This window comes from Thermostichus sp. OS-CIW-30, assembly GCF_054060215.1.
In genome coordinates this window covers 1-55712 of sequence record NZ_JBSSCZ010000007.1, presented here as the reverse complement: position 1 = coordinate 55712, position 55712 = coordinate 1, and the positions used below count along the sequence as shown (strand labels likewise).

Genomic DNA, 55712 nt, shown 5'->3' with positions numbered 1-55712 from the left:
CGGCACCTGCACCTGCCACCACCGTTGCCAGAAGTTCATCCCCATGCCCTTGGCCGCTTCCAGAATGGCAGGCTCGACCGAGCGCAGGCCCACGCAAAAGTGGCGCACCAAGATCACCTGCGTGTAGATCACCATCGCCACCACCACCGAGCGGGCATTCAGGCCAAACCAGGGCACCAACAAAATAATCAAAGCCAGGCTGGGCACTGTGTACAGGATGCTGAGGATCCCCATGACCGGCAGGGCCAACCAGCGCACGTGGTGAACCAGCAGAGCCAGCGGCACCGCCAGCACCACCGCCATGCCCAAGGTCATCCCCACCATCGCCAGATGCTCTTGGGTGAGCTGCCACATCAGGCCGGGGTGGTTGAGGAGATAGCTCACGCGGATCCCCCCTCCAGCATGGCCAAGCTGCGAATGTGATCCAAGGTCAAAACGCCGATGGCCCGCCCGTCCTCCCACACCGTCAGGGCTGCCGCCCCTGTGCGCAACAGCAGGGACAAGGCTTGCCGCAAAGTGGCCTGGGGCCTCACCATCGCTCCCTCTTGGATTTTGTGGTTGTGCGGGATCCCGGCCATCGCCGTTTCCACCCGCAGCACACTCAACTGCCGTACCATGTCATCTGCCCCTAGCAGTTCCCTGACAAAGGGAGTAGCCGGCTGGGTGAGCAGCCGAAAGGGAGTATCGAACTGCACCACCCGCCCCTTCTGCATCACCAAAATGCGATCCGCCAGGCGCAGCGCCTCTTCCACATCGTGGGAGACGAACAGGATGGTTTTTTTCAATTGCCGTTGCAGGCGCAGGATCTCCTCTTGCAGCTTGCTGCGGGTAATGGCGTCGATGGCCCCAAAGGGCTCGTCCATCAGCAGCAGCCCTGGATCCCCGGCCAGCGCCCGCGCCAGCCCCACCCGCTGCTGTTGTCCACCCGACAGTTGGGCAGGGTAGCGGTGGCGGTACTCGTGGGGGGGCAAATTAACCAAGCTGAGCAGCTCGTCCACCCGCTCGCGGATGCGCTCCTTCGGCCACCCCAAAAGTCGCGGCACTACCGCCACATTCTGGGCCACCGTCATGTGGGGAAACAGCCCCGATTGCTGGATAACATAGCCGATCCGCTGCCGCAGAGCCGTGATGGGAAACTGGCGGATATCCCGCCCGTCCAAGCGAATCTGCCCCTGGGTGGGATCCAGCAAGCGATTCACCATTTTCAGAAGGGTGGTTTTGCCGCAGCCAGAAGGCCCCAAAATGACCACCAACTGGCCCGACTCCACGGAAAAACTGCACTCGTCCACAGCCGGCTGGGAACTGTGGGGAAAGCGCAGCGACACCTGCTCGAACTCAACGGTGCTCACCTCAGGGTCTCATGCAACAGGCAAGGTTATTTCTTGAGAATGCCGGCTTCCACCAAGAAAGTTCTGGCCACCTCCGCCGGCTCCTTGCGGTTGCCGCTCACCTCGTAGTTCAACCGCTGCATCACCTCGTCCGTCAGCAGGGGGGAAAGGGCATTTAAGGCAGCGGCAATGCCGGGGTTGGCCTCTAGGGTGTCCTTGCGCACCACCGGCGCCACCTGGTAGGGGGGGAAAAGCTGCTTGTCATCCTCCAGCAGCACCAGGTCAAAGGCGGCAATTTCTCCATCGGTGCCGAAGGCCACCGCCACATCCGCTTCCCCATTGACCAAGCCCTGGTAGCGGAGGCCGGGATCCACTGCTTTGTAGGCCTTGAGCCGGAAATTACCGTAGACGGCTTGGATCCCAGGTAGGCCATCCTCGCGGGCTTGAAACTCCGGCGGCCCGATCATCACCAGCTCGCCCGCTTTGGCCACCATGTCCGAGATGGTGGCAATGCCCAGCTCAGCCGCTCTGGCGCGGGTCATGGCCAGGGCCTGGGTGTTGTTCAGGGGGGCGGGATCCAGCCAAATCAGTTGGAACTGGCTCTCGTACTCGCGGGCCACCGTCGCGTACACCTCTGCCGGGTCGCCGCTGCTGGGCAACTTGAGCACTGTCAGCAGGCCAGTGCCGGTGTACTCGGGGTAGAGATCGATCTCGCCGCTCAACAAGCCCGCATGGGCTACCGGTGTTCCGCCCAGGTTGAGCTTGCGCTCCACCGTGAACCCTGCCGCCTCCAGGGCCAAGGCATACATTTCCCCCAGGATAAACTGCTCGGTAAAGTCCTTGGAGCCGACGATGATGGGCCTGGCGAGGCCCCTCTGGGGAGCGAGAACAAGAGCTGCCAGCCCCGACAGGGCCAGCAAAGCCAAGCGACGAGTGGTTTTCAGCATAGGCAAGGGGAGAAGGGATCCCAAACTCAAGATCAAGGGGCCCTGCCAAGAGCGTTCCGGCCTGGGCCAGGAAGTTTCGACTGTTAAGTCACCATTAAACCATTATTTTCCCTGAGCCGTAACTGCAAGAACCAACCGTAGAGATCGCCAGTACGGTCACTGCAAGTTGGTTTGAAATAGCCCAAGTGTAAGGACTCCGTCCGAGTAGCGCGAAAGGACTCCGTCCCGCTGGCGCGATCAGCACCGCCCCAGCCCCTCTCCCAGGGGAAAAGGGGAGTTCGCAACCTAGGTTGAGAGGTTTACCCCCATTGACAACAACCCTGCTGTGTCGCTGGGGTCTGGTTGATACTTGAGGGGCGGTCAACCATGCCCAATCAGCCTCCGCTGGGGGCCGGGAAAGAGCCTGTTACCGCGCGGATCTTCTGTCGCCGCCCGGCTCGCTCGATCTCCAGCTCCAGGGTGCTGCCCACCTCAGTGCGCTCCACCTCCTGTTGCACCTGATCGGCTGTGGTTACGGCACGACCATTGATGGAGAGAATGACATCCCCAGACCGCAGCCCTGCCCGTTCCGCTGGGGATCCCTGGATGACTTCGCCAATCAGTACACCCTGATCCACCGTTATCAAAATGCGGCTATTGGGATCCTGGTTGAGGCGCTCCTTCAGCTCTGGAGTCAGCGTGAGCATGCGGATGCCCAGGTAGGGGTGATCCACCTTGCCGCGAGTGATCAACTGATTGGCCACCCGCTGGGCCGTCTCAATGGGGATGGCGAAGCCCAACCCTTGCGCTCCCTGGATGATGGCGGTGTTCACCCCGATCACCTCCCCTTGAGCGTTGAGCAGCGGGCCGCCGGAGTTGCCGGGGTTAATGGCCGCATCCGTTTGGATAAAAGATACCCGCTTGTCAGGCACCCGAATCTCCCCGCTGGAACGGCCCAAAGCGCTGATGATCCCAGCCGTAACGGTGTTATCCAAACCCAGGGGGTTGCCGATGGCAATGGCCCACTGGCCCGGCTCCAGGGTTTCCGAGCGCCCCAGCTTCACGGTCGGCAGGTTCTGGGCGTTGATCTTCACCACGGCGATGTCCGTAACCGGATCCGAACCGATTACCTGCCCATCAAAGCTGCGGGTATCCTTGAGCGTCACCGTTACCTTGTCGGATCCCTCGACCACATGGGCATTGGTGATGATCTGGCCGTCTGGGCTGATGATGAACCCAGAGCCGGTTCCCTGCTGTCGCCGCTGCCGAGGGATGGAAGGGATCGCTTGGCCAAAGAAATCCCGGAAAAAGGGATCGCTGAAAAACTCCTCCGGAAAAGGGGCAGGGGCGCGCACCGTCCGCTCAGCATCGATGCGAACCACCGCCGGCCCCACCTTTTGGGCCACATCGGCGATGAAATTCAGGTTCAGTTGGGGCGGGGTTGCCGTCGTCTGGGCAGATACCCCCTTGCCCCCCACCAGAGCCGCTCCCAGCCCAATGCCCAGCAGCACCAGCAGCACTGACGAGAGAAGAGACTTCCAAGTGGAGATGGCAAAAGGCTGGAAAGAGGATTGAGCAGGTTGGGCGGAAGCTTCTGACCCGGGAGAGGGCTGGCCCGGCATGGATGTGCTGCGCTTCATGGCCACAGGAGAAAGGAAGAAAAGGGTTGGGATTGGTGAAAGACTTCGGCCCCACGCAGGGGAAGAAACCTAGAGCCTAATCTAACATGGACAGCAGGGATCCCAGAGTGGGCAACCCTAGCGTTTTTCCGTACTTCTATCTGGAGCGAAGAGCAGCGGAATCTGCTCACCTGAGGTAGTCCATTTCCATTCAGTTGGCTTTGATCAAGACAAGATAGGTAAAAGATAGGTAAGGCCCGAAAGGCTCCCGGTTTTGTCCGGTTTGCAGCTAGCGTAGGAATGATGAATGGGGGTAAGACCATGACCAACCCAGCCAGCCGCCTGTTGGCTCCTCTGCTTGGCGGATTGCTCTCAGCGCAGATGGCCGCCCCAGTTTTGGCCCAAATGGGGCCCTTGCCACCACCGCCTGCCGGTGAGGGATGGCGTCCTGTGAATCCTCGCCCCCTTCCCCCTGGCCCTCAACCCCTGCAACCTGGCCAGCCCTTTCAACTGCAAACCACGTTGCTATTGCGCTCTGGGGATCTGATCCAGGCGGTGCATCGCTCTCCAGAAACCCTCTTGATTGCCCCTGGGGAAACCCGTGCCGTCAGCCTCAGCCTGGATACTCCTCTGCGGGACATCTACGGCAACATGGTCGTCCCGGCGGGGGCTGTTTTGGAAGGCCAATTTCAGCCGGTGAGCGGCGGCACCCAGTTTGTTTCGCGGGCTTTGATTTTCAACGGCCAATCCTACCCCCTCTACGCTCAGAGCCAGGTTATCCCGCTGCGCAAGGATCCCCGCCACACTTCCGGGGAAGCGATTGTGCAAGATGCCTTGATTGGGGCAGCTGCGGGGGCCATCTTGGGAGGCTTGTTCGGCGACCGCGTGATCTCGACGGAGAAAGTGCTGGGTGGAGCGGCGGCAGGGGCTGTCATCGGCAATGTAACGGCGCCGGAAGTGGCGGTGATCGACGCCAATGCCAACTTGACTCTGACGGTCACCCAAGATTTTCAGCCCTACCTGCCCTAGCGAGCCCCTGAAAACAGCTCTGGCCCTGGGGACTGGCCGTGAGCCGATCCAAAATCTCGTCGTGGGAGAGGCCCTTGCGCACCCATTCCTCGCAGTGGTGCAGCCGCTGAGCCGTGCCGATGAGGAAGCGGTTGAGATCGGCCCCCAGGGATTCGCAGGTGGTCTGTACGCAGATGAGATCCCGCCCCGAAAGCAAGGAGAAGAGGCTGGCCAGCATTCCCGCCTCCAAATATCCGGCAGGCTCTCGCCGTGCAGAAGGTTCCTCCGGGTTGAAGCTGGCGCGAGCGGCCAGGGCAAACCCGGAATGGCGGATCCCGGCCTGAACCAAGCCGTGGTCGGCGGCGGAAAAATCCAGCTCCAGGCGTCCCCAGCCGTGGGTAGCCCAGAGATCGCTGAGGGCATCCAGGAAGATCCCCATCGGCAATTCCTGCAGCGGCTGCTGATAGTAGCCGGAAAGCTCGTCTTCAACACGGCGGAAAAATGCCTCTCCCCAATCGCGGCCACAGTTGTAGAGAATGACGCGGGTGGCTTGGCCAGTTTCATAGCGCAGGCCGGAGTAGAGAGCTTCCAGCAGGGGCATGGGAAAGGCCGCCAAGCGGTATCCTCCGCGGCTGTAGAGCAGTCCGGTGTGGATGTCAGGGCGGATGTAGTAGGCAGGGCTAAAGCAGTGCCCAGGCAAGATCTGGTCTTGCAGAATCTCTTGCAGGGAGATCATGGCTATTCTCGCAGTCAGGTGGACAAGAGGGCGGGGATGGATAGATTGGGGAGCGGCTGGAATTTTTGGCGTGAGGGAATGAATGATTAAGGAGTGAGCTGTATAAGCTGTATACAGTAAATCGGGAGAAGGAGGTCGCTATCGGAGGGCGCAGGGAACTTTGGTGAATAGATTGAGGGCGAATGGACCTAGTTAACCAGCATGGATTTGGCCAAAAGCAGATAAGGACGGATCATCTCGCTCTCTTCTGCCCCAAAGATGTAGGTCAGGGAGTCGAGCATTAACTTGTAGGCAGGCTGGCATTGGTCGCGCATCTTGAACGATTTCAGGATCGTCTCCAGCCAGTAGAGCAATTTATCTCTCAGGTAGTCTTCGTCGTTGAGCAGCATGGCCATGCAGCAGTAGCGCCACACCATGCTCAGATCCCGGCGGCAGCGCTCCCAGGCCAGGTGACCATGCTGGCGGATTAAATTCGGCATCATCGGCTGAAACTTCTCCATCACCCGATCCAGCAGCTCTTGTTCTTTGGCCTGCAGAACCTGGTAAAGGCGGACCCGCTTCGGGATCCCTTCCACGTAGGCGTGTAGAGTTTTCAACTCGTCCGGGCGCAGATAGCGGCCTTCGCTTTGTTGCATCAGCTCGGCAACCCTTGAATTCATAGATAGAGCCTCCTTCAGTGGGCTTCACACAAACATTTCCGCCAAGGTGAGAGCCCGCTCCGGCGGAACTGTGGGCAGGTCAACCTCCATCTCAGAAGAAGAAGGGGAAGGAGATTGGGCCTGAGAAGTTGCGCAGACAGTCTGCAGCTCTTGCCAGTAGGGGGCAAGCAAACCCTGCTGATCCGCCGGCAGGGATCCCTGCACCACTGCCCGTAGCTGAGCGAGCGCTTGCGGCAACCCTAGGTACTGTTCCATCGCACCAAGAGTTACCTGCTGCACAGGGGTGGGATCCCCCAGCAACAGACTCAGGCCCAGGGAGCGCAAACAAAAGGCCAATTGACGAGCCAAGAGGCGCTGAGCCGGGGTTAGAGAAGGTTCTGCCCCCTCTCTGGCGGGATTGCTGCTGGGCAACGCTGTCGCGACGGGGGTTGGCCCCTGCTGTTGCAAAACCTTTTGGATCCAGGTCAGCTCTTGCTGTTGTAAGACTTGGTAGAGCTCCAGCCGTTCTTCAAAAGAGAGCGAGTAACGAATCAGGTCTTGCAGATCGTCGGGTGTTAGGTAACCCCCTTCTCGATCGGCAATGCGCTCCGGCCAAGAGTGAAGGTCATCCATGGGTGAAGTCTCCTTAAAAACAGAGGGCAAAACAAAACCGAGATCCCTGAACAAACCAGAGCTAGAGCAAAGCTCCGCCAAACAAAGCGGCAAAATCCTCAAGAGTAAAGGGATCCTCCGCTAGCAATTCCGGCACCGGCTCCACCCATGGGCGGATGCCCGACCAATTGAAGCCGGCAAAAAACTGTCCCACCGATTGGGCAAAGAGCATGGGGGACTGCGGCGGCGGCTCTTGAGCAAAGGGAGCCTTGGCCGGGGGTCGGTTATCCCAGTTCAACCCCTGCAAGAAGAGCATCAGGGGCTGGGTTAGATCTCGAGCAGGATCTAGGGTGAGCATGTCAGCTTCTCCAAAGCGCTGAGGAACGACAGAACCACAAGCAAGCCTTACATTTGCTGTAAACGCTGCTCGATCTCGCGGGCGCTGGCCCCTTCGGTGATCCAAAAATTGGCGGCATCAATGCGTTCTTGCCCGCCCAACAGGAACTTGCAGTAGGTTTCCCCCATGGCGTAGCACTGGATCTCGATGCAGGCCAGCTCGCGGGAAGTCATAGCGGTGAAAAACCCGGCAAATAGCCCGGCATAGAGATGACAAACCGGCTTGCCCACATCCCCAAGGGTGCGAGCCACCATCGAATCGAACAGGTTGATGAACAAAAACCCCTTCTGCTTGGACTCGGTTTCCACCTCCCACTTGCCCCAGCCCTGAGCCGTAAAAGGCCACCACCAAGTCTCCAGCAAAAACAAAAGGTTGGACTGTTTTACGCCAATCCTATACTCCCGCTCGTACCACTCGGAGAAGTGCTTGGCATCGCGGATGCCCCAATCTCTGCCAATGGTGTACATCACCGCCGCCGAAGCATCTCCCACTTCCCGTTCCAGGCCTGTTTGCAAGCCCACAATAAAGTCTTCGCTGAGCAGGAGATTTTGCGTGTTGTTCCAGTCGATGATCGTGCCCTGATCTCGGTTGAAGCGAAAGAAATCGCGGTAACTGTAGTGAGCATGCTTGTCACGGCCCACAGGCATGGTGACTGCAGGACGGGGATCCGGTCGAGATGTGGTGGCCATGGCGCTCTCCTGATAAAAAATGGATAACTCTAGATTGCAAAGCAACAGGATTTGGTGGGATTTGTAGGGATCAACTGGGCCAGACAATGCCAATGAGTCAACAAGATGAATGGCTAAGCATTCGATAAACTTGGTCAGCTATCTGAGGGATCCAACATTGTTCAATCCTTGGTTGATTGTCTATAAGACAATGCCCGCTGAGCCCAAGGGATCCCTGAATATCGACAATCCATCAAACTTCCCGAGTTTGGGCCAGCGTATTGCCAATGATGCGGAAATCTTCATTTTCTAGCTGCTTAACAGTAGAGCGAGTGATGATCTTGCCCTGCTCCACCAAAACCTTCCCCGTCCGTGGGTGCAGCAGGTCTTGTTCGGCCCGCCGACCGATGAGCACTTCGATATCCCTCAGCGAGTTCACGTACATCCCCGGCGGCAGCTCCACCACCACGCCATCGGAAACCACCCGCGCCTGACAGGCCAGCCGGGAATTGCTGCGGGCGCTGGTAATGGTCTCCAGAGTCTTGGCCTCGCGGGGGGTGATGGGAGTGAGGCTTTCCATTCCCTCTTTGACGTAAACATGACAGGTGGCGCAGAGGCCGCGACCGTTACATTCCCGCGAAACCTGCAGCTCCTCCGACAAAATGGCCGACAGCAGATTGCTGTAGGTATCGACCTCCGAGACACGAGATAAAGGCTCTAGCCGGATTTGTTTAACCATAGACGGGATCCACATTAAGGGCAGACAAAAAACCCCGGCGGGCAAGATCTACTGCAAAAGCAACGCAAACAAATCACAACAATTAACTCCCTTCCCTGCAGTCCTTCTGCAGGTCTACGGCAACACCTGATTTCCCAGTCGATTAAAGTTAAATGTAGGTCACCTCAGATGATGAGTCCCGCACAAGCAACTCTGGGGAAGGCTATATTCTTTACTTTATTTTGGATTTGGATGAGGTCATCTTGGATGAAAATGTCATAATCCTTAACTACGGATAAACACGGAATCTTTTTATCGCCCAGAAAGCCACAAAGTGAAATCACGTAAATCAGAGCCAACGACAATCCTTTTGTAAATATTTATCGCGGATCTACGTCGGTTATTCTATCGTCAAGGTAAATCTCAAGTAGGCTCTTCATAGTCTTTTGTTGGCAGTTTTGTTGCAGAGGGATGTGCTGAAGTCCGCCGTAAAAGCGTATCGAGCCATTTGCTATTCCCTTCATAATTTCTTTAAAGTAGTCCCCCATTTTGTCTGTAAATCGATCTTTTCTGTTTTTGTTGGCTTCGTCGATTGGGAGCTAGGGTTATGGAATCGCGCCAGCGCCGGCAGGATCCGCAAACGTTGCAAAACCTGTTGCGGGCTGCCTACCAACAGCTTTTGGAACGCCAGCCCTACCAGCACGAGAAAACAGGAGAGCTGGAGAAAATCGAGCAGGACTTCTTGCGGGGGCGGATCGGGATTAAGCGCTTGGTTCGCCAGATTGGGGGATCCCGGCTCTACCGGCAACTCTTTTTCAGTGCCGGCTGCAACACCCGCTGTGTAGAGCAGGGCTTCAAGCACTTTTTGGGACGGGCCCCGGCCAGCAAGGAGGAGGTGGCCGCCTACCACGACATTTTGGTGCACCAGGGCTTGCAGGCCATGGTCAATGCCTTTATCGACTCGGAGGAGTACCGCCACCAGTTCGGCAACGACCATCTGCCCCACCCCCGCCAACGGCTGAGCGGCCACCCACCTTTGGCCTACTTGCTGACAAACCAAATGCACCGGCGCCATGAGCTGGGGATGCAGGGATCCCCGCTTTTGCACAGTTTGGCGGCGATGGAAGTGGGGATCCCTTAGGCAGTGGGGCCGGGGAGGAAGTCGAGGGTATAGGCTTGGCCCACATCCAAGTTGGCTTCCACCGTTCCCAGGGCCACCATCTCCTGAAAGTAGGTTTGCCAGCGCTGGTGGGTCATGGCGCCGATCCCCAGCGTGGCGGCATCTCCACTGGTGAGAAGGCCGTAGTCTTTTAGGGCTTGGTGGGCGTAGGCCAGGAGGGCCTCGCTCATGTTGGGGTTGTCTTGGCGGATGAGGCGATTGCCGGGGCGGGGATCCTCTAGGTAGCTCTGCCAGCCCTGGATGGAGGCAGCTACAAATTTTCGCACCTGCTCCGGGTGCTGTTCGGCAAAGGGGCGGGTGGTCTCCAGGGTGGTGGCGTAGGGGGAATAGCCGTAGTCGGCCAGCAGAAAAACGACGGGATCAAAGCCCCCCTCCTGGCGCACGCGGAAGGGCTCGGAGGTCACATAGCCCTGCTGGGCAGAAGACTTGTCCAGCAAGAAGGGCGTGAGGCTGAGGTTGTAGGGGCGCTTCTGCTCGTCGGTAAAGCCAAATTTGGCCCGCAAAAAAGGCCAGTAGGTGAGGTTGGCCCCCGGTGACACCCAGATGGGCTTGCCCCGCAGGTCTTCCAGGCGCTCGATGCCCACCCCTGGATGGGCCAAGAGACACTGGGGATCCTTCTGGAAAAAGGCGGCCACGGTGAGAACAGGGATCCCAGCTTGCAGAGCCGCCAGAGCGTCGGGGCTGCCGCCGAGCACAAAGTCTGCCGCTCCCCCGGCTAGCAGTTGCAGCACGTTAACCGCCGTTCCCCCCATGCGGATTTCCACCTGCAGACCGTAGTCGGCGTAGATGCCGGTGGCCAGGGCTTGGTAAAAGCCGCCGTGTTCGGCCTGGGCGTACCAGTTGGTGACCAGTCGCAAGGGCCGGGATCTGGCCGAAGAGGGGCGGGAGCCCGCTCCTACTGCTAGCAGAGCAGCTCCACTGGCCAAAAAACGCCGCCGCGGCCAAGGCTCTGGAGTTACACCGGACATAGGCAGGGATCCTCAGGCGGCCACGCTTTCAGTATCTCGCAAGTAGACCAGTTTTTCCTCAGGCTGGCCACCCCTTGGAAGAGGAGCTGTTGGGAGGCGTCTTCGATTTATATTTATATTTGCAAAGCAAGCGGGATCCCCTTCTTACAAGGGGCAAGATCGACATTCCAAGGGGTAGGGCATGGGCAAGGTGTATCTAGTGGGGGCAGGGCTGGGCGGGCGGGCGGGCCTGACGCAGGGAGCACTGGAGATCCTACGGCAGGCTGAGGCTATCTGGATCGACGAGCTGGTGGATGAGCGCTTGTTGGCAGAGTTGCCGCCGCAGGCGCAGGTGTGGCGACGCTCTGGGCCAGGAAGCCTCCAGGAGGGCATCCACTGGCTCATCCAGCGCTGCCGAGAAGGCAAACAGGTGGTTCACCTCAAGTCAGGGGATCCCTTGATCTTTGGCCGCGCTCGCGAAGAGATCCAAGCCCTTAGGGAGGCGGGCTGTCCCTTTGAGATTTGGCCGGGGTTGTCGTCGGCCCTGGCTGGCCCCCTCTGGGCAGGGATCCCCCTGACCGATAAGCACTTAAGCCGCGTTTTTGCCGTGCTGACTGCCCACGATCTAGAGGCCTTGCCCTGGAGCGCCCTGGCCCAGTTGGATACTTTGGTGATTTTGATGGGATCCCGGCAGCGACAGCACATTGGCGCACGGCTGATGGAGTCTGGGATCCCGGCAGACCGACCGGTGGCCTTGATCTGGGGGGCGGGGCAAGCAGAGCAGCAGGTGTGGGTGGGCACCTTGGCCGAGCTGCAGCAGGGGGAGAGTCAGGCAAAGTTGCCGGGCCTACTGGTGGTTGGGGAGGTGATCCGGTTGCGGCAGGACTTTTTGCCGGGGATCCCTCCTTTGCCTCCGCCGGCTCCCCTGGCAGGCAAGACGGTGCTGGTTACCCGTTCTGAGGGGCAATCGCCAGCTTTTCGGGAGCTGCTACAGGCCCAGGGAGCGCGGGTGCTGGAAATGCCCACCCTGGTGATCCAGCCGCCCACCTGTTGGGATCCCTTGGATGCCGCCATTGCCCGCCTGGGCCAATTCAACTGGCTGTTGCTGACTTCGGCCAACGGGGTGCAGGCTTTCTTTGAGCGGTTGCACCGGCAAGGTCGGGACAGTCGGGCTCTCCACCCCGTACAAGTGGCGGTGGTGGGATCCAAGACCGCTTCCGTGCTCGCCCAGTACGGCATCCATCCCGATCTCATGCCCCAAGAGTTTGTGGCCGAGGCCCTGCTTCAAGTTTGGCCGGAGCCGATCTCAGGGCAGCGGATTCTCTTTCCCAGAGTGGAGTCGGGAGGCCGGGAGGAGGTGGTACAGGGTTTGCGGCAGCGAGGGGCAGAGGTGGTGGAGGTGGCCGCCTATCAGTCTGCCTGTCCAGCAGCAGCGGATCCCCAGGTCCTGGAAGCTCTTAAAGCCCACCAGGTGGACATCCTCACCTTTGCCAGCTCCAAGACAGTACAGCATTTTGCCCACTTGATCCGGCAGGCAGGGCTAGGCCCTGAGATCTGGGATCCACCCGTGCAGATTGCCGCCATTGGCCCCAAGACGGCCGCAACCTGCAAGGCTGCATTTGGTCGAGTGGACATCGCAGCCCAGGAGTATACTTTGGAAGGATTGGTGGAAGCCCTCATCCAAGCGACCAACCGTTCTACCTAGCCTTTTCAGGCCGTTCGCGGTAGCGGTGCAGAGTACCCAGGTGCTCCTCTATAATGAACCCGCCCATGCCGCCCGCGTCAGCCAGCCGGGCATCCCAAGCAGATACACCCAGACACCATGTGGCAGACGGCCAAGCTCTACGAAGACATTCTTTACGAAAAAACGGATGGCATTGCCAAGATCACCATCAACCGTCCCCACAAGCGCAACGCCTTCCGCCCCAAGACCATTGCCGAGCTGATTGATGCGTTTGCCGATGTGCGAGAGGATCCCAGGATTGGAGTAGTGCTCTTAACAGGCGCCGGGCCCCATACCGATGGGAAGTATGCCTTCTGCGCCGGCGGGGATCAAAGCGTACGGGGCGAGGCCGGTTACCTGGATGAGGCCGGGATCCCTCGTCTCAATGTGCTGGATCTGCAGCGCATCATCCGCTCTTTGCCCAAGGTGGTGATTGCCCTAGTGGCAGGCTACGCCATTGGGGGTGGCCATGTTTTGCATCTCATCTGCGACCTGACCATTGCCGCCGATAATGCCATCTTTGGGCAAACCGGCCCTAGGGTGGGCAGCTTCGATGGGGGCTTTGGGGCCGCCTACCTGGCGCGAGTGGTGGGGCAAAAAAAAGCCCGCGAGATTTGGTTCCTCTGCCGCCAATACACCGCAGCCCAAGCCCTAGAGATGGGTCTGGTCAATGCCGTGGTGCCAGTGGAAGAGCTAGAAGCTGAAGGGATCCGCTGGGCGCAAGAAATTCTCCAGCACAGCCCCTTAGCCATCCGCTGCCTCAAAGCCGCCTTCAACGCCGACTGCGATGGGCAGGTGGGGCTGCAGGAGCTGGCCGGAGATGCGACGTTGCTGTTCTACATGACCGAAGAAGCTGCTGAGGGCAAACGCGCCTTTTTGGAAAAGCGCCCACCTAACTTTCGCCAGTTTCCCTGGCTGCCATAGTTTGTTTGTTTTCATTAATTCCACTTCCCCGAAGGGAAGCGACCTGTAGGGCTGGGCTTTACCTCAAACTCAAGCAGCAGCACCACCTGACGGAAATACCGCTGTCGATATTCCGCCAGGAAATATGCAGCCCGAGGTCTGTCAAAATCAGCGGGTAGCTCCAGCGCTGCTATATCCAACGGTTGCCCCACCAGAGCGTACCCCAGAGATGCAAAGAGACCAGCCACCTCAGCAACCGATCGGATCCCTCGAATGTCTTCCACATCCAGTTGAGTAGCCATTGCCGCACTCCGGTGATCTGTGGCGGTAGTGTCGCGTATTTTGTGGGTTAAGCATGGAGGGCGGAATGGACCGAGAGGAGCTCAAGAGGTTGACCAAGGAGGAGATCAGCCGGCGCATCCGGGAAGGGGTCAAGGCCGTCATTGAGCAGGTGTTGGAAGAAGAGATGACCGAGCACCTGGCTGCGGGTTACCGTGAGCGCACCCCAAGCCGCCGCGGGGAGCGGAACGGCTACTACACCCGGGACCTCATCACGCCGGCGGGCAGGATCGCCCAGCTCCGGGTACCCCGGGACCGGGAGGGGACTTTCCTGACCGAGGTCTTTGAGCGGTACAAGCGGATGACCGGGGAGGTGGAGGAAGCGGTGCTGGAGATGTACCTCCAAGGGGTCTCCACCCGCAAGGTAGCGGCCATCACGGAGGGCGTGTCCCGGGTGCGCATCGGTAAGGACGCGGTCTCCAGGGTAGCCCAGCGCCTGGAGGAGGAGCTCTCCGCCTGGCGGGGCCGGCCTTTGGAGCTGGCCTACCCCTACCTCTACCTGGACGCGGCCTACTTCAAGGTGAACTGGGGCGGGCGGGTGGTGGACCTGGCCCTTCTGGTGGCGGTGGGGGTGAACGAAGAAGGCTACCGGGAAGTGCTGACGGTGGAGCCGGCGGGCGGGGAGAGGAAGGAGGCCTGGAGGAACCTGCTGAAGGGCCTGGTGGAGCGGGGGCTTCATGGGGTGAGGCTGGTCATTTCCGACGACCACCCTTCCATCCGTCAAGCGGTGATGGCGGAGCTTCCTGGGGCCAGCTGGCAGCGGTGCGTGGTGCACTTTATGCGGAACGTTTTAGCTCATGTGCCGCAGTCGGAGCAGGGTGTGGTGGCCGAGGAGCTCCAGGAGGTGTTTGTGGCGCGGCGGCGGGGCACGGCGGAATCTCTGGCCCAGGAGTTCGTTGAGCGCTACCGGGACCGGTTTAAGCGGGCGGTGGAGGTGTTTGCCCAGGGTCTGGGGGAGGCCCTGACCTACCTGGACTTTCCCGGGGTCCACCAGCGGCACATCAAGAGCACGAATGTGCTGGAGCGGCTTATCCGTGAGGTGAAGCGGCGGACCAGGGTGGTTGGGGTCTTCCCCGGCGAGGGGAGCCTGGTGAATCTGGCCACGGTGGTGATGCTGAGGGCCACGGAGGACTGGGCTTTCCGGCGTTACCTGGACATGGGCCCGCTTTGGGCCGCGGAAGAGAAACCCACAAAAATCGCGACTTGACCATGCATGTGGGATCCCCTCAGCGGATGAGGAACGGCAAGTAAACAGGGATCTGATCATTTACAAACTGCTTGTAGGTCTGCACCTGCCGGTTGATGACGGCCCAGCACAGTACCCCATGTGGGAAAGATAGGCGATGGGGATGTTGCGCTCTAGGCAACTCTGGATCAGTTGGGTTGTGACTTGGGCATGGCCAAAGATCAAAATCTGATCCAAGTGGGGCAATTGAGCCTGTTGAAGAACAGCTCCAGCCCGTTTGACAACCAGGCGTTCCTGGTCGAGGCTGAGGTAGCAATCCTGTTGGGACACATAGAGTGTTCTACCCATGAGGCCACTCCCAGAAGCCTAAAATTGAAGCTGAGGTGGGAACAAAACGGGGTCTTCTTCAAGTTAAAAGTCAGGCCCAAAAATGCTGTAAGGGAAGATGCGAATGGCGAAAAAGCAGAGCAGGGTTTCTGGTGTGGGATCCGTTCGTGACGGTGCGCTCCTGATGAAAGATCTGCAAACCCTGAGACACTACGGCATCCTTGGGGATCTGGTGTATCGTTGGGGCTACTATCTCGGCTCTAGCACCATGACCGAAGTGGAGTTCAACGCCGCCCTCAGCGAGGGGATCCCAAAGCCCAAGAGGTCTTTCAGGCCCAAAAGCCGCGGTTCGGTTGACGCAGACGAGACAGAGCAAATCAGGGCACTGAAGGTCTCACTCTGGCAAACGAGCAAAGCTGACCCCTCGGTAGTAGTAGGCCAAAATTTGGCGGTAAGTCCAGCCTCGGCGGGCCAATTCTTGGGCGCCCCACTGGCTCATGCCAATGCCATGCCCAAACTTGGGATAGGGGCTGACATCCGGTAAGCTCATCAAATAAGGGATCCCACTCACCCCGACGGTTTGGCCGCCGCTGCTGGCGCTGTACATGGCATTGACAAACTGACCCCCATACACCATGACCACGCCACGGGTGGCTTGCGTTGCTTCCAGGGCGGCTGCCGACCGCTGGGAAAGCCCTCGGTACACCTGGGAGCGAGTATCGCTAAACACATCAAACCAACCGCGGGAATTGCGATGGTAAAGAACGTAGCTGCGGGCTGCCACCGCTTGCGCCTTCAGGGCTTCTGGGAAGAACCGGGATCCCATTTCTGCATCCACCACACTGGCCACATAGTCTTCTAGATCCACGTAGTTGATGGCCATCACCATGTTGTAGCCAGTCAAGAGCACCTTGCCGGAGTACCAGCGGCCATTCACTGCCACCAGGCCACCCTCCTGAGGTTCGATGAACAGCACCGGGTCAACCACCCCATGCAGACGCACCCCTTGAGGGCTGGGCTGAGCCAAAAACCCTTGCATAGGGGGCAGATCTGCCAGCACCTCTCCCCGACCGTTGATCAGTTGGGCAGGGAGAGAAACGCCTACCACCAGAGGGGCAGTGGTATCGGCCAATTGCACTCGCACTGTCACCCCCCAGACGGCTTCCACCCATCCCCAGAAGGCACTGACCACCAGGGATCCCATCAGGGCCAGCCAATGCCGCGCTTCCATAGCCCGTGCCCAGAGTTGCTTTTTGTACACCAACTCCAACTTAGGATAGGGCGAGTTTCCAGAAATGGGCCGGTTTGTCTGTAGAAACTGCAGAGGGCTTGAGTCTCAATTCAGGTGTGGATCAGGTGTGGAGCAGGGGGGATCTGATAGAGATATGAGACTATCTATGAACGGGATCCCGTCTCCGGGGGAGCAGGCTGACCCGGTGGCTCCAGGAGGTCGGGTTGCGGCTGTCCTCCAGACAACCCGAAAGGCTATCCGGCCCCAGGCCCAAGGCAAAGCGCAGCGAGTCCCCCGGTCGTCCATTGGAGAAGAAGAGAAAAGAACCCAAGGAAGCCAAGGAAAGAAGAGCCGCATAGCCAAACATGGCTCGATAGCCGGATCCCGCTGCTAAGGTGCCCAAAAGGGGCCCCGCCAGGCCAATGCCCAAATCAAACCCGCACATCACCAAGCTAAACAGGCGACCCCGCTCCGCCGGCTCCGAGCGATCGGCCACGAGGGCAGAGATGAGAGGGATCAAAGTACCAAAACCGCAGCCTACCGCGACCCCAGCAGCCAGAAAAGCGCCGGTGCTGTTGGCAACAATCAGGATCCCCATTGCCAAGGCATAGGTGGCCAAGCTGAGGGAGATAAATGGCCCCCGCCCATAGCGATCGGAAGCGCGACCGGTGAGCAGGCGCACTCCAAAGCTGGCAAAGGCCACTGCCGTATAAAAAAGACCTGGATTCAGGGGAGCTCCGGCTTCTTGGATTAACAAGGCCACAAAGGTGGTCTGGGTGCCGAAGGCCAACCCCACCAAAAACATCACCCAAGCGAGGGAGCGCACCTTCGGGCTGCCCAGAAAGCTCCAGAAGGCCCCATCCATCGGCAGGGATCCCCAATGCTCACGCCGCTGTTCTCGAACCAGTTGGGTACAAAGAAAGCCCACCAACCCCAGCAGAGCAGAGAAGAGAAACGAAGGGCCATAGCCGGCAAACTCCTGCAAAAAGCCGCCCAAAGCAGGGCCAATGGCTGCGCCGATCGGATTGACCAAACTCATGTAGCCCAGGATCTCACCCCGTTTTTCTTCTGGGGCAAAATCCACCACCAAAGTCACATAGGCCGTGGCAAAAGCGGCGATGCTAACCCCATGAAAGGCTCGCACCAGCGCTACCCATGGGATCCAATCGGAGAGCCAGTATCCTATGGGGGCCATCCCCACCACCCCCATGCCGATAAGCAGCACGATCTGCCGGCTGTGGCCATCCGCCAGGCGACCCAACGCAGGGCGAAAGGCCAGCAACCCAATCGAAAAGGCCCCCATTACCCAGCCCACTTGCTGGCTGGTGCCACCGGCATCTCTGACGTAGAGAGGCAACGTGGGCAGCAGCGAGGATAAACTGGCCCAAAAGAGCAGCCCAGCCACAAACAAAATGCCCAAGTTGCGCCGCTGTGCCGGCTGCAGCTGCCCGAATACCCTCACGCCAACTCCTTATGCAAAATGGAACTCAAAGCGTTCTCCCAGAACCGCGCCCTAGGATAAGCCCACCTTCGCCGGATCCCTCAGCCCGAAATATTTAGGTACTAACCTTTCTGATTGTAACCGTATGGTCTGGGGCTGGGAACCGGCCCTGCTCGCCTTTGCAGGCGCCTCCAGTCTGGGATAACAGCTAACCTCAAGTTACCTAGAGATGCGCTTTTTGGACTCCGACCCATGCCTGAACGATCGGATCCCCTCACTCGCAGCTTGATTGCCCTGATCCGGGGTTACCAGGTGGGTATTTCTCCTTGGCTGCCGCCTGCTTGTCGCTACTACCCCACCTGCTCCCAGTACACCTTGGAAGCGGTGCGGCGCTACGGTGCCCTACGAGGGGGTTGGCTGGGGATCCGTCGCCTCTGTCGCTGTCATCCCTGGCACCCAGGGGGCTACGATCCAGTTCCCGATTTGCCGGGATCCGCGCCGACCCAGAAACCATTCCGCTAGCCGGACTCAGGAGACATTTAGGTCGATTGTGGGTAGCAGGCTACAACCTCGATTTCCACTCGGGCATTGAGGGGCAGGCGAGCCACCTGCACGCAAGAGCGGGCCGGAGCCGGATCGGTGGCAAAAAACTCTCGATAAACCTCGTTCATGGCCGCAAAGTCCTCCATATCGGCCAGGAAAACCGTTGTCTTCACCACATTGGCGAGAGTGGTGCCCCCCGCTTCCAGCACTGCCTGCACGTTCAGCAACGCCTGCCGAGTTTGAGAAACAATGTCCTCCCCCACCAGTTTGCCGGTTTTGGGATCCAGGCCCACCTGTCCGGCGGTGAACAGAAACGGCCCCAGAGCAGTAACGCCCTGGCTGTAAGGGCCGACAGGAGCGGGGGCAGCCTCAGTTTGCACAGCACAAGGGCCTGGCCCGATTTGGCCCTGCTGGTGGCCGATCTCTGGCTGGGCCGGCTTCGTCTGCTCCATAGAGGTTTGCCCAACTCTGTCGCTACGCTACCACAGGTGGATTGCCGAAGAGCGGGGCCAAGAATGCCAAGATGAATTTCAAGATGAATTTGTTGATAGGGAGAGGGATCCATGCCTTTGATCAAGCTGCAAACGTCTGTGCAACCAGAAATCGCCGCAGTAGAGGAACTGCTCAAGGTGCTGTCTGCTGCTCTATCGGAACAGTTGGGCAAGTCGGAAGCCTACGTGATGACTGCCTTTGAAGGTGGGATCCCGATGACCTTTGCTGGCAGTGGGGATCCCTGTTGTTACCTAGAAATCAAGAGTATCGGGCAATTTTCCGCCCAACAAACCCGGGCCATGAGCGAGTTTTTTTGTGGCACCATCGAGGCCCGATTGGGGATCCCCAAGAAGAGGATTTACATTGAGTTCAGCGATGCCAAAGGCTATCTTTGGGGATGGAACGGCACGACTTTCGGGTAAAGATACTTCCCCCACTCCAAGAGCTGTCTACTCTGGCTTGCCCTAGCTCGCCTCACAAGAACTTTGTAGGAGTTTAGCCAATGGAAGAGCTACCTCAACTCAACACAAATCCCCAAAAGCAGCGGATTTTGCTTAAGCTTGCTACCGGCTTGGGCTTGGCCATTTTTATCTTTTGGGCAGCCCATCGATTGGGATTTTTTGGAGTTATTCAAGACTGGCTCGCCGAAGCTCTGGCTTGGATTGAAAGCTTGGGGTTGCTGGGGCCGATCCTCTTCATTGCCATTTACATTGTAGCGACGGTGCTGCTTCTACCAGCCTCGGTGCTGACCTTGGGGGCAGGAGCTGTGTTCGGGTTGCTGGCCGGAACTGTGTACGTGCTGATCGGGGCAACCATTGGAGCCAACTTGGCTTTTTTAATCGGGCGCTACTTGGCGCGGGAACAGGTGGCGAAATGGATTGAGGGAAATGCCAAGTTTGCGGCCATCGACCGAGCAGTGGGACGTGAGGGATGGAAAATAGTCGGCCTGATTCGGCTGTCGCCTGCGTTTCCCTTCAATGTGCTCAACTACGCCCTAGGGCTGACCCGAATTTCTTTTCTGGATAACTTGTTGGGCACTGCCGGGATCGTGCCGGGTACTTTTATGTATGTGTACATCGGCTCGTTGGCGGGATCCCTGGCCGACATGGAAGGCGCGGAGTTGGATCCTCAGGCTCAAACCGCCCAATGGGTCGTTCGCCTCGTGGGGCTCATCGCCACCATAGCCGCTACCGTCTACGTCACTCGCATTGCCCGCAAAGCCCTACAAGAAGCGGTGGAGCCTGCCTAGGGAATTGCATTTTAAACAAGAATGAAATCTGTTGCATTGCTTCCCAACTCCTCTCTCTCTGGGAGAAGGACTGGAGGTGGTCGCGGAAGCGGCGCGGAGCGTTTGGGCAGCAGTAGGAGTGTCTCAATCCAGTTTGAAATGACTATAAGTTGGCTCGGCGAGCTAGTGTGTAGAAAGCACCGGGTTGAGAACGCTCACCGTTGGGCAGAGGCTTAGCCGACAGCTTGACAGAGGGTTTCCTGCCTCTCTCGGTCTTGTTCGGCCAGCTCCTGGATGGCCTGTTGGTACACCTGGGCAGGTGTGGATCCCTGGTTGACTTGCTTCAGCCAGCGTTGGGCCTCATTGCCCTGGTGGAGCAGAGTTTGCAAGGGAGCTAGAAAACAGCCCAAGCCTTGAGGTTGGCCAATACGCCAAGCTTCGGTCAGCAGCTCTTCGATCCACTCTTGGGCCGCCCGTTCCCGGCCTGTCCGCCAATCGACCAAATGAGATTGCAGCGATTCTCGAGCAGCAGCCTGCTCGTTGGCTTCGCAAAGGCTCTCCAGCTCTGTTGGGGTAAAGGGCCCCCGCAAGGGATCCAGCGCTTCCGGCTGGGCCAGCAACTGCCAGAGACGGGCTTCCACCAAGGCGGTAATGGCCAGAACCATTACCGGATCCCCCACCAGATCGCAAATGCGCAGCTCCACGCGGTTGAGGTGGTAGGGCCGCTCCGGGCCGTTGGGTCGCACCGAGGCCCACAGGTGGCGCACATTCTGCATGGTGCCCAAGGCTAGCTGCTCCTGGATCCAGGCAATGTAGTGGGCGTGATCCCGGAAGAAGGGCACCTGAGCCGGCGTTTTGGGGAACACCTGCCAACGGCTGGAATGGGATCCCGTCACCCGTCCGTCCAGAAAAGGAGAGGAAGCGCTCAGAGCTAGGTAGAGAGATGCTTCCGCTCGCAGCAGGCGACAGGCCCGGAAGATGGCCTCGGTACCTGGCAGGCCAACATTGATGTGAATGCTAGCAGTTACCACCCGCGTGCCATAGGTGCGCTCGATGTAGTCGTGGTAGGGGTTGCCGGGATCCGACCGCTCGAAGTGATCGCTGCCGCCCAAAGCCAGCGTACTCCCTGGCAGAAGGGTGTAAGGGCCAAGACGGCGCAAAAATTGCCGCAACTGCAGGCGAGGTCGCAGCAGAGCGCAGAGCAGGTCTTCGTAGCGGCGGAGAGGGGGGGTGATGTACTCCACATTGCGCCGATCCGGCTCCCGCACAAACCCTGGCAAAGCCTGGCAAATGCGATCCGACAAGCCCACCACTTCCCCGGCGGCGGTGCCGGTGTACATTTCCACCTCAAAGCCCTTGGTTAACAGCACAGGCCAGCCTCCAGCCGCAGCCTCACCAGTCTAACCTTTCTCTTCTCCCCTCATTGTCCTGGGGTTTGGCAGGGAGTTGGCCGATGGTAGGGAAGTTTCTCGACCTGTTTTAGAATGTCCCTGTAAAGCAGTTTCGGGAAGAGACAGAGTGGGGGATCCCATCTACATCCTGGGAGCGGGGCCGGCAGGCATGGCGGCTGCCTATCGCTTGAACCAACTGGGTTTTTCCGTAGTGGTGGTAGAACGAGAGGAGAAGGTCGGGGGTTTGGCCAAAAGTATTCAGTATCAGGGGTTTATCTTGGACTATGGCCCGCACCGTTTTTTCACTAAAATCCTGCCGGTGCGAGAGTTGTGGAATCAGGTTTTGGAATCCGAGCAAGTAACCGTCCGACGGCTCACCCGCATCTATTACCGCAAGCAGTATTTTCAGTACCCCATTCAGGCCTGGGAAGTCCTGCGCAAAGTGGGTTGGTGGGAAAGCCTGCACATTGTCCTTTCCTATCTCTGGGCACAATTAATTCCGCGACCAGCTCCCCAGAACTTTGCCGACTGGGTCAAAGGCAAGTTCGGCACCCGACTCTTTCAAATGTTCTTTGAAGGATATACGGAAAAGCTTTGGGGGATCCCTTGTACCGAGATCAGTGCTGATTGGGCTGCCCAGCGCATCAAAGGTCTCAGCCTTGGGCAAGCCATCCAAAAGGCCTTGGGGTGGAATCGAAGCTTGGCCAAGTCTCTGATCGACCAGTTTCAGTTTCCTCGTCTGGGATCCGGGCAGCTCTATGAAAAAATGCAGGAGTATTTGCTTGCCGAGGGACAAAAAGTCCTGCTCAACACAGAAGTAGTCACCCTCAGACATCGGGGATCCCAAGTTGTCGAGCTGCAACTGCGCAATCTTCAGGATGGAAGTGAAACTTGGGTCTCCCCCTCCCACGTCATTTCCTCGATCCCTCTGACGGTGTTGGTGCAGAGCCTGCGGAAATTGCCTCCCCCCCAAGTGCTGCAGGCAGCCCGCAATCTCAGATTTCGCAATACTGTCTTGGTTTACTTGATTGTGCAGGGATCCCAGCTCTTCCCCGATAACTGGCTGTATATCAACGATCCAACGGTGGGGGTGGGACGGGTGACCAACTTCGCCAATTGGTCTCCGGCCATGTTGCCCAACCAAGAGCAAACCCCCTTGTGCTGTGAGTATTGGTGCAACTTTGGGGATCCCTTGTGGCAAGCTCCTGAGGAGGAATTGCTGGCTTTGGCCGAGAAGGAGCTGCGTCAAATTGGCCTGCTTCACGATCAAAAGATCTACAGTGGCTTTGTGGTGCGCCTGCCCCGCACTTATCCCATCTATACCGGTAGCTATAAAGAAGATTTAGCCATTTTGCAGGAGTATCTCAGCCAGTTTGAAAATCTACAAGTGGTGGGCCGCTACGGCTCATTTAAATACAACAACCAAGATCACAGTTTACTGATGGGCTTGCTGGCGGCTGAGAACATTCTCCGACCCGGTAGTCACAATCTCTGGCAGGTGAACTCCGACGACGATTACCAAGAAGAAATCAAAGTGCCATCTTCACCCTTAACGATTCAGCGATGAGCTTTCCTCTCAGTCATCTGTTGCAGCGAGGTCGGCAGTACCTTGCCCCTTTCTTAGGGCAAATCTTGTTGCCCAGTTTGGCCTTGACAGTGCTGCAGATCTTTATGATCTCCCTCTGGAGTGAGGAGAGCGATTATGTTTCCATCTTCAAGGGCCTAACTCAGTGGGATAGCCATTGGTATCTCGGCATCACGCGGCGAGGGTACCAGTTTGTGGGCTTTGACAAGATTGCCTATGAGCAGAGCAACGTGGCTTTTTTCCCCGGCTATCCCCTGGCGGTGGCCGGAATCAGCCGCCTTTTGAGAGTTGACCCTGAACTGGGGCTTTACCTAACTGCTCAGCTCTTTTGCTGGCTGATGTGGGTTTACCTTTTCCTGTTTTACCGCAGGTGGCAAGTCTCCCCGCTCTGGCAAATTTTGGCGAGCTTGATTATTTTCATCTATCCCACCAGCTTCTATCTGTGCGTAGGCTACAGCGAATCTTTGTTTATGGCCAGCCTGTTGGGCTTTTTCTACTGGTCAGTTTATTTGGACTCCCCTCGGCGAATGCTCTTAGCTGGGATCCACGGCCTCGCTATGAGTGCTACTCGTATTTTGGGTTTGCCGCTGGCATTGATCCCTTTTCTGAATCTTTTGAATCCGGTGAAGAGAGCTGGATTCCGCTGTTGGTTTTGGACAGGTATTGTAGTGAGCTTGGCTCTGTTGGGCGGCCTGGGCTTTTTCCTCTATTGTCAGCTTCGCTTTGGCCGCTGGGATCTCTACATGGAAATGCAGTCCTATCTTGGCCCCAGTTCTCCCAATTACCTGGCCATTCTTCAAGCTCACACTTATACCCACCTCTTTTCCCCTGGCTATTGGCAGTCCCTATTCTCTTCTTCTGCTGCTTTGAGAGATGGAGGATGGGGAATTTCTGCCAGTCAACTGTTTGTCCCTCTCACCTTGGGATCCCTGCTTGTTACAGGCTTGATGGATGCGGCAGGAGTTATGGTAGGTAAAAGCCAATGTTGGCGGGAGCGGTTGGGATTTCACCTGGCTGCTTGGGCCATGTTTTACATCGCTGCGGCTGCCATGAGTTCCCTGGGCCAGCGAAGCATGAGCCGCTATTGCCTGCCGGTTCACATCGTGCAGGTGCTGGCGTTGGTGCATTGGGCCAAACACACCGATTTCAGCTTCATCCCCCAACGGGCTTGGCGATATCTTGGCAGTGCCCTGAAGCTGGGGTATTGTCTTTTGGCTTTCATCTTTTTTGCCCTCAACCAAATCCTCACCTGGCGCTACGTCCAACATCTTTGGGTGGCTTGACGGAGCCGTCTTGACGAGAGAAAGAGCAATGTGCCGATGAGTCTTCGCCTCAGCCATCTGTTGCAGCAGATCCGCAAACTTTTAGGTTGCTTCTCTGTTCGGATTGCTTTGCTAGGCTTAGCGCTTACTATCCTGCAAGTGCTAACGATATACCTCTGGACAAAACGCGGTGACTATGCTTCTGCTTTCGCGGCTCTGAGTCAGCGGGATAGCTATTGGTATCTCAGCATTGTGCGGCGAGGGTACCAGTTTGTGAGCTTTGATAAGATTGCCTATGAGCAGAGCAACGTGGCTTTTTTCCCCGGTTACCCCCTGGCGGTGGCTGGAATCAGTCACCTTTTGAGCGTTGACCCTGAACTGGGGCTTTACTTAACTGCTCAGCTCTTTTGCTGGCTGATGTGGGTTTACCTTTTCCTGTTCTACCGCAGGTGGCAAATTCCCCCACTCTGGCAAATTTTGGCGAGCTTGATTATTTTCATCTATCCCACCAGCTTCTACCTGTGCGTGGGCTACAGCGAGTCTCTGTTTATGGCCAGCTTGCTGGGTTTTCTCTACTGGTTCATTTATTGGGATCGTCCCCTGCTGATGCTCCTGGCCGGGATCCACGGCCTGGCCATGAGTGCTACCCGGATTGTGGGTTTGCCGGTGGCGTTGATTCCTCTCCTCAATCTTTGGCAGGGATCCCGAGGCCGTCGCCGGCTTTGGACAATGGTGACGGTGGGCCTGGCTTTGCTGGGAGGGCTGGGCTTTTTCTTCTATTGTCAGCTTCGCTTTGGACGCTGGGATCTCTACCTGGAAATGCAGCGTTACTTTACCGGCGTGAAAGCCAATTATCAAGCTATTTTCCAAGCTCGCACATATGTCCTTTCCGCCGAACGCTGGCAAAGCTTACTCTCTCTTTCTGCACCGATGAAAGACCCTGGGCTGTGGGCTGACGCTCTTAGCCAACTGTTTGTGTCTGCCACCCTGGGATCCCTGCTTGTTACAGGTTTAATGGATGCGGCAGGAGTTATGGCAGGTAGAAGCCAGTGTTGGCGGGAGCGGCTGGGATTTCACCTGGCTGCTTGGGCCATGTTTTACATTGCCCTGACGGGTACGAGCCCCTTGGGCGAGCGAAGCATGAGCCGCTATTGTCTGCCGGTTCACATCGTGCAGGTGCTGGCGTTGGTGCATTGGGCCAAACACACCGATTTCAGCTTCATCCCCCAGCGGATGCGGCCCTATCTTGGTGTCGCCTTGAAGCTGGGATATGGGCTGCTGGCTTTCATTTTTTTTGCCCTCAACCAAATCCTCACCTGGCGCTACGTCCACCATCTCTGGGTGGCTTGACTCCGCTTTCCTGAAGATAGGATGTGAGGGATCCCAACTTCTCACCGGCTGAGAGCTGTGGCCTTCTCTTCTCCCCGCAAGTCTCCCCGTCAAAACTCAGCCCCGCGTGTCGCTCAGACCCTTGAGCCCACCAAAATTTACCCCTGCCCGTGCTGCCACCAAGGTCAGTTACGCCTGATCACCCTAACCGAAGCCTTTGGGTGTAGCCGTTGCCAGCATATTTTTGCCATTACCCCCGACCGCCTGTACATCGAGCAACTGGCCGTTTCTTATCCCTATCGCAAAATGTGGTTCTGGAACGGCTACCAATGGGTGTTGCGGCGGGAAAACACCCTACAGGGATCCGCGCTCTTGGGCCTCACCCTCAGCTTGGGCATTGTCTTGGCGGTTGGGTTCATCGGCGCAGTGCTCTTCCCAAACCAAACCCAGTTGCTCAGTTGGTTCATGATTCTCGGCTTGTTGCTAACGCTGCTGATGGTAACGGCGATCCTGCTGCTGCGGCGGCCCTGAGGTGAGTGAGATTTTCTCCAGCGACTGGTCTCCAGAATTGGCAGCCCCAGCACTTGTGGATCCAACCATTTCTTGTTAGCAGTGGTCTGGAGAACGCAGCGGGTCTGTCTCTAATGGGCTAGGCGGGAGAAGTTCAAGTGACAGATTTCGGTTCAGACTTTGACTTAGGTACCACTCTGCGACAGGTACGCCGCTTACTACCGCAGATGCAGCGGTTGAGCAGCCAAACCAAGCGCCAGGCCCTGCTGGCTCTCTCGCGGTGTTTGTTGGAGCGCTCCGATCTGCTCCTGGAAGCCAATACCCTCGACCTGGAAAGTTGCCGCGAGCAAACCGTACCGGAGTGGATCCTCAACGGCCTGAAGCTCACCCCCGAGCGTCTACAGCGATCCGCCCAGTTGCTGACTCTCCTGGCCCAGCAGCCGGATCCCATTGGCAAGCTGGAGAAAGGGCACCGCCAGGAGAATGGCCTGTTTATTGGCCGCTACCGCGTCCCGTTGGGGTTGATTGCTCTGGTCTACGAAATCTACCCCGAGTTTGCCTTAAATGGCATTGGCATGTGCCTAAAAACAGGAAATGGCGTGATTTTGGCCAGCAGCGGTCCCATCCAGAAAACTCACCAGGCTATGGTCAACCTCTTGGCAGAGACGGCTTATGAGCACGGGATCCCGGAAGGGGCCATTCAAACCTTGCCCGCCCAAGACCGAACCGCGGATCCCCAAGTAGATTCCCCACTATTGCCGTTGTTACAGCAAACCCGCTACCTCGACCTGGTGATTCCCTGCGGTCGCCCCGGCTGGGTGGAGTTCCTGTTGCAGGCCAGCAAAGTGCCGACTCTGGCTACCCATTTGGGCTACGGCCACATCTATCTGGATCGCACTGCCCCTTGGCCCTTGGTCAAGTCGGCTTTGTTGGATCCCCTCGCCCAGTATGGCTCAGAAGGGATCCCTATCTATCAGCCTCTCACCCTCTGGCTGCTGATCCACACCGATTGGGCCACCAACCATCTGACCGCCTTGATTGAGGACTTGCTGGGTCACGGGATCGATATCCAGGCAGCCGCCCCCATTCTGGAACAGTTCCCGCAGCTCCAGCCGCTTGGGCAAGGCTTTGACTCGACGGAACGACCTCATCTGCGCCTGCAGCCCATTGCCGACCTGACGGAGGCGATCGCCTGGATTAACAAAAATGGTTGCCGTCAATCGGAGACGATCCTCACCGATAGCCAATCGGCGGCCCAGCGCTTTCTCCAGGAAGTAGATGCCGCCCTGATCCACATCAACACTTCCCCCCTCTCGGCAGGCCGGGGAGCTGGGATCCCCACGTTGGGAGCGTTTCGCGACCTGTCTTTGGGCATTTCTACCCAGCGGCTGCACGTGCGCGGGCCCATCGACGTGGAAGCCCTGACAACGGTGAAGGTGGTGGCTCAGGGCGATCTGTAGAGCCGGGCAGCAACCCAACTGATGCGCCAAGGTTGGCCGGTCTGCCCAAGATCCAAGAGCTGGGATGAGGCTGGAGAATGAGAATGTAGATCGCCATCAGCTCAACATCCAACTGAGCCCAAAGGGAGGACTTTTTTGGGGATCGACCTTCGCAGTTACGTGTTTTTGGATCGGCTGCAACCCCAGTATGCTGCTTATCTGGGCACAGTAGCCTACGGCTTTTTGCCCCTGCCTGGGGACACTTCTTTGTGGGTCGAGATTTCCCCCGGCATCGAGATCAACCGCGTTATGGATATTGCCCTGAAGGCCACCTCGGTGAGGCCGGGGCTGCAGGTGGTGGAACGCCTCTACGGCCTTCTGGAAGTACACTCCAGCAACCAAGGGGATACCCGCACCGCCGGACGGGCGATTCTGGCTGCCTTAGGGGTGAGTGAACAGGAGCGCCTCAAGCCCCGCATCATCTCCAGCCAGATCATCCGCAACATCGATCCCCACCAAACCCAGTTGATTAACCGTTCCCGCCGTGGCCAAATGCTCCTGGCCGGCCAAACCCTCTATATCCTGGAGGTGCAACCGGCAGGCTATGCCCCCCTGGCTGCCAACGAGGCAGAAAAATCTGCCCAGATCAACATCCTGGAGGTGATGCCTTTCGGTAGCTTTGGCCGCGTGTACTTGGGAGGGGAAGAGCGAGATATTCTGGCCGCCTGCCGCGCTGCCGAAGCCGTTTTGGCGGGGGTTTCCGGTCGGGAGCCCCTCTTGTTGCCTGAGGAGGTGTAGCCAATGGCAGACTCCGATCCCAAGCCAAGATCGCCCCTGTCGCAGCGGCGGGATCCCTCTTCAGCAGAGCAGGTGAGGCTGTTGACGGAGCTGGCCGCTCCCTACCGCAGCTTGCGGCGCTTCATCTACTTGGCGGTGGGGTTCTCGGCTACCATCGGGGCGTTTGTGTTTTTCTTTCGAGCCCTGGCGGGACGGGACTTGAACACCACCTTGCCCAGCTTGGCCTTACAGTTGGGGATCCTGGCCGGCGCCATCGGCCTGAACAGGCTGGAAAACCGCTCTCACCAGAAGTTGATCCGACAGGTGAAGCAACGCTTGGGCATGCAGCAAGACTCCCAGGAGCCCCAACGGTCGGCGGACAGTTAGCCCGCCCATTCCCTGCAGCCCCTTTCTCAATCCAGATCAAAGTCATCATCATCCGCGTCAGCACTGCGCAGATAGCGGCGCTGAGTTTGGCGAGCGGGATCCCCTTGTGACCACTTTTGGACAATTTGGACACCCAGAAAGGTCAGAAAGGCCCCCAAAGCCACAAACGTGAGAAGTGGGATCGCCAGGATCACCACTGCGCCCAGGACATAGATAGCCACCTTGGGCAGAGACGGATCCACCCCCCAGCGGTGGCTGCGCACCCAGTCGGTGAGCTGCTGATCCCAGCGGCGTAGGCGAGGGACGTTTTCCTCGAAGATCTCCAGCAAAATTGGCCCCAGACGACGCAGATTGCCCTGAGTTTGCCTTCGCCAATCTTGCACCGAGCGCCCCATGTTCGGGATCCCTTGTCCTGTCATCTTCAGGCCGATCCTAGCCCAACCCCAGCAACCTTCCCATTGGCCCACCGGATGTAAATTTGTTTGAACATTTGGATCGGAGATTTTGGAGGCTTCCCAGGACTACTGTACACTGAGGGCACTTGCGCAGCGATGCTGCTGCCCTGCGGATTCGGTAAACCTTTTTTTAACGTTTCAACCTGCTCGACTGGAGAACGCTAATGGCTCACTCGGTCAAGATCTACGACACCTGCATCGGCTGCACTCAGTGTGTGCGGGCTTGTCCCACCGACGTGTTGGAGATGGTGCCCTGGAAGGGGAACAACAAGGCTGGCATGATCGCTGCCGCTCCCCGCACCGAAGACTGCGTTGGCTGCAAACGCTGTGAAACCGCTTGTCCCACCGATTTTCTGAGCATCCGAGTCTACCTTGGCCCCGAAACCACCCGCAGCATGGGCTTAGCCTACTGATGGGGGCACCTGGCCGCAACCCCACTCTCAACTGCCCACAGAGCACAAGTATTCCAGAGTACCAGAAAAGCAGTTTACTTCCCAACCCAGTTCCAGCCTTTCCCTCTTCCGGGGAGAGGCTGTGGCGTATGGCAGGTCTTAAGCTGTTTGGTAAACTACCCGACACCCGCGCTATGTGCAGGGTGCGAGCTTTATCCCAATCCCTAGCGGCCCCAGAGGACAGCTAAGTTTCGGAATTTCAGGCGAGTTTACAGTCGCCCCAAGGAGAGAGATTACTTGAGCAGCGTTATGGTCAGCATCCCCTTCCCACCCGCAGTGTCCACACTTGAACGACTTGCCATTGCGGTAGGACTTACCCCGCTCAGGGTGGATGTGCAGGCATTTGTGGCAGGTCTGACTGGTGTAGGCAGGCGGCACCAGCACCACAGGCACTCCGGCAATGGCAGCCTTGTAGGCTACAAACATCCTGAGCTGGTAGAACGCCCAGTTGTTAGTCCTGCGCCGCTCAGCCTTACTTCGAGACTTCTGATTCAGGCAATCTCTGATGCCTGTCAAGTCTTCAAAAGCCAGTGCCGCACCAATAGCCTGGGCATCCCTGACCAAGGTTTTGCTGATGTTATGGTTCAGCCATGTCTGGTAGCGCCGTTCTCTCCCAGAGAGCCTTCTCAGCAGTCTCCTAGAGCTGCGAGTGCGTTTGGATTGAACCTTGGCGCGTACACGGCTGAACCGGTCACGGACGGCCTGGATGTGCTCTCCACTCCAAGAGCGTCCGTTGCTAGCGGTGGCGATATCCCGCCTGCCCAAGTCAACTCCGATTACCTTTGGAGTTTTGCCAGTCGGGGGAGTATCCAGCTCAACAGCGATGTTGATGTAGTAGTCCCCTTGCTTGGTCTTGGACAGGGTTGCGCTTGTCGGCTTCTGCCCCCGCAGCAAAGCGATTTGATAGCCGCCAATCTTGAGCTTGAGCCAAACCCGTCCGCTCATCAGGGTCACGCCCACGGTTTGGTTGGACTCTCGGTACTTAAAAGTACGAGCGTCCAAAGTCAGACTGGTGGGGCGGAACCTGTGGACTTGCTTCACCGCCTTGGCGTTGCTAATCACCCGACGGAGCGCCTGACAGACGTGGTTGGCTTTCAGCCCCGTTGCTGCTCTTACCGGTCGATAGACCAAGTGGTGCAGCTTGGCGGTGTTCCAGCACTTCTCGCGCTTGGCGGTATCCAAGATCTGGTTACAAGCGTCAGCAAATCTCTGCAAGGTGCGGTCAATTTCTTGACGCAACTCTTGTGGGACTATCAGCTTGCAACGTACAGAGATAGTCTGGCTCATGGGCTTATTGTAGTTCATCCAGACTTTTGACCAGCAAACCTATATGGAGGAGGGCTTTCCTCTCGACACCAAGCCTGCGGCTATGGTGCGGGCCTCCAGCCCGAAAATTTGGTGATTCTAGAGGGGGGATCCGCCCCCTTTTTTCCTTTAGGGCTGCAGATAGAGGCGGTGCTGACGGATATAGTGCTCCACGGCAGGGGGCACCAGGTAGCGGATAGACCCTCCCTTTTGGATTTGCTGTCGCAGGTAGGTGGAAGAGAGCGTCAGGGTGGGAGCTTCCAGGATTTGGGCTTGGATGGGCAGCTTTGCGGCCACCGCCTGCAGCACCTGGGCGGCATCGCCGGCATCCACCCGTGGGGCAACAATCCAATGGCAGAGGCGGGCCAGTTCTTCCGCTTGATACCACTGGGGCAGGTCCCGCAGAGCATCCACGCCGATGATCCAGTACCACTGGGTATTGGGTTGCTCCTGGATGAGGGTGCGCAGTGTCTCGATGGTGTAGGAGCGCCCCGAACGGCGGATCTCCAGCTCTGAGCAGGCGAAGCGCTCGTGGTCGGCAATGGCCAACTTGACCATGGCCAAGCGGTCGGCTTTGCTGGCGCCAGGGGCCAGAGGCTTGTGGGGGGGATCCCCGGCGGGCATCCACAGCACCTGATCCAGGTCAAACTGCCAAAGAGCTTGTTCTGCCATGATCAAGTGGCCATGGTGCACAGGGTTGAAGGTTCCACCCAGAATAGCAATGCGGCGGTGCTTCATGGCTGCTGGCTCAGGTAGGTGATGGCATCCCGCAGCCAGTCTTCCGTTGGGCGGGGGTGAGTGGGCAGAGCTTGCAAGGCAGCCTGAATTTCCTGAGTGCTGTAGCCCAGGGCCAGTAAGGCCATTTCCACCTCTTCTCGGATGGGCATGGGCGGCCCTCCGGCCAAGGGTTGATCCGCAACCCCCATCCCCTGTCGCCAGTGGGCCAGCTTGGTTTTCAGCTCCAAGGCCAGCCGCTGGGCCGTTTTATGACCTACCCCCGGCGTGAGGGAGAGCAGGCGCACATTTTCGGTCACCACCGCCTGAATCAGCTCCGGCAGGCCGAAGGTATTCAGCAGGGCCAAGCCCAAAGCCGGCCCCACCCCTGAGACTTTGATGAGTTCCACAAACAAATCGCGCTCGGCTGGCGAGCCAAACCCGTACAACACCAGCTCGGTCTCTCGCACCACCAAATGGGTGAACACCCGGACGGGCTCCCCCACTGCAGGCAGTTGCTTGAGAAAACGTCCTGGGGCCTTGACGCGATAGCCGATCCCCTGCACCTCAACAGTGAGGCTACTGCGCTCTCCCCATTCGATGGCCACAAGGTGGCCGCTTAAAAACGCGATCATGCTGCGAGTTTAATCTGGGTTTGGGATACTCTGCTCGACTGGAGCTCCAGAGTCAGCCAAGCAATCTAAAGTCCTTGCCAAAAGCTGCTTCCCTACAAGGCTATTTCACAGACCATTTCTCTACCTGTAGACTGTTCCCCATCCGGCTCTGTATTCTCCCTCATCCATGCCGATTCGCCCTTTTCCCATCGGCCAATGGCTTTGGATCCTGTTCTCGCTGGGGGTGCTGCTCTTTCTCCATCTTCCTCTGCTGGTGATCGTCCTTTACGCCTTTAGCCCCGATGAGGCGACTTTGCGCTTCCCTTTGCCGGGGCTGACCTGGCGTTGGTTTGCCGTGGCCTGGGGGCGGGCCGATATTTGGCGGGCCTTGTTTTTGTCTTTGCGGGTGGCTGTGCTGGCTACCGGAGTGGCGGTGGTGCTGGGATCCCTGGCGGCAGCAGCAGTCTATCGCAGCCGATTTTTTGGCCGCGAGACGATCTCGTTTTTGGTGTTGCTGCCCATCGCCTTGCCGGGCATTGTCTCCGGGATCGCCTTGCGCTCGGCGATCCATTTGCTGCATATCCCTTTCAGCTTTTGGACAATTGTTATCGGCCATGCCACCTTTTGCCTGGTGGTGGTGTACAACAACGTGCTGGCCCGGTTTCGCCGCATGGGACGCTCTCAGCTAGAAGCTTCTGCCGACTTGGGGGCCAATCCTCTGCAAACCTTTCGGTACATCCTTCTGCCCGAACTGGCCTCGGCCCTATTGGCGGGATCCCTGCTCGCGTTCGCGCTGTCTTTCGATGAGATTATCGTCACCACCTTCACCGCCGGCCAGCAGCAAACCTTGCCGATTTGGGTGTTTAGCCAGCTCACCAAGCCTCGGCAGCGCCCGGTGATCAGCGTGGTGGCCCTGGGGGTGATCGGCCTGACGGTGCTCCCCATTTGGCTGATCCATCATTGGACTCAAGAGAAAACCTCAACTCGCTGATGGCTCTTTCCAACCTCAGGCAAGGTTTGCGGCTTAGAAGGATCCCCAAGTATTGGCCGGAGTCGCTGTAACAGCAAGGAAACGCTGGCCCTGGTTGATCGCAGAGCCCTTGTGAGAAAATGTAACAAGCATTTCATTTCTGAAATTGAGGTATCTATGGCTGTCACTCGTGCCGGACGCGCCCCTCTCGTGCGGGGCAGCAGCGAGGGAAATCCTGCCAAGTTCATGGAAATGGCCAGCGCTTTGCTCAACACCCGCACCCGCCAAGGCAGCGGCAAAAAGGTTCAGGATCGCTCTTCCTACGGCAAGGCGGGCAATCCGCAAGAGTTTATGCAGATGGCCAGTGAATTGCGCCGCTCCCTGGAGCAGCAGGGTCGGTAGCCAATCCTGTCCACCCCCAGGGGATCCCCGTCCAGTTGCCTAAGCTGGACGGTTTTCTTGCTGCTCCTCTCAAGCCAGAGGCGGCCAATCGCTTCTGAGGCCACTCACCGGTGTTGGATCCCGTTACAGGCCCAACTTCGAGTCCAGAGCTCCGCCCTTGAGCTTCTGTGCAATGAGCCGGCAGAAGAGCAGCATGTCAGGATGGGAAAAGTGCTCATCGGGGCGCTCTTGCCGGTGGACGTGATTGAGGCCAAGACGACATGAAAAACAAAGGCTTTTGGCTGGCCGGGATCCTGGGGGTAATCTTGGATCAGGCGACCAAGCACTGGGCAGTGGAACGGCTGCTGCCGGGGCCAGAGATTGAGCTGTGGCCAGGGGTGTTTCACCTCACCTACGTGGAGAATACCGGCGCTGCTTGGAGCCTGTTTGAAGATTCGGCAGAGCTCTTGAAGTGGATCTCGCTGGGGGTGGCGCTGGCGTTGGCGCTGCTGGCCATTCGCGGCGGGATCCTGGGCCGATGGGAACAGGCCGGCTATGGCTTGGTGTGGGCAGGAGCCGTGGGGAACGGCATCGACCGCTTCGTCAACGGCTATGTCGTGGACTTTTTCAATTTGATCTGGATTCGCTTTCCGGTATTCAACGTGGCGGATGTGGCCATCAACCTCGGGGTGGCCTGCCTGCTGATCGGTTTGCTACGGGACAACTCGAAGAAAACGGGATCGACTTCCGCCTCGCCCTGCCTGGAGAAAAAGCCCGGTCGCGACAGCACCCACTTTAAGGATTGACGAGCCGATGAACAGCCTTCAGGGATCCCTTGGGATGCTCAGGCCTTTGGCCAGGGGGATCCCCGGTCAGCTGCAAGGACTCCGTCCGCCTATTGCAAACGGCTGGCTTGCTGAGCCACCTGGCAGAAGCGCTCGACATCCGCGGGCAAAGTGTTAAAAGCCGTCACCAGGCGGATTAAGTGGTGACCTTCCCCCAGCCAGCGGTAAAACCGAAACCCCGCTCCCTCTAGGGCCTGGAGAACCGGCTCCGGCAGCTCGATAAAAACCTCATTGGCCTCGGTAGGATACACCAACTTGGCTCCCGGCAGGGATCCCAGTCCCTGAGCCAACTGCTGGGCCATTGCGTTGGCATGGCGGGCATTGCGCAGCCACACCCCATCCTGGAGATAGGCCTGCAATTGGGCAGACAAAAAGCGCATCTTCGAGAGCAGATGGCCACTGCGCTTGCGACGAAACTCAAAATCGCCCACCTGATTTGGATGAAAAAACACCACCGCTTCCGCAGCCCAGGCTCCATTTTTGGTGGCCCCAAAGGACAGCACATCCACCCCCGCTTTCCAGGTCATCTCGGCAGGGGTGCAACCCAAACCGACCAAGGCGTTGGCGAAGCGAGCCCCATCCATATGCACCTTGAGGCCAAAGTGATGGGCCAAATCCGCCAAGGATCCAAGCTGCTCCAAGGAGTAGAGGGTGCCGGCCTCGGTGGCTTGGGTCAGGCTGAGGCAGGCAGGCTGCACGTGATGAACCACCCCAAACCCCGCCCGCTCCAGGGCTGCTTTTAAGTTGCCCCAGCCGATACGGCCTTGCTCTCCGGGGATCCCCACCAACTTGGCCCCACCTGTAAACAGCTCTGGCGCTCCACATTCGTCCAGATTGATGTGGGCCTCGGGATGGCAATAAATCGCCCCGTAGGGCGGGGTGAGCACCGAAAGGGCCAGGGCATTGGCAGCAGATCCTGTTGCCACCGGAAACACCGCCACTTCATGCTCGAAGATCTCGGCAAACAGCCTTTGCACCTGCGCTGTGCATTCGTCCCCTCCATAGGGCATGGCGGATCCCTTGAGGGCCAACAGGGCTTCCATCACCTCAGGACAGGCGCCTGTGACATTGTCGCTGCAGAAGTTCATGGCCTGGACAACTGGGGGATCTCGCCGAGGAAAGGTTAGGGCCAGTTTATTTCGCGCCAACCCAACCGGGATCCTCCAAAGTATCCCAGGCTTGACCTGCCTCTCCCTCAACCGTTTGCAATAGCGGGACAGAGTCCTTTTGGGGATGGGAAGGCGGCTCAGGCTGGTCGCGATAGCGGGACGGAGTCCTTTCGCAATAGCGGGATGGGGTCTTTGCACTCCACCACAACCCCAAAGCGGGCCCCAACCCCAACAACAGGCCCAGCCCCGCCGGCGCAACAATGCCGGAGCCCAGGCTCATCAGCAGGGCAAAAGCAAAATTAGCTACATAGAGCACCAGCGGCCCCACCAACTGGCGGCGGTCAAGGATGGGTTGATCCTCGCCCCACAGCAGATTGGCCACCGTCATGAAGGCAGCCCCGGTCAGCATCCAACCACCGAAGTTTTGCAGCGGCATACCGAAGAAGGGCCCCGGCTGAAACCACGTCCAAAACGGGATCAAGCCGCGGGTCATGGCCGGATCCAGCACGAAGTCCCAGGCGGTGAGCAGCAGGGCCCCCAACATGATGGCCTCGAAGTGGATCAACCAGTGGCGCTGGGTTTGCAGAGCCACACGCGCCAACAAATAGGACGACAACCCCACATAAAACCAAGACAGAGGGATGGTAAAAGGCACCAACCCGGCAATCTTGTAGCCCAGCCCACTCAGGTAGCCATAGTTGCCAAAGGGGATCCCAGTGCTGGTACCCAACAGCTCACTGCCCAAGGAAATGCCCACCGCCGGGATCAAAAACATCAACAGGCGCCGCATCCCCAACAGCCGGGATCCCATCAGAACTGCCGCCAGCGCACCGAACACCATGTAGGCCACGCCGCCATTGCCCATGCTCAAGGAGAAAGCTTGAAGGCCAATGGGGGGCAAACTGGCCACCCACTCAGGATGGGGTACAACCCAGAGCAACCCTGCCAACCCAAAAAGCAAAGACAGAATGTGCAAACCCAGAGCTAAGGCCTCCAGCCGCTGCCAAATCGAGCCAGACAGGGGCAGAACACTTCGCCCAACAGAAGACTGGAAAGGCAGGCTGACGAGAACACCAGAGGACGAGAACCAACGCATGAGAAACTCCCGAAGAGTGGTTAAGCGAAGCCGCTCTGTCTCCTTGCAACCCATACGGCGGCTGAGGGGAAAAGCGGATGGCCTGAAGAGAGAGCCTAAAGCCAAGAACAAGCCCGCTTGCTTGCAGGCCGGCCTACTTGGGATGGCCCTCTGGGCAGGGATGTCACCACCGCTAACGGTGACACTGCTGATATTTTGCTGTCTATTGTATCAATTCGTAAACATCTCGCCCGTTTTTCCCCAGGTCTCCTCCCCGTCTTCACAGCAGGGATCCCTGGTGGGGGTGTACGCCCAACTGGCTCGTGCTGTGGAGCGCCAGGACTGGCTTCAGGCCCTGCAGCTGGTGGATCTGTTGCAGCAGCACACGGAAGATCCCGCCCAGCGTCAGGATCTGGAAGACTATCGGCTGGAGCTGGAAAAATATCGTTCTGCTTATGGGGATCCGCCGCCGCCCCAGTGGCCGTTTTTGCACAAGCCCTTTGTCGGAGAATTTCCCGTCACCAATCTCTTCGACCATGATCTGCCTTTGGGGGAGAGGGATGGCAACAGACGGTTTGTGAGTGGGCAAGGCCAGGTTTGGATCCCCGACCCGCTGCACCCGTGTGGCAAAAGCGATGGCCATGCCGGTTATGACTGGGAGATGCCGGTGGGCACCCCGATCCTGGCCGCTGCCGCAGGACGGGTCACCTTGGCCCGCGAGGAGCCGGAGTTTTTTTGCCCCAGCTTGGGCCGGCTGGTCAGGGGGTTGCGGGTGCGCCTTCTGCACGAGCCAGAACTCTCGGAGGGGGAGAGAACAGACGGGAGAGCACTTCCCCGCTGGGAGACCCTCTACGCCCACCTCAGTCAAATCGGGGTGCAGGAGGGGCAAGTGGTGGCCGCAGGAGCAGTCATCGGCCTATCGGGAGACAGCGGCTGTGCCAGCGGGCCCCATCTCCATTTCGAGGTACGTCGCTTCGACAACACCAACTCGGGCCAACCGGCTGCCGTCGATCCCTATGGGTGGTTTGGGTCTGGCCTGGATCCCTGGAGTATTCACCCCCTTGGGGCCGAGAGTCTGTTCCTTTGGCAGGTGGGACAAGCCCCCAGCTTGGGAGCATGCCTCTAACCCCCAAAACCCTGAACTTTGCTGAATTTACTGAGCTTTAGGCGGTTTGGCAAAAGTCATCGAGAGGGATATAGTAGACCAAGTTTCCCCCTGATCCTTGAGTCCACCGCAACGGTTGCCGGGAAGTGAAGGGGGAAAGCGCTCGGGGGGTATTCCTCAGGGCTTTGCGGGATACCGCCTTCCTGCTTGGACTCCGTCCCGCTGACGCGAACAGAGATAGGCAGGATGCGATCGCTTCTTTCCTGAACCATGTTCAGGAGAGTTCAGCGTGAATGTATCAGCTTGCTGGCAAGGGCAGCGATAGCCGAGACGGACATCCGCTCCACGCGAGACCTCGCTGACAAAGATGGATATTGACAGGCAGATTCACAACAGTCACAACAGATGATGGACTTATAGATCTCGACGGACAAAGCCATCCCCCTCCCATTGGTAGAGGGTAGCCCTCAAGTCACGGCTGGCACCGGGCGGGCTTGAGATGACCAGGATCCCTTGCGGGCTGACCCGCAGGCTGGCATTGCTCAGATCCGTCACGCTCAGCAGTGGCACAAGTCCCTCAGGCCGGTGTTCCAAGACCAAGACAGAGCGCAGCAGGCTGATGCCCCCTCGCTCGGTGAGGAGCACCAACTTGGGCTGTGGGCTGGAGGTAATGTCCGTGCGCAGGTGAGCCTCCACCAACCGCCCTGGGATCGGCTCAGCCGTGTGGAGCAGACGAAAGCTATACCCCCCCTGATGCTCGAAGCTGAGAACGCGCACCACCGGCTCTACGGTGGGCTGCCGCTGAATCTGAAACACGGCCACCACATCCTGGCGAGATGGGGAAGTTAGGCTGGCCGGGAACAGGCGTAGGTTTTCGCCACGATTGCCGCGAATAAAATCCCACCAAATGGATTGATTGAATAAAGCCACAACCCCACCTCGAGCAGCGCCGCCCTCAGAAGGAACCGGCAGCAGCGGAAGCACAGGCTGGGGATAGGCAGGAACAGCAGCAACCGGTAGAGTGGCAGCCAAGGCCGCTCCCCAGGCTATTCGACCACAGGAACACAACAGCTTCCGCATATTTCCTCACTCCTCGCCCCTAAAATTCTAAAGGACTCCAAGGTTCTCCCAGTCAACCAAACAGCCGGGATACAGGGATCCCTTTTATGTCGAACGCAACCTCGATCTCACCTTGATCTCGCCTGGCAATGGGCTACCAAGTTAGGGTGAAAAGCCTGGAGCTTCCTCTGTAGCCAACAAAGTCGGCTTGGAACGACGCCCCGCCAATTTGAAAGGGATCCCCCAGGAGCAAGGGGCAGCCCCCCCCGACGGAGGGCTCTATTTTTCGGCAGCCAAAAACAATTGGGCCCGCCAAAAGCAGGCAATGGACTTGCTGTCCAAATCCATTCCCAAACGGGCCATTTCTGTAAGCTCAGAAGCAGAAAACTCCACTACGGTAATATCTTCATCCTCATCCTTATCGGGAGGGGAATCCAGCACTTCCAGCTCCCGCGCCAGATAGGCGTACATGATCTCGCTGGAATAGCCGGGGCATAGATAGAATTGGCCGAGCGAATCCCAGCGATGGGCACGCAGGCCCGTTTCTTCTTCCAGCTCGCGGCGAATGGTGTCATCGGGATGCTCCCCTGGCTCGACTGTGCCTGCCGGAAATTCATAAAGGTAGGAGGCAACCGCAAAGCGATATTGACGAATGCAGACGAACTTGCCTGCTGCAGTGACGGGCACTGCCACCACCCCGCCAGGATGGATGAGGTACTCCCGCTCTCCCTCTTTGCCGTTGGGAAAACGCAAACGCTGGCTGACGAAGGTGTATTTGTGGCCTTGATAGCGGAGGCGCTCACGAATCACCTGAGATGGGTTTTGCATGGCAAGGGATCCCGAGAGTAGAGCCGCTCTCAGCTTAATGGTTTTCGGCGCTGTTGCAACCGGGCAATCCAGAGGGATTCACACGCCCTTGGGATCCCGTGTCTGGGGTAGAGTCAGGAAAAGCACAAAAGTTGCAGGCCATGATTTACCCTCCCTTGAAGGAGTTTCTTGCCCTCACCAAGCAGGGCAACTTTATCCCGGTGTACCAGGAATGGGTGGCGGATTTGGAAACGCCGGTTTCTGCCTGGTATCGGGTTTGTGCTGGCCAGCCCTACAACTTTCTCCTGGAGTCGGTGGAGGGGGGGGAGCAGGTAGCCCGCTACAGCTTCCTGGGCTGCGACCCCCTGTGGGTATTGGAAATACGGGGAGATCAAGCCCTACAGCGCTACCGCGATGGCCGACAGGAGCACCACCAAGGGGATCCCTTTGCCATCTTGGCCCGCTGCTTGCAGCCCTATGAGCCGGTGCATTTGCCGGAATTGCCCAGCAGCATCGGCGGCCTGTTTGGCTACTGGGGCTACGAGCTGATTCGCTGGATTGAGCCCAAGGTGCCCATCCACCCCCTGCAGCCGGGGGATCCCCCTGATGCCGTTTTGATGCAGGTGGACAGCATTTTGCTCTTTGACCAGGTAAAGCGCAAGATTTGGGTGGTGGCCTTCGCCGATACCCGTCACCACGCTGCCGAGGAAGCCTATGCCCAAGCCTGCCGGCGGGTGGAAAAGCTGATGCAGCAGCTCAGCGCTCCTCTTTCTCTGGCCCATCTGCACCTCAACTGGAAGCCCCACCTGTCGGAAAGGACTCCGTCCCGCTGGCGCGAACAAATCCCTCCCAGCACCCTGAGCCGCCCGGCCTACTGCCAAGCCGTGGAACAGGCTAAGGACTACATCCGCGCCGGAGATATCTTCCAGGTAGTGCTCTCGCAGCGGTTTACCATCTCCTTTGCGGGGGATCCCTTTTGCCTCTACCGCTCGTTGCGGCTGATTAACCCTTCCCCTTACATGGCGTTTTTGCAGTTTGGGGATCTCTGCCTCATCGGCTCCAGCCCAGAGGTGATGGTCAAACTCAGCCGGGTGGGAGAAGACCGCATCGCCACCGTGCGCCCCATTGCCGGCACCCGCCCCCGTGGCACCACCCCTCAGGAAGACCGGCAGTTAGAGCAAGAGCTGTTGGCAGATCCGAAAGAACGGGCCGAACATGTGATGTTGGTGGATCTGGCCCGCAATGACCTGGGACGGGTCTGCCAACTGGGATCTGTGCAGGTGGACGACCTGATGCAGATCGAGCGCTACAGCCATGTGATGCACATCGTCAGCAACGTGGTGGGGCGGCTGGATCCCCAGTACAGCGCCTGGGATCTGCTGCGGGCCACCTTCCCCGCCGGCACTGTTACCGGCGCCCCCAAAATCCGCGCCATGCAGATTATTCATGAGCTGGAAGGATGCCGCCGCGGGCCCTATGCCGGCGCCTATGGCTACTACGACTTTTCTGGCCAACTGAACACCGCCATCACCATCCGCACTCTGCTGGTTCATCAGGGCCAGGTGAGCTTGCAGGCCGGGGCAGGTATTGTAGCCGACTCGGATCCGGAGCGGGAATATCAAGAATGTCTGAACAAAGCGCGGGGCATGTTAATGGCTGTGGCCAGTTTGCAGGAGACCTAGCCGATGTTGGCCCAGTTGCGCTTCAGCCCTGCGGTTCGCGTCAGCGGGACGGAGTCCTTACAGGAGCTCCAGCAGCCGGATCCAGAGACCGTAGAGCAGGCTTTTGAACTGTTTTCCACAGAGGGCTATCTGGTGTTGCCGGAGATCTTTCCCCCCGAGCTCATCGACAAGTTGCACAGCAGCTTTCTGGCCACCTACAGCCGCTACTGCACCCACGAGCACCACGCTGATGCCCTGTTGGTGGGCAATAGACGGGTGATGGTAACGGTTCGCCTGGAGGGCCCCTTCAACGATCCCCTCATCTATGCCCATCCTCTGATCTTGCCCATCCTGAAGCGGATTTTGGGGCCAGAGTTGATCTTGAGCGGGCTGGGGGCGGTGGTCTCTCTGCCGGGATCCGCCGATCAACAAGTTCACCGGGATCTGTCTCATCTGTTTGGCGACGAGACCTTGGATGCGATCATTCCTTGCTATGCCCTGAATTTGCTTATTCCTCTGGTGGAGGTCAACGAAGAGAACGGCATGACCCGTCTCTGGCCCGGCAGCCATGCGGTCTTCGATGCCCACTATACCGAGCTGGCCCAGCAGATGCCCTTTATCGATCCACCCTTGGCCAAGGGATCCTGCCTCCTGTTCGACTACCGCCTGATTCATCTGGGTCGGGCCAATCGCTCGCCCGCTCCCCGTCCTCTTCTCTACAACACCTACAGCCGCGCTTGGTTTCGGGATCCCATCAATTACACTCAGCAACCTCCCCTGGTGATCCCGGCCCAAGAGAAAGAGCGGATCCCAGCGGAGCACCAAAACCTATTCGTGACGGCACAGATTGTGTAGATGGCCCGGAACTGCGAGCTGACCGAAAACTCGGCGGCTCAGGCCCCGGCATTTATGCCTAGGGATAAGCTACCGTCTCCTGATAGGATGTGAGTATCGCTCCACCCATTTATAGAAAGGTGCAGTGCTGAAGGTGAAGTAGAAGTATCTGGGGTGTTTCCACATCCCAGTAGCTGGTGCGTTCGCCTTGGCGGCGCGAAGCGCTTTGGCGTCCCCCACGGTGCTGCGGTATAAGCCACATGCTCGGTGTAGCTCAGTCAGTGGGAGTTGTTTTGCTGGCTGAGAACGGATCCTCTGGCTTTAGCCGTGGGGAGAACGTCAACCTCTCCTCTTGTTTGAGGAATCCGGTCAGCTAGACCGCCGAGAAGCGACGCCCTCTATGTATCAGCATGAGGGTCAGGATGAAAGGCGGAAACCCTTGCTATGGTGAACACAGAGCGGTGGGGCATCCCGTTCTTAAAGCTCAGGAAATGTCCTTAACAGGAGTCACTGAGAAGCTCGTACTCTATGCATCAGCATGAGTGCGGGAGTATGTCACGATGTCTCAGAATGGGGGTGGTTATCCCCGTTATTGCAGTTTGATTGCGCATCCCACCATGAGCGAAAAGATCCCTCAAGATCCCTCCTCGCCGGAAATGGCGGCTGAGATGGCCTTTGCTGCAGAGCCCAGTTTAGAGGAGGTAGGAGCTACTGCGGAAGAAACCACCCCAGACTCGGATCCCGGCAAGGGATCCCCTGGCACCGGCGGGTCGAATGCGCAGCGTGTCCGTCAACTGCTGGGCATGAAAGGAGCAGAGGTGGAGTCTCGCTCCATTTGGCAGTTGCACTTGCAACTGATGAAACCTGTCACCTGGATCCCTTTGGTGTGGGGTCTGATTCCGGGGGCGGCATCTTCCGGTCACTTCACCTGGACTTGGGAGAATGTGGCTCTCATTTTGGTGGGCATGATTCTGGCGGGCCCCCTGATGACGGGCTATACCCAAACGGTGAACGAATACTACGACCGCGAGATCGACGCCATCAACGAGCCCTACCGCCCGATCCCTTCGGGGGCCATCTCTCTGCAGCGGGTGGTTATCCAGATCTGGGTGCTGCTGATCTTGGGGTTGGGCTTGGCCTACGCTCTGGACTGGTACACGGGCCATGACTTCCCGGTGATCACCTGCATTGCCTTGGCGGGAGCCCTGATTGCCTACATTTACTCGGCGCCCCCCCTGAAGCTCAAGCGCAACGGCTGGCTGGGCAACTATGCCCTTGGTGCCAGCTACATCGCCCTGCCCTGGTGGACGGGTCACGCCTTGTTCGGCGAGCTGAACTGGACGGTCTGCATCCTGACGCTGATCTACAGCTTGGCCGGGCTGGGGATTGCCGTGGTCAACGATTTCAAAAGCATCGAAGGGGACAGGCAGTTTGGCTTGGCCTCTTTGCCGGTGATGTTTGGGGCAATGGGGGCCGCTTGGATCTCGGCGCTGATGATCGACCTGTTCCAGTTCGGCATGGCCTCATTTTTGCTGGGGGCGGGCCTAAAACTTTACGCGGCCCTTTTGGTGCTGCTGATCATCCCGCAAATAACCTTCCAAGATATGTACCTGCTGCGGGATCCTTTGAACAACGATGTGAAATACCAAGCCAGCGCGCAGCCCTTTTTGGTGTTGGGCATGTTGGTGGTCGGGCTGGCGTTGGGCCGCTCGGGGCTGTGGTAGTCGAGCCGACGGCAAAGTGCCCATCTTGGCAACAGAGGTGACGGCTTCCGCCCTGGGTTCGGCCCGACATCTGGGCCAAGATCAAGATCAAGTCAAGATCAAGATCAAGTTAAGTTGAGCCAGGGATCCATCCCCTGCAAGGATCGTTGGCGGATCCCTGGAAGCTGTTATGGCCCTGGGCCAAAGGAGATATCCAATGAAGCTGTTGTTTCCCCTCCAACTCGGCCTAAGCCTGGCTTTGCTCTTGGGGCCGCTGGCCGTCTCTCCCGCCCAAGCGCAGCGGATCGTCATCGACGGGCGGGGGATCGTGGTAGAACCCAGCACAGGTGGCTCGGTGATCCTCAATCCCGACCAGCCGGTCTTTTCTCCAATCTTGCCCTCTGCAGTTCCTTTTTCCATCGATGAAGAAGGCAAGATCGTCTCTGCCCCTGGCTACCGCTGCAGTGCGGCTACTGCTGCCGACAACTCCCCCATCATCTGTCGCTCCCAGTTCAACCGCAACGACGTGGTGGTGTATGAGCGGGACGGCCAATCCAACACCTTCCTTGTGAACATCGACAACACGGTGACCCGGCCCTCCGGCAGTGGGCTGCGGATTTTGCCCAACCCTGAACCGGTGACTCCCTCGGGTAGCGGCCTGCGCATCATCCTAGACTGAGGGCAGGGATCCCTTCACCTCTTGTCCAATTGCAACCGCAGCATTTGCTCTGCATCCTAGAGAGGTTTGGCGAAGAAATAGCCCTGGCCATACTCGCAGTTCAACAGCCTCATTGGTGCAGTCGCTGTAGGGTTTCGATCCCCTCGGCAGTGACATCCATTCCCAGGCTGCGGGCCAAGGTGATGATCAGGCAATGGTCTCGGCATTTTCTTCATTCGGCCCCCAGCGCGAGATGAAGGAGTGATCGATTTTCACGCCATTTTTTCAGGCCATTGATGAGGTAATCCTGCAGGCCCCTGAGAGAGGAGTAGCCTGGGCCGAAGATCAAAACCCCCGCAATTGCGCCAGTTGCTCTGCCGCTAGAAACCGTAGCCTATTTTGCGGTCTAAGGAGATCTTTCGGTGCTGGGGTGGTATTGTTGCCGTCTTTCTTCCAATTCCATCAGGATCTGCTGATGACGCTGCCGGGTGATTGGGTAGAACCACACCAGCAAGATCCCGCCGATCAAAGCCACTCCCGGTAAGGGGCCGATGGCAACGCGAATGGCCAACAAAGCCGATTCCGGCTGGATGGGCAGGGCCTCTCCGGCCACCGAAGGCACGAAGCCGGCCCAATCCAGAGCTTGCCCCACGAAAAACAGTCCCAGCGCCAGGCCCACCTTTTGTAAGAAGACCATAAAAGCGTAGAAGATCCCCTCCCGCCGCTCCCCGGTTTGCAGCTCATCCAGGTCGATCACATCCGGCAACATCGACCAAGGGCCGAGATAGGCCGTAGCAGAAACCCCAATGCCGGCCAACAGAGCCAGCCCAATCATGATCCCCTGCTGGCCGGGCTGGAGAAAAAACAGGCCTGCCTGCGAGATCAGCCAAAACCCCGCCCCAATGAGGTACATGGTGCGCTTGTCCAGATGGGTGCTCAGTTGGGTCCAGCCAAACAGCGTCAGCACTGCGATCCCCTGTACCGCCAGTACCACCAAGGAAATCCACACCTCCGGCAGGCCTATCCAGAAGACGATGAAATAAGGGATGATTGTGGCTGTGAACTGAAACGCTAGCCAAGAACACAGGTAGATGCCGCTGACAAACAGGTAGGGGCGGTTGCTGAAGGCCACCCGCAGTTGTTGAACCAGGGGCATGGGATCCCGTTGGGATGGATACCGTTCTCGCACCCCCCAAAAACAGATCAGCAAGGGCACAGCCGAGATCACTCCAAAACAGGCTCCCGCCAGCAGGTGGCCGGCAGCCCGATCCGGCAGCAGGTTGACCAGCAGGGGAAAGGTGACCACCGCAACCATGCTGCCCCCTACAGAGAAGGCAAAGCGGAATTGGTTGAGCTGGGTGCGCTCGTCGTAATCCTGGGTCAGCTCCGCTGTCAGGGAGGCGTAGGGAATATTGGCCGCAGAGTAGAAGGTATTGAACAAGAGCGACACCGCCAGGTAGTAGGCAAACAGGGGGCCAATCCGACCGGGAAAAGGGATCCACCACTGGGCCAGGAACGTGAGGCCAAAGGGGAGGGCTGCAAACAGCAGCCAGGGGCGGCGACGGCCCCAACGGGTGCGGGTGCGGTCGCTGAGAATGCCGATGATGGGATCGTTGATGGCATCCCAAAAGCGAGTGATGGCGTAGATGCTGCCGGCTAGGCCTGCTGCCATGCCAACGGTATTGGTGAGAAAGGGCAGCAGGAAAAAGATGAGGATGTTGGCCGTCATGCCTGTGCCCAGATCCCCCACCCCATAGGCCAGCTTCGTCCACAAACTGAGTCGCTGTCTGGTCATCATGTCCCCCTGGAATGCCAGGATTCCAGTGTAGGGGGTAGGTGGAGATTTCTTTTTTGGGGATCCCTGGAAAAGCTGATCAAAATTCAGGGTCTTCTCCCAGTTCCCGTAGCCGCTGGGCCAGTCGTTCGGCTCGGGAGCGTTCCAATTCTGCCCGCTGCCGTTCCAATTCTGCCCGTTGCCGTTCCAATTCAGCCCGCTGCCGTTCTAGTTCAGCTCCCGTAGGCAACAATTGCCCTGCCCTATCATACCAGCGCACCCAAAAGCGTTCTCGCCCCTCGTAGGATCCCCACCACCGACCGATACTCAAGTCCAAATCGGGCAACAGAATTGGGGGATGTTCTCCAGCGCCTGAGCCGGGGAGCAGCTCATAGTGTCCGCCCTGGAGTTGATAAACATTCAGCTCATCGGTCTCTAGCTCGAAGGTGACGTAGTAGGGGATCCGCAGCCGCCTTTCGTAGAGCTGGAATTTGGCTTGTCCGGGTTTTTCTTCCCCCTGGTCGTTGCAGATGATCTCCAAGATGAGAATAGGCAAGATATTCCCTTCATCCCAAACCACATAGCTTTTGCGAGCGGTGCCATCCCGCCAACGGGGAACCCCCAGCACCAGAAACAAATCTGGAACAATGACCTGCCGGGGTAGGGCGTAGTAAAGGCCCATATTGCAAGCCACAAAAAAGTCTTGCCGATCTGACCAGTGCAGCAGCAGCGGTTCCCGGAGGAGGGGGTATTGGCGGCCTTGATCCTCGTTGTCCAAGGGGGTGTCGTCTGTATCGGGCAAGTCGTGCTGGGTGGGCCAGCGATAGGGGGCGATGGTCATGGCCAGGCAGGAGCAGTATGCCTCCACTGTAGCGAATGGGTTAGGACTGCATTTGGCTCATCGCCTCCAGATCCAGCACCTTGGCCACCTGTTCCGGGGTCATCAAGTTGCGCTCTAAGACAATCTGCCGAATGGACTGGCCGGTTTCCAAAGAAGCCTTGGCCACTTCTGCAGCTTGCAAATAGCCGATGTAGGGGTTGAGGGCGGTCACCAAAGCCAGCGTCCCTTCTGCGTAGCTACGGCATCGCTCCGGTTTGGGGGTGATGCCTTGAATACAGCGCTCGGCAAAGACCCGCAGGCTGCTGTTCAGAATCTGCAGGCTGTGCAGGAGGTCATAGGCAATCAGGGGCATCATCACGTTGAGCTCAAATTGCCCCGCTTGGGCTGCGAGGGTGATGGCGGTATCCAGCCCGATCACCTGGAAACAGACCATGTTCAACATCTCGGCTATCACCGGGTTGTACTTGCCAGGCATGATGGAAGAGCCGGGCTGCACCGGCGGCAGTTGGATCTCCTTCAGGCCGGTCTTGGGGCCGGAATCCATCAGCCGCAGGTCGTTGGCCAGCTTGATGCCATCTTGGGCCAGGTTGCGCAGGGATCCCGACAGATGCACAAAGGGGGCCATGCTCTGCATCGCCGCCATGGGGTGGGGAGCAGGGGTGAGGGGCAACTGGGTATACTCTGCCAGCCGTTGCACCACCTTTTGCCGGTACTGGGGATGAGTGTTGAGGCCGGTGCCGACGGCGCTTCCCCCCAGCCCCAAGCTGCACAGGGCCTGGCTGGCCTCCTCAATCCAGCGACGGTGTTGGGCAAAGATGGCCGCGTAGGCGCCGAAGCTATCCCCCAGCCGCACTGGCACCGCATCCTGCAAATGGGTGCGACCGGCCTTGAGGATGCCGCGAAACTCTTGGGCCTTCTGCTCCAGCGCCGCTACCAAATTGTCCAGCGTGCCCAGAAAATCCCGTCGCACCCGCAGCAGGGCAGCCAGACGAATGGCGGTGGGGATGACATCGTTGGTGGACTGGCCGTAGTTGACGTGATCGTTGGGGCTGACCCGCTGGTAGCGGCCCTTGGGCTCCCCCAGGATCTCCAAGGCGCGGTTGGCCAACACTTCGTTGACATTCATGTGGTGAGAGGTGCCCGCCCCCGCCTGGTACACATCCACCACAAACTGATCCCGCAGGGATCCCTGGAGGATCTCATCCGCCGCTTGGACAATCGCCTTGGCCACCTCTGCCGGAATGCACCCCAGCTCGCCGTTGACCTCCGCCGCCGCCTTTTTAATCAGCACGCAGGCCTCCACATACTCTGGCAGGGGCTTGAGGCCGCTGATGGGGAAGTTCTCCAGGGCACGGGCGGTCTGGATGCCGTAGTAAACCGACTGGGGTAGTTGCCGCTCCCCCATTGAGTCTCGCTCGCTGCGTACCTCAGCCAAGGCTTTTCCTCCCCCGTTCGCGGATCCTTGGGCTAGCTTCCGGCAGCCTTCTCTGAGGGTGTCTCGACGGCTGCAGATAAGTTTTGTAAAGTAGCCTGCAACTGCTGGCTGAGGCGCTCGTTGTTCTCTGCCAAGACCAACACCATGGCCGCACAGGCCAGATGCACCCCCGCTCGAAATTCTGCCGAAGACTTGTACTGGATCAGCGCTTCGCTATCCCCTTCCCGCGGGCTGAGGATGAGCTGAACCGACTTTTGGGCCAACTCTGTCAGTTCCCGTTCCGTTAAACCGAGCTGCACCGCTTCTGCCCTCCCTGCTGGCCGACAAACAACCCTCGATCCTGTTCAAGATCGCCACTTTGGTATCCTACCGCGGCCTGGCAGGATCCCCAAGTGAGCGGGCCTTGACAACGCTTGACGGCTCTAGAAAGAGACGGAAAATGCCGGTTAGTATAGGTGCAGCCTGCCTTGGCCTGCGGGCCAGTGGCCGACTTTGATTGGAGAGTCCAAACTCAGGGTTCGGCACTGCTCCGAAGGGGGCTAGTCCTACTTAGCATTTGTCTTGTGTTGTTATTTCGTTGAGAGAGGAAAACTTGACCGTAGAGCGTCCACCTGACCGCTTCCCCCGCAAGCAGCGCGCGGAGCTGCCGGCTATCAACGAGCGCATCCGCTTCCCCAAAATCCGCCTTATCGATACCGACGGCACTCAGTTGGGGATCATGAGCCCGCGCGAAGCCCTGCGCCTGGCAGAAGAAAAAGATCTGGATTTGGTCTTGGTGAGCGAAAAGGCCGATCCGCCCGTCTGCCGCATCATGGACTACGGCAAGTTCAAGTTTGAGAAGGAGAAAAAAGAACGGGAGGCCCGCAAGAAGCAACACACCGCCGAGATCAAGGAAGTGAAGTTTCGCTACAACATCGGCGAGCACGATTACCATGTCCGCCTGCGCAGCGCCCAGCAGTTCTTGGGGGATGGAGACAAGGTGAAAGCCACTGTGATGTTCCGCGGTCGCGAGGCCCAGCACGCCGAGCTGGGGGAAGAATTGCTGCAGCGCTTGTTCAAAGACCTGGAGGGCGTGGCGGAAATGCAGCAGCCTCCCCAAAAGGAAGGGCGAAACATCACGATGATTCTCTCTCCCAAAAAATCGGTCTGAGGAGGGATCCCACCCATGCCCCTTGCCGTTGGGGATCCGGCTCCGGAGTTCACCCTGCCCGATGCCGAGGGCAATCCCATCAGCTTGAGCCAGTTGCGGGGACAGCGGGTGGTGCTCTATTTTTACCCGCGGGACAACACCCCCGGCTGCACCCAAGAAGCCTGCGGCTTTCGGGATGCCTACGCTGACTATCAAGCCCACGGCATCGCCATCTTGGGGGTGAGCGCCGACGATGCCCGTTCCCACCAAAAATTTGCCCAGAAGCTGCAACTGCCCTTCCCCCTGTTGGTGGATGAGGGGGCCAAGGTGGCCAGGGCTTACGGGGTCTATGGGCCGAAAAAGTTCATGGGCAAAGAGTACAACGGCATTCACCGCACCACTTTTGTTATTGATCCGGAGGGGAAGATCGAGGCCGTTATCACCAAGGTCAAGGTGGAAACCCACGCAGCGGAGCTGCTCAAGCAGTTGACCGGCTCTTAGGCTTTCCGGTGGGAGTTCGGCAGACCTGCTGCTGGGCTCGTTGTTCTGGAACCTGAGCCAAGACGGGAACGAAAAGAGCAAAAAAAGATGTAAAGTGCCGGTATTGATTCCTCGTGGGCTAGGGCCGTGTCCCGACGCAGCCGTACCCTCAAGTCGATTCACGACAGCTACCAAATGTTGGGTTTGGCCGGCCAAGGGCAGTACGGGCGTGTATTCTGTGCCCGTCCCCGTCAAGGAGGAGACCTGGTGGCCCTGAAGGAGCTGCCGGCGGAGCGCTTTCCCACCCAAAATCTGCTGCGGGAGCTGCGCCATCTGCTCACCCTCAACCACCCCAACATTACCCGCTGCTACGCCCTCGAACATGCCCGCGAAGGTCGCTACCTGGTGTTGGAGTACTGCGAGGGAGGCACGCTGCGGGAGCTGATCGACCAGGTGGAGCAAGGGCTGTGGCTGCCGGTCAAGCAGGTTTTGGGCTTTGTGGATCAGATTTTGGCCGGGTTAGATCATGCCCACCGGCAGGGGGTGATCCACTGCGATGTCAAGCCTGAGAACATCCTGCTCAAGCCCACGCCCCAGGGCTGGCAACTGAAGTTGACGGATTTTGGCATCGCCCGTCGCCTGCAGCCTGCTGCCGGCGAGATCACCGCCACCGGATCCCCTGCCTACATGGCCCCGGAGCGGTTTTATGGCCAGTTCAGTCCCGCTTCCGATCTCTACGCGGTGGGGATCATCCTGGTGGAGCTGCTGACGGGCCGACGGCCTTTTTCCGGATCTCCCGGCCAGTTGATGCACGCCCACCTCAACCAGCCGTTTGTCTGTCCCGAAGGGATCCCTGCCCCGCTGCGGGAGGTGCTGGAGATAGCCCTACGCAAGTTGCCCTTGCGGCGGTTCCGCACTGCTGCCCAAATGCGGTCGGCTTTGGCGGTGGTTGCCCAAGAGTGGCAAGAGCCGGCCAGTTGTTGGGTTGGCCCTCGCCTGCCCAGATGGCCGCCCCCTGGGGTACAGGTTTGGGATCTGCCGGATCTGGGCTCTGTTGACACTGGCGGGATGGAGTTCCTGGCCGAGCAAAAGTTCTGCATCTGCGAGGATCCCAGCGGCTCCAGATCCCCGCTGCTGTTGCGGGTGACCCCCCAGAGGCTGGAATGGCTGGAGCTCCAGAACCTTGCCCTGGGATCCCCTGCTTTGGCCCGTTTTTCCCTGGACGAGCCAATTCGGGCGGTGCTGCCCTTGAACACCTTCCCGGAAGCCCTGGCCTTCTCCCGAAGCAGCCTTTTGCACCTCAGCCCCAGCCGCATCCGCACCTTGCTCAGCTTTGAGGAGGATTGGCAGGCCACCTGGCTGGCAGAGCGACAGGAGCTGGTCTGGGCCACCGCCCAAGAGTTGGGGGCCGTACAATGGCAGCCGGCCACGTCGACAGGAACACAGCCTTTCCCCGATTCCCGCTGCTATTTTCGTTGGCCTTGGCAGGGATCCCTGTCCCGCTTGCTGGCCCTCTCGGAGCATCTGGTTTTGTTGACAGGTGTGGGGCAGCAGTGGGTGGAGATGAGCCTCTTGCCCTATCCCAAGGGACACCATCCCACTGTCGCGACCGGTTGGTCTCTGCAGACGGGATCCCAGCCCATTCGCTATCGCCTGCCCTTGGATCCCCAAGGGGGGGTGATCAGCTTGGGAGAACGGTTGCTCTTTGCGGCAACAGATGAGGGAAGGGAAGGCCAGCAAGGTTGCTGCCCCTATCTCCACTCGGTGCAGGTGAATCCGCTGCGGGTGCGCCGCTGGTTCTTGAAAGGGCAACCTGTCCAGATGGCCAAGGCCCCTTGGGGCGTGCTGCTGCTGTGTCGAGAGGGCGAGCAATCCACTTCCCTCTGGCTGTACAGTGAAAAAGGGGATCCCTTGGCCCAAGTAGCTGTGCCTAACGGCTCACAGGTGTTGCAGGTGGGCCAAAGGGGCAAGATTTGGCTGCAGGTGCCCAAAGCAGAGAAATCTCACCTGTCTCAGCTTTGGCAATTGGATCTGAACTGCTTGCCGGTGAGTGGACAGCCTTCCCAGGTGATGCTGTGCGACCCAGCGATCTAGAGTTTCGCCAAGGACTCCGTCCCGCTGTCGCGACCGGACTCGGCCAGAACCGCTATCAGCCCTAAGATCAAGTTTGAAGATCAAGTTTGGCCAGATGCCCGGCCAGCTCTGCTGGGCTGCTGCATAGGGCAGCGGGGATTTGTCGAGCCTGTTGGAAAGGAAGCCTTGCCATGAGTCAGTATCTGCCGGAACCTTCTGCCGTGGAAGAGGATCCCAGCCTGTTGGTAGGCCGACTGCGACGCAAAGAGGGCCGTTGGTTGGATTGGGCCAAAGCATGCCAAACCTTGCAACAACAGAAAATGACCCCGCAGGCCATCTTCGAGGCGACGGGGTTTGAGCCCATTCACCAAAACCAGATCATCGTTGCGGCCCAAGTTTACGAAGGGATGGCCAAAGCAGGAGCCAGCCCAGAAGTTCTGGGGCATTTTGCCCATAAAGGCAGCGATATCCTCTACGAGTTGCGCATTCTCTCCTCACAGGATCGGGTTCGGGTGGCGGAATTTATCTTCAGTCGCCATTTGCATGCCGCTGATGCTCACGAGATCGCCCGCGCCGTGAAAAATTATGCCCAGCTCCAACAGCTTCCGGAAGGGTTTACGGATCACCCCGGCGATGCGGTGGCCTATCAAGCCTGGCGGACGGCCCAGCAAACCCGCGATCTGCAGGAGCGAACTCGGGCTATCGGTCGAGCGTTTCAGTATGTCCACAGTGATACAGCCCGCCGACAGGTGGAGCAGCTCTTGTCCACGATTGCCACCAGCTCCCGCCCCCAACGCAGCGTTTTGCCCAAGCTGTCCGTGTTTCGCTTGGAAGAAGATCTGCCGCGCCTGCTGCCGGTGGCCGGCTCCCTGCCTCTTGCAACTGCCGCCTGGGAAGGGATCCCCCCCAGCGAGCCGCAAGGGCCCTTTGGCTGGGTCAACAGCCCGGCGGAGCAGACTTGGATGGCCTTGCCTGCTTGGCCGGTGATTCAAAAGGCCGGGGATCCGGTGATCCTTCAGGTGGAAAACCGGCTTTTGGGATCCCTGTTGGGTTTGCCGGTGCCTGCCGGTGAAGAACAGGATCCGGTTTTGCTGGTGGTCGATCGCGCCGCTCGGGTTTGGGAGGGAGCTCAGATGGCGGGATTTTTCCTGGTGGATCGGGCCGGATCCCTGGCGGTGGAGTGGATAGAAGACTCGCCCTCCTCTCCCCTGTTGGGCCAGGTGCTGATGGCCGTGCGCCCCCCGCGGGTTTTCGATGAGGTGCTGGCTCAGGATCCCTGGCAGTTGGAAGAATAGGCGTTGGGATCCCGCCGTTGTAGCTATTCGTGCTAGTGGTGCAGAGCACCGCGCCTGGACTCGCCCCCATGGCCTCACCCATGGCCTCAATTGAGCAAGGCCAAGTTATCCCGGTGGACGGCAGTATCAACCCCTTCGTAGCCCAGGATGCGGGGAATCTCGGCGGTTTTTTTGCCCTTAATCTGCCGCAGCTCCTCGGCGCTGTAGTTCACCAGGCCCCGCGCCACCTCCTGGCCGCTGGGATCGCACAGGCGCACGGCAGCCCCCGCCTCAAACTCCCCAGAAATGGCTGTGATCCCTGCCGGCAACAGCGAGCGCCCTTGCTCGCACACCGCTCGTACCGCCCCCTCATCCAAAGTCAAAGATCCCTCGGGGATGAGGCCGTAGGCAATCCATCGCTTGCGAGCGCTGGCGGGCTGAGGAGCCGGATCAAAGCGGGTGCCGATGGCCTCGCCGGCCAGAATTGCCGGGATCTGCTCAGGCCGTTTGCCATTGGTGATCACCACCGTTACCCCTGCAGCTGTAGCAATTTGAGCAGCGGTCAGTTTGGTGGCCATGCCGCCGGTGCCCCAGCCGCTTTTCCCCTGGGCTTCGGCCTTCACCTGTAGCGGGATCCCGGGCAACACCCGCTCAATGGGCTGGGCAGAGGGATCTCGGTTGGGGTCAGCCGAATAGAGCTTGTCCACATCGGTGAGCAGGATAAGCCACTTGGCCTGCACCATGCTGGCCACTAACGCCGAAAGCGAGTCGTTATCGCCGAATTTCAGCTCCTCCACTGCCACCGTGTCGTTTTCATTGACGATGGGAATAACCCCCATCTGCAGCAGTTGGGCAAAAGTGCGATTGGCGTTCACGTAGCGGCTGCGCTCCACCAGATCGCCGCGGGTGAGCAGCACTTGGGCAATTGGCTGGTTCAGAGCCGAGAAGAGGTCATCGTAAAGGCGGATCAACCGCCCCTGTCCCACCGCAGCCACCGCCTGCTTCTCGGCAATAGCCGTCGGTCGTTGCCGCCAGCCAAGGCGAGCACAGCCCACCCCCACCGCCCCAGAGGAGACCAAGATCACCGCATACCCCTGCCTGCGCAGGTGGGTCAGCACCTCCACCAGCGGCCCCAACACCGAAAGACGCAACAAGCCGGTCTGAGTATCTGTCAGGCTGGAGGTGCCGATCTTCACCACCACCGTCACGTCTGTTGTTGCCATCGCCGCTCTCAACCCATCCTCCCACCCCTCTATTCACCATAGCGCCACCATAGCGGAGTCAAGACGCAGCTGTATTGACCAAAAGGCGCGGCAAGCCCCGTCCTTCAGGGCAGGGAAGGATAGCGCCGACCGTAGCCGACGCCCTTTAAAAACGCAGTGCCGGCCATGTGAATATCGTTGTCATCACGCATAGGCCAAGAATACGATTGAGCGGTGCAACGACTTCAAGCCTTCAAGTACGAATTGCTGCCCAACAGCCAGCAGGAACGGCAGATGCGCCGCTTTGCTGGCTCCTGCCGGTTCGTCTACAACAAAGCACTGGCGTTGCAGAAGGAGCGTCACGAGCAAGGCCAGAAAAAGCTAGGCTATGCGGGCTTGTGCCAGCTGCTCACCGCGTGGCGCCACAGCGCAGATACGGCGTGGCTGGCGGATGCGCCGGTGCATCCGCTGCAACAGGCGCTCCAGGATTTGGAGCGAGCCTACAGCCACTTCTTCGCCCAGCGCGCCGGCTTCCCGAAGTTCAAGAAAAAAGGCCGGTCCGACAGTTTCCGTTATCCCGCGCCCAAGCAAATCCAGCTGGACCAGGCCAACAGCCGCATCTTTCTGCCCAAACTTGGCTGGCTGCGTTATCGCAATAGCCGAGAAGTGCTAGGCACAGTGAAGAACGTCACCGTATCCAAGCACGCTGGCAAGTGGTTCGTGTCGATTCAGACCGAGCGGGAGGTGGAGCAACCCAAGCCGAAGGGCGGCGTAGTCGGCATCGACGTCGGTATTGCCCGCTTGGCTACCCTCTCGGACGGCACGTTCTACGCGCCCCTCAACAGCTTCAAGCGGCACGAGGCGCGCTTGCGCAAGGCACAGCAAGC

At 58.7% G+C, this 55712-nt stretch carries 59 protein-coding genes (1 of these 59 running past the window's edge); 29 read left to right on the top strand and 30 right to left on the bottom strand.

Features of this window, described 5'->3' with window-relative positions; all coding sequences use genetic code 11:
• The 4 genes from ACVWZF_RS04310 to ACVWZF_RS04295 all read right to left on the bottom strand — a co-directional run.
• Positions 1-384: the 5' portion of an ABC transporter permease gene (locus tag ACVWZF_RS04310; RefSeq protein ID WP_414409535.1), read on the bottom strand. It extends 234 nt beyond the left edge of the window; the window shows 384 of its 618 coding nt (coding positions 1-384); it begins with the start codon at positions 382-384; its stop codon lies off the left edge, out of view.
• Positions 381-1349, bottom strand: a complete 969-nt coding sequence (locus ACVWZF_RS04305; RefSeq protein WP_457410932.1) for an ABC transporter ATP-binding protein — start codon at positions 1347-1349, stop codon at positions 381-383. The genes ACVWZF_RS04310 and ACVWZF_RS04305 overlap by 4 nt, the downstream gene beginning before the upstream one ends.
• A gap of 26 nt (positions 1350-1375) precedes the next feature.
• The gene (locus tag ACVWZF_RS04300; RefSeq protein ID WP_457410970.1) at positions 1376-2275 is read right to left on the bottom strand and encodes a glycine betaine ABC transporter substrate-binding protein; all 900 of its coding nucleotides are present in this window, start codon (positions 2273-2275) and stop codon (positions 1376-1378) included.
• 374 nt (positions 2276-2649) lie between these two features.
• Positions 2650-3894, bottom strand: a complete 1245-nt coding sequence (locus ACVWZF_RS04295) for an HhoA/HhoB/HtrA family serine endopeptidase (protein ID WP_011432228.1) — start codon at positions 3892-3894, stop codon at positions 2650-2652.
• 300 nt (positions 3895-4194) lie between these two features.
• On the opposite strand from ACVWZF_RS04295, the gene ACVWZF_RS04290 reads away from it, so the two are divergent.
• A complete protein-coding gene (locus tag ACVWZF_RS04290; protein ID WP_011432227.1) occupies positions 4195-4902 on the top strand; it encodes a hypothetical protein in 708 nt (235 codons plus the stop codon).
• Here ACVWZF_RS04290 and ACVWZF_RS04285 read toward each other — a convergent pair.
• The 6 genes from ACVWZF_RS04285 to ACVWZF_RS04260 all read right to left on the bottom strand — a co-directional run bounded on the left by ACVWZF_RS04285 (position 4871) and on the right by ACVWZF_RS04260 (position 8671).
• Positions 4871-5617, bottom strand: coding sequence for a V4R domain-containing protein (locus ACVWZF_RS04285; protein WP_457410931.1), 747 nt, complete (start codon positions 5615-5617; stop codon positions 4871-4873). The genes ACVWZF_RS04290 and ACVWZF_RS04285 overlap by 32 nt on opposite strands.
• 188 nt (positions 5618-5805) lie before the next feature.
• Positions 5806-6276, bottom strand: coding sequence for a globin family protein (locus ACVWZF_RS04280; RefSeq protein WP_414344046.1), 471 nt, complete (start codon positions 6274-6276; stop codon positions 5806-5808).
• Between the two features lie 24 nt (positions 6277-6300).
• The gene (locus tag ACVWZF_RS04275; RefSeq protein WP_414351314.1) at positions 6301-6888 is read right to left on the bottom strand and encodes a globin family protein; all 588 of its coding nucleotides are present in this window, start codon (positions 6886-6888) and stop codon (positions 6301-6303) included.
• 61 nt (positions 6889-6949) lie between these two features.
• Positions 6950-7225, bottom strand: a complete 276-nt coding sequence (locus ACVWZF_RS04270) for a hypothetical protein (RefSeq protein ID WP_457410930.1) — start codon at positions 7223-7225, stop codon at positions 6950-6952.
• A gap of 47 nt (positions 7226-7272) precedes the next feature.
• The gene (locus tag ACVWZF_RS04265) at positions 7273-7953 is read right to left on the bottom strand and encodes a V4R domain-containing protein (protein WP_457410929.1); all 681 of its coding nucleotides are present in this window, start codon (positions 7951-7953) and stop codon (positions 7273-7275) included.
• A 232-nt stretch (positions 7954-8185) separates the two neighbouring features.
• The gene (locus tag ACVWZF_RS04260) at positions 8186-8671 is read right to left on the bottom strand and encodes a 2Fe-2S iron-sulfur cluster-binding protein (RefSeq protein ID WP_414331883.1); all 486 of its coding nucleotides are present in this window, start codon (positions 8669-8671) and stop codon (positions 8186-8188) included.
• A 586-nt stretch (positions 8672-9257) separates the two neighbouring features.
• On the opposite strand from ACVWZF_RS04260, the gene ACVWZF_RS04255 reads away from it, so the two are divergent.
• Positions 9258-9791, top strand: a complete 534-nt coding sequence (locus ACVWZF_RS04255; RefSeq protein ID WP_011432219.1) for a phycobilisome rod-core linker polypeptide — start codon at positions 9258-9260, stop codon at positions 9789-9791.
• Here the strand turns inward: ACVWZF_RS04255 and ACVWZF_RS04250 are convergent.
• The gene (locus ACVWZF_RS04250; RefSeq protein WP_011432218.1) at positions 9788-10798 is read right to left on the bottom strand and encodes an ABC transporter substrate-binding protein; all 1011 of its coding nucleotides are present in this window, start codon (positions 10796-10798) and stop codon (positions 9788-9790) included. The two genes, ACVWZF_RS04255 and ACVWZF_RS04250, sit on opposite strands and share 4 nt — an antisense overlap.
• 181 nt (positions 10799-10979) lie before the next feature.
• Here ACVWZF_RS04250 and cobA point away from each other — a divergent pair, with 181 nt between their 5' ends.
• Positions 10980-12482: a uroporphyrinogen-III C-methyltransferase gene (cobA, locus tag ACVWZF_RS04245; protein WP_011432216.1), complete on the top strand. Its 1503-nt coding sequence runs from the start codon at positions 10980-10982 to the stop codon at positions 12480-12482.
• A gap of 117 nt (positions 12483-12599) precedes the next feature.
• Entirely contained in the window at positions 12600-13424 is an 825-nt protein-coding gene (gene menB / locus ACVWZF_RS04240) for a 1,4-dihydroxy-2-naphthoyl-CoA synthase (protein ID WP_011432215.1), read from the top strand.
• A 14-nt stretch (positions 13425-13438) separates the two neighbouring features.
• On the opposite strand, the gene ACVWZF_RS04235 is transcribed toward menB, so the two are convergent.
• Positions 13439-13705: a hypothetical protein gene (locus ACVWZF_RS04235; RefSeq protein WP_414331890.1), complete on the bottom strand. Its 267-nt coding sequence runs from the start codon at positions 13703-13705 to the stop codon at positions 13439-13441.
• 53 nt (positions 13706-13758) lie between these two features.
• Between ACVWZF_RS04235 and ACVWZF_RS04230 the strand changes: the two genes are divergently transcribed.
• Positions 13759-14949: an IS256 family transposase gene (locus ACVWZF_RS04230; RefSeq protein ID WP_457410927.1), complete on the top strand. Its 1191-nt coding sequence runs from the start codon at positions 13759-13761 to the stop codon at positions 14947-14949.
• Between the two features lie 60 nt (positions 14950-15009).
• Here ACVWZF_RS04230 and ACVWZF_RS04225 read toward each other — a convergent pair whose 3' ends face one another.
• The 3 genes from ACVWZF_RS04225 to ACVWZF_RS04215 form a co-directional block, all read right to left on the bottom strand.
• Positions 15010-15276 carry a CRISPR-associated endonuclease Cas1 gene (locus ACVWZF_RS04225; protein WP_414344071.1) on the bottom strand — a complete coding sequence of 89 codons (267 nt, stop codon included), beginning with the start codon at positions 15274-15276 and terminating at the stop codon, positions 15010-15012.
• A gap of 373 nt (positions 15277-15649) precedes the next feature.
• Positions 15650-16516 (bottom strand): SpoIID/LytB domain-containing protein, encoded by an 867-nt coding sequence (locus ACVWZF_RS04220; protein WP_457410926.1) that lies wholly within the window; start codon positions 16514-16516, stop codon positions 15650-15652.
• 130 nt (positions 16517-16646) lie between these two features.
• Entirely contained in the window at positions 16647-17948 is a 1302-nt protein-coding gene (locus ACVWZF_RS04215; RefSeq protein WP_457410924.1) for an MFS transporter, read from the bottom strand.
• A gap of 231 nt (positions 17949-18179) precedes the next feature.
• On the opposite strand from ACVWZF_RS04215, the gene yidD reads away from it, so the two are divergent.
• Entirely contained in the window at positions 18180-18449 is a 270-nt protein-coding gene (gene yidD, locus ACVWZF_RS04210; RefSeq protein WP_011432210.1) for a membrane protein insertion efficiency factor YidD, read from the top strand.
• 17 nt (positions 18450-18466) lie between these two features.
• Here the strand turns inward: yidD and ACVWZF_RS04205 are convergent, their stop codons facing one another.
• Complete coding sequence (locus tag ACVWZF_RS04205) at positions 18467-18850, bottom strand: RidA family protein (protein WP_011432209.1); 384 nt, start codon at positions 18848-18850, stop codon at positions 18467-18469.
• A 183-nt stretch (positions 18851-19033) separates the two neighbouring features.
• Between ACVWZF_RS04205 and ACVWZF_RS04200 the strand changes: the two genes are divergently transcribed.
• Both ACVWZF_RS04200 and ACVWZF_RS04195 read left to right on the top strand, forming a co-directional pair.
• Positions 19034-19384: a phenylpyruvate tautomerase MIF-related protein gene (locus ACVWZF_RS04200; protein WP_011432208.1), complete on the top strand. Its 351-nt coding sequence runs from the start codon at positions 19034-19036 to the stop codon at positions 19382-19384.
• A gap of 80 nt (positions 19385-19464) precedes the next feature.
• Positions 19465-20211 carry a TVP38/TMEM64 family protein gene (locus tag ACVWZF_RS04195; protein ID WP_011432207.1) on the top strand — a complete coding sequence of 249 codons (747 nt, stop codon included), beginning with the start codon at positions 19465-19467 and terminating at the stop codon, positions 20209-20211.
• A gap of 212 nt (positions 20212-20423) precedes the next feature.
• Here ACVWZF_RS04195 and gshA read toward each other — a convergent pair whose 3' ends face one another.
• On the bottom strand, positions 20424-21560 hold the full coding sequence (gene gshA / locus ACVWZF_RS04190) for a glutamate--cysteine ligase (RefSeq protein WP_041436211.1): 1137 nt from the start codon (positions 21558-21560) through the stop codon (positions 20424-20426).
• Between the two features lie 148 nt (positions 21561-21708).
• Here gshA and ACVWZF_RS04185 point away from each other — a divergent pair, with 148 nt between their 5' ends.
• The 7 genes from ACVWZF_RS04185 to ACVWZF_RS04155 all read left to right on the top strand — a co-directional run bounded on the left by ACVWZF_RS04185 (position 21709) and on the right by ACVWZF_RS04155 (position 28870).
• Entirely contained in the window at positions 21709-23148 is a 1440-nt protein-coding gene (locus tag ACVWZF_RS04185; protein ID WP_414409351.1) for an NAD(P)/FAD-dependent oxidoreductase, read from the top strand.
• Complete coding sequence (locus ACVWZF_RS04180) at positions 23145-24449, top strand: mannosyltransferase family protein (RefSeq protein WP_457410922.1); 1305 nt, start codon at positions 23145-23147, stop codon at positions 24447-24449. Before ACVWZF_RS04185 ends, ACVWZF_RS04180 begins: the two co-directional genes overlap by 4 nt.
• Positions 24450-24701: 252 nt before the next feature.
• The gene (locus ACVWZF_RS04175; protein WP_457394567.1) at positions 24702-25778 is read left to right on the top strand and encodes a hypothetical protein; all 1077 of its coding nucleotides are present in this window, start codon (positions 24702-24704) and stop codon (positions 25776-25778) included.
• Between the two features lie 57 nt (positions 25779-25835).
• Positions 25836-26288 carry a hypothetical protein gene (locus tag ACVWZF_RS04170; protein WP_414330987.1) on the top strand — a complete coding sequence of 151 codons (453 nt, stop codon included), beginning with the start codon at positions 25836-25838 and terminating at the stop codon, positions 26286-26288.
• A 137-nt stretch (positions 26289-26425) separates the two neighbouring features.
• Positions 26426-27727 carry a gamma-glutamyl phosphate reductase gene (locus ACVWZF_RS04165; protein ID WP_457410920.1) on the top strand — a complete coding sequence of 434 codons (1302 nt, stop codon included), beginning with the start codon at positions 26426-26428 and terminating at the stop codon, positions 27725-27727.
• Between the two features lie 135 nt (positions 27728-27862).
• Positions 27863-28504, top strand: coding sequence for a hypothetical protein (locus ACVWZF_RS04160; RefSeq protein WP_011432202.1), 642 nt, complete (start codon positions 27863-27865; stop codon positions 28502-28504).
• A 3-nt stretch (positions 28505-28507) separates the two neighbouring features.
• Positions 28508-28870, top strand: coding sequence for a DUF3493 domain-containing protein (locus tag ACVWZF_RS04155; RefSeq protein WP_457396125.1), 363 nt, complete (start codon positions 28508-28510; stop codon positions 28868-28870).
• A gap of 26 nt (positions 28871-28896) precedes the next feature.
• Here the strand turns inward: ACVWZF_RS04155 and ACVWZF_RS04150 are convergent, their stop codons facing one another.
• Positions 28897-29289, bottom strand: a complete 393-nt coding sequence (locus tag ACVWZF_RS04150) for a hypothetical protein (protein ID WP_238376872.1) — start codon at positions 29287-29289, stop codon at positions 28897-28899.
• Between the two features lie 200 nt (positions 29290-29489).
• Here ACVWZF_RS04150 and psaC point away from each other — a divergent pair, with 200 nt between their 5' ends.
• Positions 29490-29738: a photosystem I iron-sulfur center protein PsaC gene (gene psaC / locus ACVWZF_RS04145; RefSeq protein WP_011432199.1), complete on the top strand. Its 249-nt coding sequence runs from the start codon at positions 29490-29492 to the stop codon at positions 29736-29738.
• Between the two features lie 171 nt (positions 29739-29909).
• On the opposite strand, the gene ACVWZF_RS04140 is transcribed toward psaC, so the two are convergent.
• From ACVWZF_RS04140 to ruvA, 3 genes are all read right to left on the bottom strand, one after another.
• The gene (locus ACVWZF_RS04140; RefSeq protein ID WP_457410918.1) at positions 29910-31064 is read right to left on the bottom strand and encodes an RNA-guided endonuclease InsQ/TnpB family protein; all 1155 of its coding nucleotides are present in this window, start codon (positions 31062-31064) and stop codon (positions 29910-29912) included.
• Positions 31065-31211: 147 nt separating this feature from the next.
• Complete coding sequence (nadD, locus tag ACVWZF_RS04135) at positions 31212-31820, bottom strand: nicotinate-nucleotide adenylyltransferase (protein ID WP_011432197.1); 609 nt, start codon at positions 31818-31820, stop codon at positions 31212-31214.
• Positions 31817-32431: a Holliday junction branch migration protein RuvA gene (ruvA, locus tag ACVWZF_RS04130; protein ID WP_414416864.1), complete on the bottom strand. Its 615-nt coding sequence runs from the start codon at positions 32429-32431 to the stop codon at positions 31817-31819. The genes nadD and ruvA overlap by 4 nt, the downstream gene beginning before the upstream one ends.
• Before the next feature lie 166 nt (positions 32432-32597).
• On the opposite strand from ruvA, the gene ACVWZF_RS04125 reads away from it, so the two are divergent.
• From ACVWZF_RS04125 to lspA, 3 genes are all read left to right on the top strand, one after another.
• Positions 32598-33401: an ABC transporter permease gene (locus ACVWZF_RS04125; RefSeq protein WP_457410916.1), complete on the top strand. Its 804-nt coding sequence runs from the start codon at positions 32598-32600 to the stop codon at positions 33399-33401.
• Between the two features lie 156 nt (positions 33402-33557).
• Complete coding sequence (locus tag ACVWZF_RS04120) at positions 33558-33782, top strand: hypothetical protein (protein ID WP_148202686.1); 225 nt, start codon at positions 33558-33560, stop codon at positions 33780-33782.
• Between the two features lie 260 nt (positions 33783-34042).
• Positions 34043-34567 (top strand): signal peptidase II, encoded by a 525-nt coding sequence (gene lspA / locus ACVWZF_RS04115; RefSeq protein ID WP_414350134.1) that lies wholly within the window; start codon positions 34043-34045, stop codon positions 34565-34567.
• A gap of 89 nt (positions 34568-34656) precedes the next feature.
• Here the strand turns inward: lspA and ACVWZF_RS04110 are convergent, their stop codons facing one another.
• Together ACVWZF_RS04110 and ACVWZF_RS04105 are read right to left on the bottom strand one after the other, a co-directional pair.
• The gene (locus tag ACVWZF_RS04110) at positions 34657-35694 is read right to left on the bottom strand and encodes a threonine aldolase family protein (protein WP_457410968.1); all 1038 of its coding nucleotides are present in this window, start codon (positions 35692-35694) and stop codon (positions 34657-34659) included.
• 46 nt (positions 35695-35740) lie between these two features.
• Entirely contained in the window at positions 35741-36811 is a 1071-nt protein-coding gene (locus ACVWZF_RS04105; protein WP_457410915.1) for a carotenoid biosynthesis protein, read from the bottom strand.
• A gap of 205 nt (positions 36812-37016) precedes the next feature.
• On the opposite strand from ACVWZF_RS04105, the gene ACVWZF_RS04100 reads away from it, so the two are divergent.
• Positions 37017-37916, top strand: coding sequence for a M23 family metallopeptidase (locus ACVWZF_RS04100; RefSeq protein ID WP_457410913.1), 900 nt, complete (start codon positions 37017-37019; stop codon positions 37914-37916).
• 393 nt (positions 37917-38309) lie between these two features.
• Here ACVWZF_RS04100 and ACVWZF_RS04095 read toward each other — a convergent pair whose 3' ends face one another.
• Entirely contained in the window at positions 38310-38927 is a 618-nt protein-coding gene (locus ACVWZF_RS04095) for a hypothetical protein (RefSeq protein WP_414374941.1), read from the bottom strand.
• A 306-nt stretch (positions 38928-39233) separates the two neighbouring features.
• Positions 39234-39782 carry an NUDIX hydrolase gene (locus tag ACVWZF_RS04090; protein WP_414374942.1) on the bottom strand — a complete coding sequence of 183 codons (549 nt, stop codon included), beginning with the start codon at positions 39780-39782 and terminating at the stop codon, positions 39234-39236.
• 140 nt (positions 39783-39922) lie between these two features.
• Here ACVWZF_RS04090 and trpE point away from each other — a divergent pair, with 140 nt between their 5' ends.
• From trpE to ACVWZF_RS04070, 4 genes are all read left to right on the top strand, one after another.
• The gene (gene trpE, locus ACVWZF_RS04085) at positions 39923-41443 is read left to right on the top strand and encodes an anthranilate synthase component I (RefSeq protein ID WP_457410911.1); all 1521 of its coding nucleotides are present in this window, start codon (positions 39923-39925) and stop codon (positions 41441-41443) included.
• Between the two features lie 3 nt (positions 41444-41446).
• Positions 41447-42277, top strand: coding sequence for a phytanoyl-CoA dioxygenase family protein (locus ACVWZF_RS04080; RefSeq protein ID WP_148202685.1), 831 nt, complete (start codon positions 41447-41449; stop codon positions 42275-42277).
• Between the two features lie 596 nt (positions 42278-42873).
• Positions 42874-43980 (top strand): chlorophyll synthase ChlG, encoded by a 1107-nt coding sequence (gene chlG / locus ACVWZF_RS04075; protein ID WP_457402968.1) that lies wholly within the window; start codon positions 42874-42876, stop codon positions 43978-43980.
• 196 nt (positions 43981-44176) lie between these two features.
• The gene (locus tag ACVWZF_RS04070) at positions 44177-44638 is read left to right on the top strand and encodes a hypothetical protein (protein WP_457410909.1); all 462 of its coding nucleotides are present in this window, start codon (positions 44177-44179) and stop codon (positions 44636-44638) included.
• A gap of 385 nt (positions 44639-45023) precedes the next feature.
• On the opposite strand, the gene ACVWZF_RS04065 is transcribed toward ACVWZF_RS04070, so the two are convergent.
• The 4 genes from ACVWZF_RS04065 to ACVWZF_RS04050 form a co-directional block, all read right to left on the bottom strand.
• Positions 45024-46412: an MFS transporter gene (locus ACVWZF_RS04065; protein WP_457410907.1), complete on the bottom strand. Its 1389-nt coding sequence runs from the start codon at positions 46410-46412 to the stop codon at positions 45024-45026.
• Positions 46413-46491: 79 nt separating this feature from the next.
• Entirely contained in the window at positions 46492-47232 is a 741-nt protein-coding gene (locus tag ACVWZF_RS04060; RefSeq protein WP_011432178.1) for a Uma2 family endonuclease, read from the bottom strand.
• A gap of 40 nt (positions 47233-47272) precedes the next feature.
• Positions 47273-48667, bottom strand: coding sequence for an aspartate ammonia-lyase (locus ACVWZF_RS04055; RefSeq protein ID WP_457410905.1), 1395 nt, complete (start codon positions 48665-48667; stop codon positions 47273-47275).
• A 32-nt stretch (positions 48668-48699) separates the two neighbouring features.
• Positions 48700-48966 (bottom strand): hypothetical protein, encoded by a 267-nt coding sequence (locus ACVWZF_RS04050; RefSeq protein WP_414332053.1) that lies wholly within the window; start codon positions 48964-48966, stop codon positions 48700-48702.
• A 344-nt stretch (positions 48967-49310) separates the two neighbouring features.
• Between ACVWZF_RS04050 and infC the strand changes: the two genes are divergently transcribed.
• From infC to raf1, 4 genes are all read left to right on the top strand, one after another.
• Complete coding sequence (gene infC / locus ACVWZF_RS04045; protein WP_457410967.1) at positions 49311-49817, top strand: translation initiation factor IF-3; 507 nt, start codon at positions 49311-49313, stop codon at positions 49815-49817.
• Between the two features lie 15 nt (positions 49818-49832).
• Positions 49833-50297: a thioredoxin-dependent thiol peroxidase gene (bcp, locus tag ACVWZF_RS04040; RefSeq protein ID WP_011432174.1), complete on the top strand. Its 465-nt coding sequence runs from the start codon at positions 49833-49835 to the stop codon at positions 50295-50297.
• A gap of 126 nt (positions 50298-50423) precedes the next feature.
• The gene (locus ACVWZF_RS04035) at positions 50424-52370 is read left to right on the top strand and encodes a serine/threonine-protein kinase (RefSeq protein ID WP_457402970.1); all 1947 of its coding nucleotides are present in this window, start codon (positions 50424-50426) and stop codon (positions 52368-52370) included.
• A gap of 170 nt (positions 52371-52540) precedes the next feature.
• Complete coding sequence (raf1, locus tag ACVWZF_RS04030; RefSeq protein ID WP_457410903.1) at positions 52541-53644, top strand: RuBisCO accumulation factor 1; 1104 nt, start codon at positions 52541-52543, stop codon at positions 53642-53644.
• A gap of 86 nt (positions 53645-53730) precedes the next feature.
• Here raf1 and proB read toward each other — a convergent pair whose 3' ends face one another.
• Positions 53731-54846: a glutamate 5-kinase gene (gene proB / locus ACVWZF_RS04025; RefSeq protein WP_041436197.1), complete on the bottom strand. Its 1116-nt coding sequence runs from the start codon at positions 54844-54846 to the stop codon at positions 53731-53733.
• Between the two features lie 213 nt (positions 54847-55059).
• Between proB and ACVWZF_RS04020 the strand changes: the two genes are divergently transcribed.
• On the top strand, positions 55060-55712 hold a 653-nt coding region (locus ACVWZF_RS04020; RefSeq protein ID WP_457410902.1), incomplete at its 3' end, for an RNA-guided endonuclease InsQ/TnpB family protein.

Coding starts and splice junctions, on each gene's coding strand:
- ACVWZF_RS04070 (WP_457410909.1), top strand. CDS start 44,177: ATGAAGCTGTTGTTTCCCCTCCAACTCGGCCTAAGCCTGGCTTTGCTC.
- raf1 (WP_457410903.1), top strand. CDS start 52,541: ATGAGTCAGTATCTGCCGGAACCTTCTGCCGTGGAAGAGGATCCCAGC.
- ACVWZF_RS04090 (WP_414374942.1), bottom strand. CDS start 39,782: ATGCAAAACCCATCTCAGGTGATTCGTGAGCGCCTCCGCTATCAAGGC.
- ACVWZF_RS04255 (WP_011432219.1), top strand. CDS start 9,258: ATGGAATCGCGCCAGCGCCGGCAGGATCCGCAAACGTTGCAAAACCTG.
- ACVWZF_RS04290 (WP_011432227.1), top strand. CDS start 4,195: ATGACCAACCCAGCCAGCCGCCTGTTGGCTCCTCTGCTTGGCGGATTG.
- cobA (WP_011432216.1), top strand. CDS start 10,980: ATGGGCAAGGTGTATCTAGTGGGGGCAGGGCTGGGCGGGCGGGCGGGC.
- ACVWZF_RS04300 (WP_457410970.1), bottom strand. CDS start 2,275: ATGCTGAAAACCACTCGTCGCTTGGCTTTGCTGGCCCTGTCGGGGCTG.
- ACVWZF_RS04105 (WP_457410915.1), bottom strand. CDS start 36,811: ATGCGTTGGTTCTCGTCCTCTGGTGTTCTCGTCAGCCTGCCTTTCCAG.
- lspA (WP_414350134.1), top strand. CDS start 34,043: ATGAAAAACAAAGGCTTTTGGCTGGCCGGGATCCTGGGGGTAATCTTG.
- psaC (WP_011432199.1), top strand. CDS start 29,490: ATGGCTCACTCGGTCAAGATCTACGACACCTGCATCGGCTGCACTCAG.
- chlG (WP_457402968.1), top strand. CDS start 42,874: ATGAGCGAAAAGATCCCTCAAGATCCCTCCTCGCCGGAAATGGCGGCT.
- ACVWZF_RS04150 (WP_238376872.1), bottom strand. CDS start 29,289: ATGACAGGACAAGGGATCCCGAACATGGGGCGCTCGGTGCAAGATTGG.
- bcp (WP_011432174.1), top strand. CDS start 49,833: ATGCCCCTTGCCGTTGGGGATCCGGCTCCGGAGTTCACCCTGCCCGAT.
- ACVWZF_RS04110 (WP_457410968.1), bottom strand. CDS start 35,694: ATGAACTTCTGCAGCGACAATGTCACAGGCGCCTGTCCTGAGGTGATG.
- ACVWZF_RS04270 (WP_457410930.1), bottom strand. CDS start 7,225: ATGCTCACCCTAGATCCTGCTCGAGATCTAACCCAGCCCCTGATGCTC.
- ACVWZF_RS04180 (WP_457410922.1), top strand. CDS start 23,145: ATGAGCTTTCCTCTCAGTCATCTGTTGCAGCGAGGTCGGCAGTACCTT.
- nadD (WP_011432197.1), bottom strand. CDS start 31,820: ATGAAGCACCGCCGCATTGCTATTCTGGGTGGAACCTTCAACCCTGTG.
- ACVWZF_RS04155 (WP_457396125.1), top strand. CDS start 28,508: ATGGCAGACTCCGATCCCAAGCCAAGATCGCCCCTGTCGCAGCGGCGG.
- ACVWZF_RS04265 (WP_457410929.1), bottom strand. CDS start 7,953: ATGGCCACCACATCTCGACCGGATCCCCGTCCTGCAGTCACCATGCCT.
- ACVWZF_RS04280 (WP_414344046.1), bottom strand. CDS start 6,276: ATGAATTCAAGGGTTGCCGAGCTGATGCAACAAAGCGAAGGCCGCTAT.
- ACVWZF_RS04060 (WP_011432178.1), bottom strand. CDS start 47,232: ATGACCATCGCCCCCTATCGCTGGCCCACCCAGCACGACTTGCCCGAT.
- trpE (WP_457410911.1), top strand. CDS start 39,923: ATGATTTACCCTCCCTTGAAGGAGTTTCTTGCCCTCACCAAGCAGGGC.
- ACVWZF_RS04285 (WP_457410931.1), bottom strand. CDS start 5,617: ATGATCTCCCTGCAAGAGATTCTGCAAGACCAGATCTTGCCTGGGCAC.
- ACVWZF_RS04260 (WP_414331883.1), bottom strand. CDS start 8,671: ATGGTTAAACAAATCCGGCTAGAGCCTTTATCTCGTGTCTCGGAGGTC.
- ACVWZF_RS04275 (WP_414351314.1), bottom strand. CDS start 6,888: ATGGATGACCTTCACTCTTGGCCGGAGCGCATTGCCGATCGAGAAGGG.
- ACVWZF_RS04065 (WP_457410907.1), bottom strand. CDS start 46,412: ATGACCAGACAGCGACTCAGTTTGTGGACGAAGCTGGCCTATGGGGTG.
- ACVWZF_RS04120 (WP_148202686.1), top strand. CDS start 33,558: ATGGCTGTCACTCGTGCCGGACGCGCCCCTCTCGTGCGGGGCAGCAGC.
- ACVWZF_RS04080 (WP_148202685.1), top strand. CDS start 41,447: ATGTTGGCCCAGTTGCGCTTCAGCCCTGCGGTTCGCGTCAGCGGGACG.
- proB (WP_041436197.1), bottom strand. CDS start 54,846: ATGGCAACAACAGACGTGACGGTGGTGGTGAAGATCGGCACCTCCAGC.
- ACVWZF_RS04295 (WP_011432228.1), bottom strand. CDS start 3,894: ATGAAGCGCAGCACATCCATGCCGGGCCAGCCCTCTCCCGGGTCAGAA.
- ACVWZF_RS04250 (WP_011432218.1), bottom strand. CDS start 10,798: ATGTCCGGTGTAACTCCAGAGCCTTGGCCGCGGCGGCGTTTTTTGGCC.
- ACVWZF_RS04125 (WP_457410916.1), top strand. CDS start 32,598: ATGCCGATTCGCCCTTTTCCCATCGGCCAATGGCTTTGGATCCTGTTC.
- ruvA (WP_414416864.1), bottom strand. CDS start 32,431: ATGATCGCGTTTTTAAGCGGCCACCTTGTGGCCATCGAATGGGGAGAG.
- ACVWZF_RS04225 (WP_414344071.1), bottom strand. CDS start 15,276: ATGGGTAGAACACTCTATGTGTCCCAACAGGATTGCTACCTCAGCCTC.
- yidD (WP_011432210.1), top strand. CDS start 18,180: ATGCCTGAACGATCGGATCCCCTCACTCGCAGCTTGATTGCCCTGATC.
- menB (WP_011432215.1), top strand. CDS start 12,600: ATGTGGCAGACGGCCAAGCTCTACGAAGACATTCTTTACGAAAAAACG.
- ACVWZF_RS04235 (WP_414331890.1), bottom strand. CDS start 13,705: ATGGCTACTCAACTGGATGTGGAAGACATTCGAGGGATCCGATCGGTT.
- ACVWZF_RS04140 (WP_457410918.1), bottom strand. CDS start 31,064: ATGAGCCAGACTATCTCTGTACGTTGCAAGCTGATAGTCCCACAAGAG.
- ACVWZF_RS04200 (WP_011432208.1), top strand. CDS start 19,034: ATGCCTTTGATCAAGCTGCAAACGTCTGTGCAACCAGAAATCGCCGCA.
- ACVWZF_RS04230 (WP_457410927.1), top strand. CDS start 13,759: ATGGAGGGCGGAATGGACCGAGAGGAGCTCAAGAGGTTGACCAAGGAG.
- ACVWZF_RS04195 (WP_011432207.1), top strand. CDS start 19,465: ATGGAAGAGCTACCTCAACTCAACACAAATCCCCAAAAGCAGCGGATT.